The 57,671-nt window shown below is 74.5% G+C and carries 41 protein-coding genes; 22 read left to right on the top strand and 19 right to left on the bottom strand.

The window, feature by feature from the left end:
* The first annotated feature begins 11 nt into the window (after positions 1-11).
* From V2S66_RS12775 to V2S66_RS12760, 4 genes are all read left to right on the top strand, one after another.
* Positions 12-1,256: a chitinase gene (locus tag V2S66_RS12775; protein WP_330794770.1), complete on the top strand. Its 1,245-nt coding sequence runs from the start codon at positions 12-14 to the stop codon at positions 1,254-1,256.
* Positions 1,257-1,576: 320 nt separating this feature from the next.
* A complete protein-coding gene (locus V2S66_RS12770) occupies positions 1,577-2,389 on the top strand; it encodes an SAM-dependent methyltransferase (RefSeq protein ID WP_330794769.1) in 813 nt (270 codons plus the stop codon).
* Positions 2,386-4,569 carry a putative bifunctional diguanylate cyclase/phosphodiesterase gene (locus V2S66_RS12765; protein WP_330794768.1) on the top strand — a complete coding sequence of 728 codons (2,184 nt, stop codon included), beginning with the start codon at positions 2,386-2,388 and terminating at the stop codon, positions 4,567-4,569. The genes V2S66_RS12770 and V2S66_RS12765 overlap by 4 nt, the downstream gene beginning before the upstream one ends.
* A 301-nt stretch (positions 4,570-4,870) precedes the next feature.
* The gene (locus V2S66_RS12760; RefSeq protein ID WP_330794767.1) at positions 4,871-6,040 is read left to right on the top strand and encodes an acyl-CoA dehydrogenase family protein; all 1,170 of its coding nucleotides are present in this window, start codon (positions 4,871-4,873) and stop codon (positions 6,038-6,040) included.
* A 733-nt stretch (positions 6,041-6,773) separates the two neighbouring features.
* Here V2S66_RS12760 and V2S66_RS12755 read toward each other — a convergent pair.
* Positions 6,774-7,265: a hypothetical protein gene (locus V2S66_RS12755; protein WP_330794766.1), complete on the bottom strand. Its 492-nt coding sequence runs from the start codon at positions 7,263-7,265 to the stop codon at positions 6,774-6,776.
* Positions 7,266-7,565: 300 nt separating this feature from the next.
* Here V2S66_RS12755 and V2S66_RS12750 point away from each other — a divergent pair, with 300 nt between their 5' ends.
* The 5 genes from V2S66_RS12750 to V2S66_RS12730 all read left to right on the top strand — a co-directional run bounded on the left by V2S66_RS12750 (position 7,566) and on the right by V2S66_RS12730 (position 14,278).
* Positions 7,566-8,807: an FAD-binding protein gene (locus V2S66_RS12750; RefSeq protein WP_330794765.1), complete on the top strand. Its 1,242-nt coding sequence runs from the start codon at positions 7,566-7,568 to the stop codon at positions 8,805-8,807.
* Positions 8,808-8,876: 69 nt separating this feature from the next.
* On the top strand, positions 8,877-9,317 hold the full coding sequence (locus V2S66_RS12745) for an Lrp/AsnC family transcriptional regulator (protein WP_330794764.1): 441 nt from the start codon (positions 8,877-8,879) through the stop codon (positions 9,315-9,317).
* 104 nt (positions 9,318-9,421) lie between these two features.
* Positions 9,422-11,107, top strand: a complete 1,686-nt coding sequence (locus V2S66_RS12740; RefSeq protein ID WP_330794763.1) for an amidohydrolase — start codon at positions 9,422-9,424, stop codon at positions 11,105-11,107.
* A gap of 646 nt (positions 11,108-11,753) precedes the next feature.
* Positions 11,754-13,463: an apolipoprotein N-acyltransferase gene (gene lnt / locus V2S66_RS12735; protein WP_413966385.1), complete on the top strand. Its 1,710-nt coding sequence runs from the start codon at positions 11,754-11,756 to the stop codon at positions 13,461-13,463.
* Between the two features lie 5 nt (positions 13,464-13,468).
* Positions 13,469-14,278: a polyprenol monophosphomannose synthase gene (locus V2S66_RS12730; protein ID WP_330794761.1), complete on the top strand. Its 810-nt coding sequence runs from the start codon at positions 13,469-13,471 to the stop codon at positions 14,276-14,278.
* A 35-nt stretch (positions 14,279-14,313) separates the two neighbouring features.
* On the opposite strand, the gene V2S66_RS12725 is transcribed toward V2S66_RS12730, so the two are convergent.
* Positions 14,314-15,102 (bottom strand): hypothetical protein, encoded by a 789-nt coding sequence (locus V2S66_RS12725; protein WP_330794760.1) that lies wholly within the window; start codon positions 15,100-15,102, stop codon positions 14,314-14,316.
* Positions 15,103-15,193: 91 nt separating this feature from the next.
* Here V2S66_RS12725 and fxsA point away from each other — a divergent pair, with 91 nt between their 5' ends.
* The gene (gene fxsA, locus V2S66_RS12720; protein WP_330794759.1) at positions 15,194-15,781 is read left to right on the top strand and encodes an FxsA family membrane protein; all 588 of its coding nucleotides are present in this window, start codon (positions 15,194-15,196) and stop codon (positions 15,779-15,781) included.
* Between the two features lie 151 nt (positions 15,782-15,932).
* Here fxsA and V2S66_RS12715 read toward each other — a convergent pair whose 3' ends face one another.
* Together V2S66_RS12715 and yczE are read right to left on the bottom strand one after the other, a co-directional pair.
* Positions 15,933-16,307 carry an RNA polymerase-binding protein RbpA gene (locus V2S66_RS12715; protein WP_093713023.1) on the bottom strand — a complete coding sequence of 125 codons (375 nt, stop codon included), beginning with the start codon at positions 16,305-16,307 and terminating at the stop codon, positions 15,933-15,935.
* A 256-nt stretch (positions 16,308-16,563) separates the two neighbouring features.
* Positions 16,564-17,451, bottom strand: coding sequence for a membrane protein YczE (yczE, locus tag V2S66_RS12710; RefSeq protein ID WP_461949944.1), 888 nt, complete (start codon positions 17,449-17,451; stop codon positions 16,564-16,566).
* 64 nt (positions 17,452-17,515) lie between these two features.
* On the opposite strand from yczE, the gene yczR reads away from it, so the two are divergent.
* The gene (gene yczR, locus V2S66_RS12705) at positions 17,516-19,021 is read left to right on the top strand and encodes a MocR-like transcription factor YczR (RefSeq protein WP_330794757.1); all 1,506 of its coding nucleotides are present in this window, start codon (positions 17,516-17,518) and stop codon (positions 19,019-19,021) included.
* A gap of 221 nt (positions 19,022-19,242) precedes the next feature.
* Here yczR and V2S66_RS12700 read toward each other — a convergent pair whose 3' ends face one another.
* Together V2S66_RS12700 and V2S66_RS12695 are read right to left on the bottom strand one after the other, a co-directional pair.
* Positions 19,243-20,865, bottom strand: a complete 1,623-nt coding sequence (locus V2S66_RS12700) for a hypothetical protein (RefSeq protein ID WP_330794756.1) — start codon at positions 20,863-20,865, stop codon at positions 19,243-19,245.
* 154 nt (positions 20,866-21,019) lie between these two features.
* The gene (locus V2S66_RS12695) at positions 21,020-21,214 is read right to left on the bottom strand and encodes a hypothetical protein (protein ID WP_330795047.1); all 195 of its coding nucleotides are present in this window, start codon (positions 21,212-21,214) and stop codon (positions 21,020-21,022) included.
* A gap of 695 nt (positions 21,215-21,909) precedes the next feature.
* Between V2S66_RS12695 and V2S66_RS12690 the strand changes: the two genes are divergently transcribed.
* Positions 21,910-22,542: a nucleoside/nucleotide kinase family protein gene (locus V2S66_RS12690; RefSeq protein ID WP_330794755.1), complete on the top strand. Its 633-nt coding sequence runs from the start codon at positions 21,910-21,912 to the stop codon at positions 22,540-22,542.
* 82 nt (positions 22,543-22,624) lie between these two features.
* Positions 22,625-23,638: a GNAT family N-acetyltransferase gene (locus V2S66_RS12685; protein ID WP_330794754.1), complete on the top strand. Its 1,014-nt coding sequence runs from the start codon at positions 22,625-22,627 to the stop codon at positions 23,636-23,638.
* A 38-nt stretch (positions 23,639-23,676) separates the two neighbouring features.
* Here the strand turns inward: V2S66_RS12685 and V2S66_RS12680 are convergent, their stop codons facing one another.
* The 6 genes from V2S66_RS12680 to V2S66_RS12655 form a co-directional block, all read right to left on the bottom strand.
* Positions 23,677-26,523: a helix-turn-helix transcriptional regulator gene (locus tag V2S66_RS12680; RefSeq protein ID WP_330794753.1), complete on the bottom strand. Its 2,847-nt coding sequence runs from the start codon at positions 26,521-26,523 to the stop codon at positions 23,677-23,679.
* Positions 26,524-26,695: 172 nt separating this feature from the next.
* Complete coding sequence (locus V2S66_RS12675) at positions 26,696-27,526, bottom strand: phytanoyl-CoA dioxygenase family protein (protein ID WP_330794752.1); 831 nt, start codon at positions 27,524-27,526, stop codon at positions 26,696-26,698.
* Between the two features lie 59 nt (positions 27,527-27,585).
* On the bottom strand, positions 27,586-28,737 hold the full coding sequence (gene rho / locus V2S66_RS12670) for a transcription termination factor Rho (protein WP_330794751.1): 1,152 nt from the start codon (positions 28,735-28,737) through the stop codon (positions 27,586-27,588).
* A gap of 407 nt (positions 28,738-29,144) precedes the next feature.
* The gene (locus V2S66_RS12665) at positions 29,145-31,313 is read right to left on the bottom strand and encodes a restriction endonuclease (protein ID WP_330794750.1); all 2,169 of its coding nucleotides are present in this window, start codon (positions 31,311-31,313) and stop codon (positions 29,145-29,147) included.
* Positions 31,314-31,403: 90 nt separating this feature from the next.
* Positions 31,404-32,753 (bottom strand): D-alanyl-D-alanine carboxypeptidase family protein, encoded by a 1,350-nt coding sequence (locus tag V2S66_RS12660; RefSeq protein WP_330794749.1) that lies wholly within the window; start codon positions 32,751-32,753, stop codon positions 31,404-31,406.
* 505 nt (positions 32,754-33,258) lie between these two features.
* Positions 33,259-34,260: an LLM class flavin-dependent oxidoreductase gene (locus V2S66_RS12655; RefSeq protein ID WP_330795046.1), complete on the bottom strand. Its 1,002-nt coding sequence runs from the start codon at positions 34,258-34,260 to the stop codon at positions 33,259-33,261.
* Positions 34,261-34,406: 146 nt separating this feature from the next.
* Here V2S66_RS12655 and V2S66_RS12650 point away from each other — a divergent pair, with 146 nt between their 5' ends.
* A complete protein-coding gene (locus tag V2S66_RS12650) occupies positions 34,407-35,678 on the top strand; it encodes a transglycosylase family protein (protein ID WP_330794748.1) in 1,272 nt (423 codons plus the stop codon).
* 68 nt (positions 35,679-35,746) lie between these two features.
* Here the strand turns inward: V2S66_RS12650 and V2S66_RS12645 are convergent, their stop codons facing one another.
* Both V2S66_RS12645 and V2S66_RS12640 read right to left on the bottom strand, forming a co-directional pair.
* Positions 35,747-36,751, bottom strand: a complete 1,005-nt coding sequence (locus V2S66_RS12645) for an aldo/keto reductase family protein (protein ID WP_330794747.1) — start codon at positions 36,749-36,751, stop codon at positions 35,747-35,749.
* A gap of 115 nt (positions 36,752-36,866) precedes the next feature.
* Complete coding sequence (locus tag V2S66_RS12640; protein ID WP_330794746.1) at positions 36,867-37,550, bottom strand: hypothetical protein; 684 nt, start codon at positions 37,548-37,550, stop codon at positions 36,867-36,869.
* Between the two features lie 227 nt (positions 37,551-37,777).
* On the opposite strand from V2S66_RS12640, the gene V2S66_RS12635 reads away from it, so the two are divergent.
* From V2S66_RS12635 to V2S66_RS12605, 7 genes are all read left to right on the top strand, one after another.
* A complete protein-coding gene (locus V2S66_RS12635) occupies positions 37,778-38,380 on the top strand; it encodes an LAETG motif-containing sortase-dependent surface protein (RefSeq protein ID WP_330794745.1) in 603 nt (200 codons plus the stop codon).
* A 488-nt stretch (positions 38,381-38,868) separates the two neighbouring features.
* Positions 38,869-41,670, top strand: a complete 2,802-nt coding sequence (locus V2S66_RS12630; protein WP_413966377.1) for an alpha/beta fold hydrolase — start codon at positions 38,869-38,871, stop codon at positions 41,668-41,670.
* Positions 41,667-42,572, top strand: coding sequence for an ABC transporter permease (locus V2S66_RS12625; RefSeq protein WP_413966376.1), 906 nt, complete (start codon positions 41,667-41,669; stop codon positions 42,570-42,572). Before V2S66_RS12630 ends, V2S66_RS12625 begins: the two co-directional genes overlap by 4 nt.
* A gap of 199 nt (positions 42,573-42,771) precedes the next feature.
* Positions 42,772-44,154 carry a S53 family peptidase gene (locus V2S66_RS12620; RefSeq protein WP_330794744.1) on the top strand — a complete coding sequence of 461 codons (1,383 nt, stop codon included), beginning with the start codon at positions 42,772-42,774 and terminating at the stop codon, positions 44,152-44,154.
* A 190-nt stretch (positions 44,155-44,344) separates the two neighbouring features.
* Positions 44,345-45,898: a glycosyl hydrolase family 18 protein gene (locus V2S66_RS12615; RefSeq protein ID WP_330794743.1), complete on the top strand. Its 1,554-nt coding sequence runs from the start codon at positions 44,345-44,347 to the stop codon at positions 45,896-45,898.
* Between the two features lie 156 nt (positions 45,899-46,054).
* Positions 46,055-46,891, top strand: coding sequence for an undecaprenyl-diphosphate phosphatase (locus tag V2S66_RS12610; protein WP_330794742.1), 837 nt, complete (start codon positions 46,055-46,057; stop codon positions 46,889-46,891).
* 200 nt (positions 46,892-47,091) lie between these two features.
* On the top strand, positions 47,092-49,341 hold the full coding sequence (locus V2S66_RS12605) for an RICIN domain-containing protein (protein WP_330794741.1): 2,250 nt from the start codon (positions 47,092-47,094) through the stop codon (positions 49,339-49,341).
* 130 nt (positions 49,342-49,471) lie between these two features.
* Here V2S66_RS12605 and V2S66_RS12600 read toward each other — a convergent pair whose 3' ends face one another.
* The 3 genes from V2S66_RS12600 to V2S66_RS12590 form a co-directional block, all read right to left on the bottom strand.
* Positions 49,472-51,646: an ABC transporter ATP-binding protein gene (locus V2S66_RS12600; protein ID WP_413966383.1), complete on the bottom strand. Its 2,175-nt coding sequence runs from the start codon at positions 51,644-51,646 to the stop codon at positions 49,472-49,474.
* 71 nt (positions 51,647-51,717) lie between these two features.
* Complete coding sequence (locus V2S66_RS12595; RefSeq protein WP_330794740.1) at positions 51,718-52,749, bottom strand: ABC transporter permease; 1,032 nt, start codon at positions 52,747-52,749, stop codon at positions 51,718-51,720.
* A gap of 26 nt (positions 52,750-52,775) precedes the next feature.
* Entirely contained in the window at positions 52,776-53,759 is a 984-nt protein-coding gene (locus V2S66_RS12590; RefSeq protein ID WP_330794739.1) for an ABC transporter permease, read from the bottom strand.
* Between the two features lie 241 nt (positions 53,760-54,000).
* On the opposite strand from V2S66_RS12590, the gene V2S66_RS12585 reads away from it, so the two are divergent.
* Entirely contained in the window at positions 54,001-55,704 is a 1,704-nt protein-coding gene (locus V2S66_RS12585) for an ABC transporter family substrate-binding protein (RefSeq protein ID WP_330794738.1), read from the top strand.
* A gap of 71 nt (positions 55,705-55,775) precedes the next feature.
* Here the strand turns inward: V2S66_RS12585 and V2S66_RS12580 are convergent, their stop codons facing one another.
* Both V2S66_RS12580 and V2S66_RS12575 read right to left on the bottom strand, forming a co-directional pair.
* Entirely contained in the window at positions 55,776-56,906 is a 1,131-nt protein-coding gene (locus tag V2S66_RS12580; RefSeq protein ID WP_330794737.1) for a Gfo/Idh/MocA family protein, read from the bottom strand.
* The gene (locus V2S66_RS12575) at positions 56,903-57,649 is read right to left on the bottom strand and encodes a sugar phosphate isomerase/epimerase family protein (protein ID WP_330794736.1); all 747 of its coding nucleotides are present in this window, start codon (positions 57,647-57,649) and stop codon (positions 56,903-56,905) included. Before V2S66_RS12575 ends, V2S66_RS12580 begins: the two co-directional genes overlap by 4 nt.
* Positions 57,650-57,671 lie beyond the last annotated feature (22 nt).

The raw sequence follows: 57,671 nt of genomic DNA, 5'->3' as shown, positions 1-57,671 counted from the left end.
GGAGGTCCGACGTGAACCGTCTGAAAGCAATCGGCTCGGGTGTGGCCGCCGCCGCCGCCCTCGCCGTCGCCGGGCTCGGCACCGCAGCGGCCCTCGGCGCCGGGCAGGCCAGCGGCGCCACCGCCTCGGCCAACGCGCTGAGCAACCAGTGGTACGCCGCCGCCCCGTACCTGATGCCGCTGGACAACAACCCGCCGAGCGCGACCGCCATCATGGACGCCACGGGCCTCAAGGCGTTCCAGCTCGCCTTCATCCTCGCGCCCAACGGCGGCGGCTGCAGCCCGACCTGGGGCGGCACCAGCGCGGTCTCCTCCGACACCGCCGTCGGCAGCGTGATCTCCGCGATCCGGGCCAAGGGCGGCGACGTCTCGGTCTCCATCGGCGGCTACGGCGGCACCAAGCTCGGCCAGGCGTGCTCCGACGCGGCGTCCACGGCGGCCGCCTACCAGCAGGTCGTCACCAAGTACGGCCTCAAGGCGATCGACTTCGACCTGGAGGAGCCCGAGTACGAGAACACCGCCGCGGTCTCGCACGAGATCGGCGCCGCCAAGATCCTCCAGCAGAACAACCCCGGCCTCTACGTCTCGGTGACCACCGCGGGCACCGCGGCCGGCACCGGCTGGTTCGGCCAGCAGATGCTCAACGAGGCCAAGGCGCAGGGCTTCACGCCCAACAACTTCTCGATCATGCCGTTCGACGGCGGCTTCAACGGCGCGGCCTCCCAGACCGCCGCGCTCACCGCCTTCAACGGCCTGCTGAAGACCACCTTCGGCTGGGACACCGCCACCGCGTACGCCCACGAGGGCTTCTCCGGCATGAACGGCCGCAGCGACTCGGGCGAGTACTTCTACCAGGCCGACTTCCAGACCGTGCTGGACTACGCGACCAGCCACGGCATGGGCCGCTTCACCTTCTGGTCGCTCAACCGCGACCGCCAGTGCAGCCCGCCCGACAACAACGGCAGCACCTCGGGCACCTGCAGCAGCGTCCCGCAGGCGGCCTGGGACTTCGCCAAGTACTCGGTGAAGTTCGCGGGTGCAACGCCGCCGGTCACCACTCCGCCGACCTCCACCACCCCCACGCCGCCCAACGGGAGCTGCGGGACGGTGCCGCAGTGGACGTCCTCCGCGGTCTACGTGGGCGGGAACGAGGTGCAGCACAAGGGGCACAAGTGGAAGGCCCAGTGGTGGACCACCAACGAGGAGCCCGGCACCACCGGCCAGTGGGGCGTGTGGGTGGACGAGGGGGCGTGCTGACGCCCTGACAGACATCCGCAGGTGAGGATGGCGCGACGCCGTCCGAGACCCTACGGCGGGCCCGCGGAGACCGGCATCCGCGGGCCCGCCGTCACGTCTGCGTGTCCCCGCAGGTGCGCGTTTTCGCAAATGCGCATGCCGGTGCTTGTTGGCTGAAACCGGACGTCGGATCTCCGGTTCTGTGTTTCACTCCGAACAGGTGATCAGTAGCCTCGTGCTGAGGGTCCGTGAGCAACCGCAAACGGCCCGTGGGGCCGCCACCCCGCGCCCCTCCCGTGCCAGACGCGTCCGCCCAGCCCCATGACCTGGAGAGACCAACCGTGACCGACCGTCCGTCGTGGGCCCCACAGGGCGTCGACATCAACGTGCCCAGCGTCTCGCGGATCTACGACTACTTCCTCGGCGGCTCGCACAACTTCGAAGTGGACCGCGAGGCGGCCAGGATCGCGCTCAAGGCGTTCCCCGGCATCCCGAAAATCGGCCAGGCGAACCGCGCGGTGATGCGCCGCGCCGTGCACTTCGCGCTGAGCCGCGGCATCCGCCAGTTCCTCGACGTCGGCTCCGGCATCCCCACCTTCGGCAACGTGCACGAGGTCGCCCAGGCCGCCGACCCCGACGCCCGGGTCGTCTACGTCGACAACGACCCGGTCGCCGTCACCCACAGCCGCGCCGTGCTCGCCGACAACGAGCGCGCCACCATCGCCGCCGCCGACCTGCGCGACCCGCACTCGATCCTGGAGGCCGCCGAGACCCGGCGGCTGCTCGACCTCGACGCGCCCGTCGCGCTGCTGCTGGTCGCCGTCGTGCACTTCCTGTCCGACGCCGACCGCCCCGCCGAGGTCATCGCCACCCTGCGCGACGCGCTGGCGCCCGGCAGCGTGCTGGTCCTCACCCACGCCACCATGGACGGCCCCATCCCGAGCGGCCAGCGCGAGGCGCAGGAGGTCTACCAGCGCACCGCGACCCCGCTGATCATGCGGACCGCCGCCCAGCTGGAACCTTTCTTCGAGGGCTTCGAGATCGTCGAGCCCGGCATCGTCCCGCTGACCTACTGGCGGCCCGACGCGCCGCCGAGCGACGACGACGACCCCGCCGCGCTGCACGGCCTCGCCGGCGTGGGGCTGAAGGCGTGACCACACGTCCGGCCGCGGCCGGGGGCACGGAGGACTCCGCGCCGGAACCCGGCCCGGAGTCCGAGGACAGCCTGCGAAGATTCGCGGCGATATGGAGCCGGGCCATCTACCCGGTGACCGCCACCTGGATGACCCGCGCCGAGTTCGAGGCACACCTGGTGCCGCTGGCCCGCGTGCTGCGCGACTGCCTGGGCGCCCGGCCCTTCGACCCGCGCGCCGCCGTGCCGGTCGGCACCGCGCTGGTCGACGCGCACTGCACCGACCCCGAGGCGCTGCCCAGCATCCTCGGCGTCATCGACGCCTACCTGCTGCTCTACTGCCCCCCGCGCGCCACGATGCCCGCCGACGAGGCCCGCATCCGCTGCTCCCGGCTCCAGCACGCGGTCGCCGTCGGCTTCTCCCAGGCGCTGCGCGAACGCACCCTGCAGGAGCAGGAGTCGCTCTCCCGCGCCGCCCTCGGCGCCCAGACCGAGGCCGAACGGGCCCTGGCCGCCAGCGAGGCGCGGTTCCGCGCGGTCTTCGAGAGCGCCGCCATCGGCATCGGCATCGCCGACATGGACGGCAACGTCCTGGAGATCAACGACGCGCTGACCCGGATGTTCGGCAGCGAGGCGCACGTCATGCGGCGCAACGTCAGCGACTGGGCGCACCCCGACAACGACCCCGCCACCCGCGGCCTGAACGCCGAACTCGTCCGCGGCGAACGCGACGGCTACCACGTGGAGAAGGCGTACCCGCGCGCCGACGGCTCGGTGCTGTGGGCCAACCTCCAGGTGTCGCTGCTGCGCGACGGCGCCGGCCGGCCCCAGTACCAGCTCGCGCTGCTGGAGGACGTCACGGAGCGCCGCGGCCTGCTGCGCCGGCTGCGCCACCAGGCCACCCACGACGCGCTCACCGGCCTGCCCAACCGCGCGCTGTTCTTCGAGCGCCTCGACCAGGCCCTCGCCGACGCCGGCCCGAACGGTGCGATCGGCGTCTGCTACCTCGACCTCGACGGCTTCAAGACCGTCAACGACAGCCTCGGCCACGCGGTCGGCGACCGGCTGCTGGTCGCCGTCGCCAAGCGGCTGCGCGAGTGCCTCACCTCCGAGGACCAGCTCGTCGCCAGGATCGGCGGCGACGAGTTCGTCGCCCTCTACACCTCCCCGCCCGGCCAGCGCGAGGTCACCGAGCTGGCCCAGCGCATCCTGGACGCGCTGGCCGCGCCCGTCACCCTCGACGGCCGCGAACTGCCCGTGCACGGCAGCATCGGCATCGTCCACGGGCCGGTCGGCTCGCGCGCGGCCGCCGACGTGCTGCGCAGCGCCGACATCACCATGTACCGGGCCAAGGAGCTGGGCGGCAACCGCTACGAGGTCGCCGACCCGGACGCCGACGCCCGCGCCATCACCCGGCACGGGCTCACCAACCGGCTGCCCGGCGCCCTGGAGCGCGGCGAGTTCTTCATCGAGTACCAGCCGCTGATCGGCCTCGGCGACGGCGCCGTGCTCGGCGCCGAGGCCCTGGTGCGCTGGTGCCATCCGGTGCACGGGGTGCTCGGCCCCGACCACTTCATCCCGCTCGCGGAGAGCACCGGCCAGATCGTGCCGCTCGGCCGCTGGGTGCTGGAGCAGGCGGCCGCCCAGGCCCGCGCGTGGCAGCTCGCCCACCACGGCGTCGGCCGCCCGCCGCGCGTCAACGTCAACCTGTCGCCGATCCAGCTGCACCACCCCGACCTGGTCGGCGAGGTCGTCGGCATCCTGGAGCGCACCGGCCTGCCGCCCTCCTCGCTCTGCCTGGAGGTCACCGAGTCCGCGCTGATCGGCGCGGACGAGGACACCCTCAAGCCGCTGCGGCGGATCGCCGACCTCGGCGTCGAGATCGCCCTCGACGACTTCGGCACCGGCTACTCCAACCTCAGCTCGCTGCGCTGGCTGCCGGTCAGCGTCCTCAAGCTCGACCGCGCCTTCACCCGCGGGATGCGCCGCCAGCCGGCCGACCCCGTCGACCTGAAGATCGTCGAGGGCATCGTCTCCCTCGCCCACGGGCTCGGCCTGACCGTCACCGTGGAGGGCGTGGAGACCAGGACGCAGGCCGACCACCTGCGGGACCTCGGCTGCGACCACGGGCAGGGCTGGTACTACGCGCGCCCCGGCCCGCCGGAGCACCTGCACACCCTGACCCTCGCCGACGCGAGCTGAGCGGCACCCCCGCCGGGTGAGGGGGGGACCGGCCAGGGCCGCCCGCGACGAGCCGTGCGGACGCCGGACGCCCGCCGATCGCACGAGGACCCGCGGGCGTCCGCCTTCTCCGTTGCCGAGCGCGGCCGGCGCTCGTGACGGCGGCCCGCGGATCGGGCATACTCCAACGCGCCAGAACCGTTGATCACAACGTGCCGCGACCCGGCGCGTGACGGCCGGTTCCGGGGTATTGCTCACCCGACGGCTCCGCCACACCCCGGCGGCGGCCGCCGTCGCCCCCGACAGGGAGGATGTGCCGAAGATGCCGCACCCCGCCTCGCCGAGCCGGCAGCTGCCGACGGAGGAAGCCCGCGACCTGCTCGCGCTCACCCGGGACATCGCCCAGCGCGCGATCGCGCCCACCGCGTCGGAGCAGGAGGACGCCGGACGCTTCCCGCGCGAGATCTTCACGCTCATCGGCGAGGCCGGCCTGCTGGGCCTGCCGTACGCCGAGGAGTACGGCGGCGGCGGGCAGCCGTACGAGGTGTACCTCCAGGTCCTGGAGGAGCTCGCGGCGGCCCGGCTGACCGTGGGCCTCGGCGTCAGCGTGCACACGCTGTCCTGCCACGCCCTCGCCGCCTTCGGCACCAAGCAGCAGCGCGCCGACCACCTGCCCGGCATGCTCGGCGGCGCGATGCTCGGCGCGTACTGCCTGTCGGAGCCGACCTCCGGCTCCGACGCGGCCTCGCTGCGCACCCGGGCGGTACGCGACGGCGACACCTGGACGATCGACGGCACCAAGGCGTGGATCACGCACGGCGGCGTCGCCGACTTCTACACCGTGCTGGCCCGCAGCGGCGGCGAGGGCGCCCGCGGCATCTCCGCCTACCTGGTCCCCGGCGACGCCCCCGGCCTGTCCGCGGCCGCCCCCGAGCGCAAGATGGGCATGAAGGGCTCGCCGACCTCGCAGGTGAACTTCGACGGCGTGGCCGTGCCGGACGCGCGCCGCGTCGGCGACGAGGGGCACGGCTTCGCGATCGCGCTGGCCGCGCTGGACTCCGGCCGGCTGGGCATCGCCGCGTGCGCCGTCGGAGTGGCACAGGCCGCGCTGGAGGCGTCGGTGGGGTACATGCGCGAGCGGCGGCAGTTCAACCGGCCGATCGCGGACTTCCAGGGGCTGCGCTTCATGCTCGCCGACATGGCGACCGGCATCGAGGCGGGGCGCTCCCTCTACCTGACCGCGGCCCGGCTGCGGGACGCCGGAGAGCCGTTCTCGGCGCAGGCGGCCATGGCCAAGCTGTTCTGCACCGACATGGCGATGCGGGTCACCACCGACGCGGTGCAGCTGCTCGGCGGCTACGGCTACACCGCGGACTTCCCGGTGGAGCGGTACATGCGCGAGGCGAAGGTGCTGCAGATCGTGGAGGGCACCAACCAGATCCAGCGGATGGTGGTGGCCCGCCACCTCGCCGGCCCCGAGTCCCGGGACTGACCCGCAGCGCCGCCCCCGCCGAAGGCCGCCCCGGCGGGCGTTGCGGCCACCGCCGGTCAGGTCCGGCCGGGTCCCGGCCTGAGCTTCGCCGGCGGCGAGAACCGGCGGGGTCGCGCCCTCGGGGCGGGGTTCCGGCCACCACCGGTCGGCGCTGGTCTTCGCCGGGGGCGAGGCTCGGCGGGGTCGTCCCTGGCCTGTTGGTCGGATCCGGGCTTCGCCGGCGGCGAGACTCGATGGGTCGCGCCCTCCGGGCGGGCGTTGCGGCCACCGCTGGTCAGGTCCGGCCGGGTCCCGGCCTGAGCTTCGCCGGCGGCGAGAACCGGCGGGGTCGCGCCTGGCCTGTTGGTCGGGTCCGGGCTTCGCGGGCGGTGAGGCTCGGCGGGTCGCGCCCTCGGGGCGAAGGTTCCGGCCACCGCCGGTCGGCGCTGGTCTTCGCCGGCGGTGAGGCTCGGCGGGTCGCGCCCGCCTCGGCGGGGGTTGCGGCGACGGCCGGCCAGGGCCGGTGGGGCCGGAGCCTCGCCGCCGGTGCCCGCCCCGGCAGGGGTCCAGGCGGGGTCCCGCCCTCCCTGGGGCTTCGCGGATGGACGGGGGGTCGCCGCCGGTCCGCCTGACCGTGGCGCGGCAACGCCCCTACGGGCAGCGGGACATGGTGGACGGCCTCCGCGCCGGGCGACCGCGCCCGTGCGGGGGGCGCGGACCGCCGGGAGTCAGCGGGCCGTCAGCTGTCGGCCGGTCAGGCCGCGAGGCGGTGGCCGGGCGTCCGCAGCGGCCGCGAGCCGGGGCCGCCCACGTGCGAGAACGGCTGGGTGCGCCAGTCCAGCCCGGCGGGCAGCGTCAGCACCACCACCAGCTCCGACTGCTCCTCGCCGGTCACGGCGTCCAGCGGCCGGGCCTCGGCGACCGCGCGGCCGGAGCCGGGGCAGACCGTCAGGCCGAAGGGGTTCCACGGGGTGGGGCACAGGGCGTGCTCGGGCAGCTCGTCCTCGTCGGCGAGGACCGCGATCGGGCGGCCGCAGTCGGGGCAGGAGAGCCGTACGACGTCGGCGAGTTCGTCATCGAACGCCTCGTCGCCGTCCTCGGCGTCCGCGCTCTCGACGTCGGCGGCGTCGACGTCCCGGTCGAACGCGGCTCCGCTCAGCGAGGCGAGCAGCGGCTCGCGTGCTTCGCCCTCCTCGAACGCGGGCTTGCTGCGTTCGCTGCGGCTGTGGCGCACATGGTTACGCATGACGCGTCTCCCCCTTGGGTGGAATGCCCTCCATCGGGCCGGCCGGGCTGCACGCTCTCGGCCATAGCGAGCACTTCCCGCCGCGCTACGCGGGTAATCACGCCACCGGAAGCGCTCCCGCCGCATGCGGTGTGGCCTTCGTCACACCGGGCGGTGCAAGGCGCTCATGCGCCCCCTGCATGCGTCCGCGCACCCCTGGACGCCCCCCGTCCCCTGGTGCGCCGCCTTGCCATCGCGCCTTATAGGGTTCCATCGGGCGAGGCCACGGCGGTTCCGCCGGCGGCGCAGACAGGCACGGGCATGCGACAGAACTGGGCGGGCAACCTCACCTTCTCCGCGCAGCAGGTGCACCGGCCCGCCGGACTCGACGAGCTGCGCGCGGTCGTCGCCCGCAGCCGCCGGGTGAAGGCGCTCGGCAGCGGCCACTCCTTCAACGACATCGCCGACACCGACGGCACGCTGATCGACGTCACCGCGCTGCCCGCGCAGATCGACGTCGACACCGCCTCGGGCACCGTGCGCGTCGCGGCCGGCGTGCGCTACGCCGAACTCGCCGCCACCCTCCACCGGCACGGCCTCGCGCTGCCCAACCTGGCCTCGCTGCCGCACATCTCGGTGGCCGGGTCCGTCGCCACCGGCACCCACGGCTCAGGCGACGCCAACGGCTCGCTCGCCACCGCGGTCCGCGCCCTCGACCTGGTCACCGGCGACGGCGACACGCTCACGCTGAGCCGCGCGGAGGACGCCGACCGGTTCGACGGCGCCGTCGTCAGCCTCGGTGCGCTGGGCGTCGTCACCCACCTCACCCTGGCCGCCACGCCCTCCTTCGACGTCCGGCAGCAGGTCCGCACCGGGCTCGAACTCACCGACGCCGTCGAGCACTTCGACGCGATCACCGCGGCCGCGTACAGCGTCAGCCTGTTCACCGACTGGCGTGCGCCGCGCTTCACCCAGGTCTGGCTCAAGCAGCTCGACGGCGCGCCCGAGCCGCGGCTGCCCTGGGCCGCGCCCGCCGGGCGGCCGCTGCACCCGGTGCCGGGCATGGACCCCGTGCACTGCACCCCGCAGGACGGCGCGCCCGGCCCCTGGCACGAGCGGCTGCCGCACTTCAGGCCCGGATTCGTGCCGAGCAGCGGTGAGGAGCTCCAGTCCGAGTACCTGCTGCCGCGCGCGCACGCCGCGACGGCGCTGGAGGCGCTGGCCGCGCTGCGCGAGGCCGTCGCGCCGGTGCTGCAGATCTGCGAGGTGCGGACGGTGGCCGCCGACGGCCTGTGGCTCAGCCCCGCCTACGGCCGGGACACCGTCGCCCTGCACTTCACCTGGATCAAGGACACCGCGGCGGTGCTGCCGGTGCTCGCGCTCATCGAGGACGCGCTGGCGCCGTTCGGCGTCCGGCCGCACTGGGGCAAGCTCTTCACCGTTCCGGCCGGCCGGGTCAGGGACGCGTACCCGCGGATGGACGACTTCCGGGCCCTGGTCGCCGCGCTCGACCCGGCGGGCACCTTCGGCAACGCCTTCCTGCGCCGCCTGTTCGCGGCCTGAGCCCGCCCGGTCCTTCCCGGCGGCCGAAGCGTGACGCGATCGGTCACCGTACGGGTAAGGTCAACGGCTGTGGAGGAGCTTGACCGGCACATCGTGGAACTTCTCGTCGCCGACGGGCGGATGAGCTACACCGACCTGGGCAAGGCCACCGGCCTGTCGACCTCGGCGGTGCACCAGCGTGTGCGCAGGCTCGAGCAGCGCGGCGTGATCCGCGGCTACGCCGCCATCGTCGACCCCGAGGCGGTCGGGCTGTCGCTGACCGCCTTCATCTCGGTCAAACCCTTCGACCCCAGCGCGCCCGACGACATCGCCGACCGGCTCGCCGAGATCAACGAGATCGAGGCGTGCCACAGCGTCGCGGGCGACGAGAACTACATCCTCAAGGTCAGGGTCGCCACCCCCATCGAGCTGGAGCACCTGCTCAGCCGCATCCGCAGCCTGGCCGGCGTCTCCACCCGCACCACCGTGGTGCTCTCCACCGCCTACGAGTCCAGGCCGCCCCGCATCTGACCCGCGCGCCCGCCGGCAGCGCCGCCGCCGCCCGGACCCGGCCGCCGCGACCGGGCCCCGACCCCGGGGGCCGCAGCGGGGCGCGGCCGGGGGAGACTGGCGGTATGCACCACAGCCCCGCCGCAGCGGCATCCGAGACGTCCGAGCAGCCCGGCCCCTCACAGGGGCCGCCGCCCACCGGCACCGTGCTGCTGCGCGGCGGTTTCGTCTACAGCCCCGCCGACCCCTTCGCGACCGCCATGGTCGTCGACGGCGGCACCGTCGCCTGGGTCGGTTCCGAGGGCGCGGCCGACTCCTTCGCCGACGGCGTCGACGAGGTGGTCGGCCTCGACGGCGCGCTGGTCACCCCCGCCTTCACCGACGCGCACGTACACGTCACCGCCACCGGTCTGGCGCTGACCGGCCTGGACCTGGCCGGCGCGGCGACCCTCGCGCAGGCGCTGGAGCGCACCGCCGCGCACGCCGCCGCGCGGCCCGGCGAGCGCATCCTGCTCGGCCACGGCTGGGACGAGTCCCGCTGGCCCGAGCGCCGCCCGCCGACCCGCGAGGAGCTGGACCGCGCCACCGGCGGCCGCCCGCTGTACCTGACCCGCGCCGACGTGCACTCCGCCGCGGTCACGACCGCGCTGCTCGACCTCGTCCCCGGCATCCGCGACCTGCCCGGGTACGACCCGCGGGCGCCGCTGACCCGCGACGCCCACCACGCGGCCCGCCGCGCCGCGCACGCCGCGATCACGCCCGCGCAGCGCGCCGCCGCGCAGCGCGCCGCGCTCGCGCACGCCGCGGCCCAGGGCATCGGCGCCGTGCACGAGTGCGCGGGCCCCGACATCTCCTCCGAGGACGACCTGACGGCGCTGCTGGCGCTGGCGGCAGCGGAAGCCGGCCCGCGGGTCTTCGGCTACTGGGCGCAGGCCGCCGAGCAGCCCGCCGACCTCGACCGGGTCCGCGACCTCGGCGCGGTCGGCGCCGGCGGCGACCTCTTCGTGGACGGCTCCCTCGGCTCGCACACCGCCTGCCTGCACGCCCCCTACGCCGACGCGCCCGGCACCTCGGGCGTCGCCTACCTCGACCCCGAGGCCATCGCGCGCCACCTGCTGCTGTGCACGCGGGCCGGCGTCCAGGCCGGCTTCCACGCCATCGGCGACGCGGCGATCTCCGCCGTGGTGGCCGGCGCCCGCGCCGCGGCCGAGGCCGTCGGGCTGGACCGGGTGCGGGCGCTGCGGCACCGCGTGGAGCACGCCGAGCTGATGACCGAGCGGACCGTCGACGGCTTCGCCGACCTCGGCCTCATCGCCTCCGTGCAGCCCGCGTTCGACGCCGCGTGGGGCGGCGAGGACGGCATGTACGCGGCGCGGCTCGGCGCCGAGCGGGCCCGCGACCTCAATCCGTACGCCGCCATGACCAGGGCCGGCGTGCCGCTGGTGCTCGGCTCCGACAGCCCGGTCACCCCGCTCGACCCGTGGGGCGCGGTTCGCGCCGCGGCCTTCCACCGCACGCCCGCGCACCGGATCTCCGCGCGCGCCGCCTTCCACGCCCACACCCGCGGCGGCTGGCGCGCGGTCGGCCGCGACGACGCCGGCGTGCTGGTGCCCGGCGCCCCCGCCGACTACGCCGTCTGGGGAGTCGGCGACCTGGTCGTGCAGGCTCCCGACGAGCGGGTCGCCAACTGGTCGACCGACCCCCGCTCCGGCACCCCCGGCCTGCCCGACCTCACTCCCGGCGGCGCCCTCCCCGTCGCCCTGCGCACCGTCGTCGCAGGCCGTACGGTGCATGCGGGGCCGAACGGGTGAGACCCGGCCGCGTCATGCGCCCGAACGGTGCGCCCTCGGTCGGCGGCGGCGTGTCGCCGCTTCGCGGACCACTCGTCACTGACCTGCTGATTTGCCGAAACCCCGCAGGTCACAGGGGTGTTGACAGTGGCTGGTCGGAGGCGAGTAGGTTCGGCCACGTCCACCACAGGACGTCGGACCGGGGGCTCTCCGCGGTTGCGTCGATCACCGCTGGGCCATGGGGCGTCGCGCCGCACGTGCACGCCGCCACTGGCAGCCAGGTCCAGCGCACCCGGCGCGGAGCGCGGCTCGCCAGTGGGCCGCTCCACCCGCGAGGGTACGGAGTGGGAGCGCCGCCCGATCGGCAGGTGTGACCCGGGAAGGGCCCGGACGCCCAGTAGACAACGGCCTCGCGCCGGCCCGCAGCCAGCGAGCCCCAGGTCGGCCCGAAGGGCGTCCGGGCCCGTTCCGCTGCCCTGAACCGGTCCTCCCCCCGCTCCCGCACCCGTCCGGCGCTCGTCCGGCGGCGCTCCCGGGGCTCTCCAGGGGCTCGGCCGGTGCCTTCCCGGGCCCCCGCTTTGCCCACCCGCGACTGACGGGACGCCCGTCAGGAGGTACGGTCGCCTTTCACCACCTCCCCACCTGCAGGAAGGCCGCCACCGTGGGCCTGCGCCACGACTCCTCCCCCCGGGTCCGTCCGGAGGGACACTCCGCCGCGGGCACGATCCCCGAGGCCGCAGGGGCGACCACCGGCGCGCCCGCAGGTCCGGCCCGGCCGGCCGGCGCGCAGCCGGGCGAGGGCGGCCCGTCGCGGCGTGCCCGCTTCGCCGCCACGGCCCGCGGAGCGGCGCCCAGCAGCGCGGTGGCCGCCGCGGGCGGCCTGGCGATGGCCGCGTCCTTCCCGCCGTACGACCTGTGGCCGCTGTCGGTGCTCGCGGTGGCCCTCTTCTCGCTGATGCTGCGCGGCCGCACCGTCCGGCAGGGCGCCTGGCTGGGCTTCGCCTTCGGGTTCCCCTTCTTCCTGTGGCTGCTGGTCTGGCTGCGCTCGGTCACCTGGATCGCGGTCGTCGTCCTGTCCGGCGTCGAGGCGCTCTACCTGGTCGCGATGGCCGCCCTCATGGTCCTCGCCCAGCGGCTGCGCTGGGCGCCGCTGTGGGCCGCGTGCCTGTGGATCGCCCAGGAACTGGTCCGCGACCGCCTGCCGTTCGGCGGCTTCTCCTGGGGGCGGCTGGCCTTCGCCAACACCGGCTCCCCCTTCACCCCGCTCGCCGCCCTCGGCGGCGCCCCCCTGCTGAGCTTCGCGGTGGCCCTCAGCGGCACCCTGCTGGCCGCCTGCGCCCTGAGCGGGTACGGCGTGTGGCAGCGGCGCACCCGGACGCCGCGGGCCGCGCTGCCGGCCGCCGGCGCCCTCGTGCTGTCGGCCGCGGTGCTGTGCGCCGGGCTGTTCGTCCCGGTGCCCACCGGCGCCGACGCCCATGTGCGCATCGCCGTCGTGCAGGGCAACGTGCAGCAGCCCGGACTGCACTTCCTCGGCCGCCCGATGAAGATCCTGGACAACCACGTCCAGGCCACCCTCAAGCTCGCCGCGGACATCAGGGCCGGCCGCGCGCCCAAGCCGGACATCGTGCTGTGGCCGGAGAACTCCTCCGACCTCGACCCGTTCTCCAACCCGGCGGCGTACGACAAGATCACCCAGGCGGTGCAGGCAGTCGGCGTCCCGGTGCTGGTCGGCGCGCTGGTCGACGGCCCGGACAAGGACCACGTGCAGAACGAGGGCATCGTCTGGGACCCGGTCACCGGCCCCGGCGCGCACTACACCAAGCAGCACCCGGTGCCCTTCGGCGAGTACGTGCCGTTCCGCAAGGAGCTGACCAAGGTCGTCAGCCAGCTCAACGAGATCCCGCGGGACTTCTACCCCGGCACCAGGACCGGCGTCCTGCAGATCGGCCCGGCCAGGCTCGGCGACGTGATCTGCTTCGAGGTCGCCTACGACGGCATCGTGCGCGACACCGTCAACGCGGGCGCCCGCGCCATCGTCGTGCAGACCAACAACGCCACCTACGGCCGCACCGGCCAGCCCGAGCAGCAACTCGCCATGTCCCGGCTGCGGGCGATCGAGCACGGCCGCGCCGTCGTCACCGCCGCGACCAGCGGGATCAGTGCGATCGTCGCACCCAATGGCAAGATCGAGCAGCACAGCGCGGAGTTCACCCAGCAGGTGCTGGACGCGGACATCCCGCTGCGCGACGAGAAGACCGTCGCCGACCGCGTCGGCGCCGTGCCGGAGTGGACCCTCGCTATGGTGGGGCTCCTGTCCTGCGCGGCCGCCGTCGCGATCGGCAGGCGCGACCGCACCGGCATGGCGAAAGGGCAGTAGCAGCAGTGAACGAGGACGAGCAGCGACGCTTCGGTCCGCTCGGCAAGGTCCTGGTGATCATCCCGACCTACAACGAAGCCGAGAACGTCAGGCCGATCGTCAGCCGGGTGCGGGCCGCGGTGCCCGACGCGGACATCCTGGTCGCGGACGACAACAGCCCCGACGGCACCGGCAAGCTCGCCGACGAACTGGCCGCCGCGGACGACCAGGTGCACGTCCTGCACCGCAAGGGCAAGGAGGGCCTCGGCGCGGCCTACCTCGCCGGGTTCCGCTGGGGCATCGAGAACGGCTACGGCGTGCTGTGCGAGATGGACGCCGACGGCTCCCACCAGCCCGAGGAGCTGCCCCGGCTGCTCACCGCGCTCAAGGGCGCCGACCTGGTGCTGGGCTCCCGCTGGATCGCCGGGGGCCGGGTGGTGAACTGGCCGAAGTCCCGCGAGTTCCTCTCCCGCGGCGGCAGCACCTACTCCCGGCTGATGCTGGACGTGCCGATCAGGGACGTCACCGGCGGCTACCGGGCCTTCCGCAAGGAGACCCTGGAGGGCCTGGGCATGGACGAGGTCGCCTCGGCCGGCTACTGCTTCCAGGTCGACCTGGCGTGGCGGGCGGTGAAGGCGGGCTTCCACGTCGTGGAGGTGCCGATCACCTTCGTCGAGCGCGAGCGCGGCGACAGCAAGATGAGCCGCACGATCGTCGCCGAGGCGCTGTGGCGGGTGACCGCGTGGGGCGTCGGCTCGCGGGCCGGCCGGCTCGCCGGCCGCAAGCCGACGGCCGGAGCCCGCGGTCCGGGCGCGCCGGCTGAGCCCTCGGCGTGAGTCCGCGACCTGAGTCCGCTGTCTGAGTCCGCGGCCTAGTCGAGGATGTTCACGGCCCGCGCCACCACCAGCACCACGGTCAGCAGCGACACCGCTGACTGGACCAGCATCAGGGCCTTCGCCCAGCGCGTCACGGGCATCACGTCGGTCGGGCTGAAGGCCGTGGAGTTGGTGAAGGACAGGTAGAAGTAGTCGAAGAAGGCCGGCTCCCAGTGCGGGGGAGCCAGCTCGGGCGACTGCATCTGGACGAACAGGAAGTCCGGCACGTCGTGCTCGCCCTGCGCGCGGGCGGCCGGACCGCCGCGGTCCAGCTCCCAGTACAGCAGCGCGAAGATGACGATGTTGGAGAGCCAGATCGCGCCGCCGGTCAGCAGCAGCGTCCCCGCGGCCGCGCCCTCGGTGCCGCGGATCAGCCCCGCGACCAGCCGCACCGCCGAGTACGCGTTGGCGCCGCCGACCACCAGGGTCAGCGTCAGCCCGGTCGCCCGGTAGGCGCGCGAGCGGCGCTCGATCCGGTACGGGCTGGCCACGAACAGCGCGAGGAGCAGCGCCAGCTCCACGGAGGGCATCAGCTCCTGCGGGTGGACCGCGAGCCGGCCGGGCAGCGTCAGCTGGATCGCCACCACCGCCAGCACGGCGATCGTGGACGCCCAGCGGGGCTCGCCGCGGGTCACCCGCCGCCAGGCGGGCTCCAGCAGCCGCTCGGCCTCCGCCAGGCCCGTGTGTGCCGCGTCGCGGCGGGCAGGCGGCGGCTCGGGCGGGGCGGCGGCGTCCGGGGCCGGGCCGCCCGGGTTCGGGTCCTGGTCGGTGGGGCTGTGGTTCACCTGCGACATCGTGTCGGGGGGCGCGCCCTGCGTCCACCGGGATCGGCTCCCCCGACCCGGCCTTTACCTCGTCTTTGGCACACTTGACGGTATGACGACGAGTTCACCGCCCCCGGTCCGCCCGCAGCCGGCGGTCCAGCCCAAGCGGCGGCGTCCGCTCGGACGGCTGCTGCCGCTGGCGGTCGCGATCTGGGCGGTGCTGGAGATCTGGCTGCTGATCGTGGTCTCCGACGCGACCAGCGGGTTCATCGTGTTCCTGTGCATCCTGGCCGGGTTCGTACTGGGCGCCGCGGCGGTCAAGCGGGCCGGGCGCAGCGCGTGGCGGAATCTGACCGCCTCCGTGCAGGCGCAGCAGGCCGGGAAGCCCGCGCCGGAGCACACCGAGGGCGGCGGCAGGACCGGGCTGCACATGCTGGGCGGCATCCTGCTGATCATTCCCGGGTTCCTCTCGGACGCGGTGGCGCTGCTGCTGCTCTTCCCGCCGACCCGCAAGCTCATCGGCGCGCTGGGCGAACGCGCCGCGGAGCGGCACCTGCGCAAGCACCCCCCTCAGGCGGCCCCCGGCGATCCCGGTTCGCTCGGCGACCTCTACCAGCAGGCCCGCGAGGCCGAGGAGCAGGCGCGTATCCACCGCCCCGACGGCAAGGTCATCCAGGGCGAGGTCATCGACCGCGACTGAGGCGCCAGCCCGGCGGGACGGATGGCCGGGCGTCGCCCCGTCGTCTCGCGGGCTGACGGTCGGACCACAGAAAAACGGGCGGCGGCGGCGCAGAAGTGTCGGGGCCCTGGCCGGACCGGAGGTCCGGGGAGGGCCGGGTGTGATGCTGGGGTCAGGCGCTCTTACGGTTGTCCCGCGGATGCACCGCGATGTTCATCGCACCGGATCGCAGGACGGCCAGCCGTTCGGCCAGCACCTCCTCCAGCTCCTCGAGCGTGCGCCGCTCCATGAGCATGTCCCAGTGCGTACGCGCGGGCTTGGTCGTCTTCTCCTCGGGGCCTTCGCCGTCCACCAGCAGAGCGGTCTGGCCGCAGGCGCGGCACTCCCACTCCGGCGGGATCTCGGCCTCAACCGAGAACGGCATCTCAAATCGATGGCCGTTCCGGCATGCGTACTCAACGGTCTGGCGCGGGGCCAGATCGATACCGCGGTCGGTCTCGTAGCTGGTGGCCCCGAGTCGCGTGCCGCGGAGAGCTCGCTCACTCATGAATCGTGCCTCCCGGGCTTGGTCGCCCACAGGACAGGTGTCGCTGTCGTCGTCATCCGGTCAACGTCCGGTCGGCGGTGAAGATTCCCGTTTCGGGAGATGCGTCGCCCGTCGTGTCGCCCCTGTTTCTACCCACCGGTGCCCGGTTTGTCACATCTGGGCGGAGATGTCACCCGGTGTCGTCGTATGTTTTCCGTGCAGTAACGGTCAAGCTTCTGGGCCAACCGCGTACACTACCGGTCCGCACCGCTGAGGGCTAAATCGTGTCCACCGTCGCGCCTTCCGGCGCTTCCCGGCGAACCGGTGCAGAACCTCCCGGACGGCCCACACCGCCCGCCCCCGCGCCCGGATACGGGCCGCCCGCGTCCGGATCGTGGACGTCGGGGCGCGGTACGGACGGGGCCCGCGCCGCAGGGGTCTGCGCGGTCGTGTCGTGGGGGAGTGCGAAGACCCTGAGGAAGAACTGTGCGAGCGGGCCGATCGCGACCGCGTAGAGCACCGTGCCCACGCCCACCCCGCCGCCCAGCAGGAAGCCGGCGGCGAGCACGGTCACCTCGATGCCGGTGCGGATCAGCCGCAGCGACCGTCCCGTCCTGCGGTGCAGCCCGGTCATCAGCCCGTCCCGCGGGCCGGGCCCGAACCGGGCGGTGATGTAGAGGCCGGTCGCGGCGCCGTTCAGCACCACCCCCGCCACCAGCAGCGGCACCCGGACGCCGAGCGCCTGGTACTGCGGGACCAGCGCCATGGTCAGGTCGATGAAGGCGCCGACCAGGAAGACGTTGGAGACGGTGCCGAGCCCCGGGCGCTGCCGGATCGGCCACCACAGCAGCAGGACGGCCGCGCCGACGACAATGGAGACGTTGCCGATGCTGATCCCGGTGTGCCGGGCCAGTCCCTGGTGGAAGACGTCCCACGGGTCCAGGCCGAGATCGCCGCGGATCACCAGCGCGTCGCTCGCGCCGTAGAGGGCGAGGCCGGCGTACAGGCGCAGCAGCCGCCGGTACGGCTGCGGTCCGCCGGGCAGCGGCCCGCGGACGAGGGAGAGGCGGGAGCGAGGACGGGAAGGGTGTGACGGGTGTGACGGGCGTGGACGCTGCGGGCGCGGGAACAACGGAACCCCCCTGGCGGTCGAGTCGGCGCGCATGCCACTCTGTGGCTTGTGGCGGCATGAGATCCACGGCCAATCTGCGAAAGGTGGACTGAATTCGATGTCCCAGTGGACTGCGTCGGTGAGTGCGGCGCATCTGGCCCGGCTCCTCGCCCCCCGTCCCCGTACCGGCGCCGAGGACGGCCGCGCCGCCGGGCGCAGGCTGCCCGCCTACCGCGAGCTGGCCGACGGGGTGCGGCTGCTGGTGCTCGAAGGACGCGTCCAGGTGGCCGCGCGCCTCCCGGCGGAGCGCGAACTGGCACTCGCGCTGCGCGTGAGCCGCACTACCGTGGCCGCCGCGTACGAGGCGCTGCGCGCCGAGGGGTTCGCGAAGTCCCGGCGCGGCGCCGGCAGTTGGACCGCCATACCGGAGGGCCACCTGCTGCCCTCGCGCAGCCTCGAACCGCTGCCGCCGGACGCCGCCGGCCGGGTCATCGACCTCGGCACCGCCGCGCTGCCGGCCACCGAGCCGTGGCTCAGCCAGGCCATGCAGGGCGCGCTCGCCGAACTGCCCGCCTACGCGGCCACGCACGGCGACTTCCCGGCCGGACTGCCGGTGCTGCGCGAGGCCATCGCCGACCGCTACACCCTGCGCGGCGTGCCCACCATGCCCGAGCAGATCATGGTCACCACCGGCGCGATGGGCGCGATCGGCGCCGCCGCGCGGCGCGCCGTCGGCTACGGCGAACGGGTCGCGGTGGAGTCGCCCAGCTACGCCAACGTGCTGGAACTCTTCCGTGAGACCGGCTCCCGGCTCGTCCCGGTCGCGCTGCGCGAACGGCTCGGCGGCTGGGACATGGACGCCTGGCGGCGGGTGCTGCGGGACGCGGCGCCCCGCATGGCGTACGTGATGCCGGACTTCCACAACCCCACCGGCACCCTCATCGGCGACGACCAGCGGCGCGACCTGGTGGAGGCGGCCCGGGCGGCCGGCACGGTCGTGGTGGCCGACGAGACCATGGCGGAGCTGGTCCTGGACGGCGAGGACTCCGGCACCCGGCCGATGGCCGCCTTCGACCGCGGCGGCACGGTGATGACGGTGGGCTCGGCGAGCAAGACGGTCTGGGCCGGGCTGCGCATCGGCTGGGTCCGCACCACCCCGGAGGTGGTGCGCCGGCTGGTGTCCGCCCGCGCCTACCTCGACCTGGGCTCCCCGGTCGTCGACCAGCTCGCGGTCGCCTGGCTGCTGCGCGAAGGGGCCTGGGACGAGGCGCTCGCCGCACGCAGGGCGCGGGCCAGGGAGTGCCGGGACGACCTCGCGGCGGCGCTGCGCGAGCACACGCCCGACTGGGAGTTCACGGTGCCGCGCGGCGGCATGACGATGTGGGTGCGCACCGGCGACGTGTCCGGCTCACGCCTGGCGGTGACCGGCGAGCGGCTCGGCGTCCGCGTCCCGTCGGGCCCCCGCTTCGGCGTCGACGGCGCCTTCGAGTCCTACGTCCGCATCCCCTTCACGGTCAGCAACCCCGCCGCCGACGAGGCGGGCGCGCGGCTCGCCGAGGCCGCCCGGCTGGTCCGCTCCGGCGCGGGCGCCGACGGCGAGCCGACCGGCCTCTTCGTGGCCTGAGATCGGCACCCGCCGCCCGCACCGCCCCAGGGCCCGGCGTGTGGATCTCCGCGGCGTCGCGTCGCCCGGCACGCCCATCTGCGGCGTTGCCGTCGGTCGACGACGGCCCCCTCGGCCTGGCGGCCGGGGAGGCGACCCCACCGCGTCGCTCTCCTCCTCCGCCTTGCAGCCGCACGCACCGGACCCCGCTCCTTCTCCCGCGGAGATCCGCACGACGGGCCCTAGCCGAGTTCGAGGTCCGCGACCGTGCGGACCACCGTGTCCTTGCCGAGGGAGACCGGCTCCCGGTCCGGCTCCCGGTCCGGCCCCGCGGCGGGGCCGGCCAGGGCGTCCGCCGGGGGCACGTCCGCGCCCGGCAGCAGGGAGAGGACCGCGGCCCGCTCCGCCGCCGGCGTCTCCTCGTCGTAGGGGTCGGGCGTCGCCGGCACCTGGAGCCGCAGCACAGGACCGCTGCCGAGCCGGGCGTAGCCGCGCCCGGCCGGCACGTCCGCCGCGGGCGTGGTCCGCGGCCGCTCGCCGAGCACCGCCGCGACGTGCTCGGGGCCCATCGGTCCGAGCACGACGCGCGCCCGGGTCTGCGCGATCACCACCGGCGCGAGCGACTCCGTCGCGTCGAGCTGCTCGGCCACCGCGACCGCGACGTTCGCGGTGCGGCCGTGCCGCAGCGGCACGTCCAGCAGGCTCTGCGGGTCGGGCCGGCCCTCGGCGAGCGCCAGCTGGCTCAGCGCGGTCGGCCGGTCCAGCACGATCCACAGCGGCCGCCGCACGTCCTCGGGCACCGGATTGCCGGACTGCCGGGCCCGGTTGACCGCGATGAGCCGGCGCTCGGTCTCGTGCGCCGCCCACTCCAGCGTCGCCGCCGCGCCGAGCAGCCCGTCCTCGACGGCCAGCACGCCCGGCCGCCCGGCCAGGCACGCGTACTCGCCAGCGCCGCTGCCGTCGACCACCACCACGTCGCCGTGCTGCAGCGCCTGCAGGGCGATGGACCGCAGCAGCGTCGTGGTGCCGGAGCGGGGCTGGCCGAGCGCCAGCAGATGCGGCTCCGAGGAGCGCGCACCGGTCCGCCACACCACCGGCGGCGCGTCCCGGGTCTCCCCGCCGGAGGCCACCGGCACGGTGCGCTGCACGGCCTCCGCGTCGGTGAACCCGAGCACCGTCTCGCCCGGCGCGGTCACGTACCGCTGCGCGACGATGTCCGTCGGCAGCGGCGGGAGCACGGTGAGGGTGACGTGGTTCTCCTCCTCGTTCCAGTCGAAGCGGTACTCGCGCCCGCGGCCCGCCTTGGCGTGCAGCAGCTGCTCGACCCGCTCCCGGGAGTCCGCCTCGCCGTCGGTGAAGTACGCCGGGTAGCGCAGGTGCAGCCGGGACAGCCGGCCGTTCGCGAAGGCGTACTCGGCGAACGCCCGGTCCCAGCTGCCGTCCGGCGCGTAGAGCGGCGCGGGATCGCCGTCCACCGACAGGTACGGCACCAGGGCCTCGTACAGCGACTGCAGCCGCACCGCCTCGGCCTCGGTCGGTCCGGTCGGCGCGGGCACGGCGCGGTCCCGGCCCATCCACGCCGCCGAGGCCATCAGCGCGACCACCGCGAGGATCGGCCCGTACGGCATCATCACCACGATCACCAGGCCCGCCGCGGCCAGCAGCAGCGCCGGCATCCGCCGGTCCTTGGGGGTGCGCCCCCACCATCCGGCCGCCCAGGCGGCCTGCCTGCGCATGCCGCGCGCGATGGTGATGACGGGGTGCAGCACGTCGGTGGCGCCGTCGGCGGCGCTGCGGGCCATGTCACGGCCGCGGACGAGCGCCGGCCGAGCGCTCAGAATGCTGGGAAGAGGACGCCTGACCACGGGTTCTCCATGGGTCGTTCGAGTGGGGGTACCGGAGGTACGAAGGGCGCGCCGGGGACGGGCGCGCCACAGCGAGCGGGTACGGGCCCGGCGCGCGGTGGCACCGCCGCCGGACCCGTGCACGCGGTGGCATGAGCGGCCGCGGTGCCGTGACCTAGATCTTCAGCCCGCCGATCAGACCGGCCAGGCTCGCTCCACCCGCCTTGATGCTCGGTGCGATCGCCGTGCCCGCGAGATAGAAGCCGAAAAGGGCGCACACGACGCCGTGCGAGACCTTCAGGCCGTCCTTGCGGAAGAACAGGAACACGATGACGCCGAGAAGAACGACGCCGGAGATGGACAGGATCATTGGGCTCTTCTCCTGGGTGATGGGGACGGTCACCATGAGTTCTTCCAGGCTCACAAGAAGTCATCGATCCCGCCCGGCGGCATAAGAGTGATTTGTGGATCATTTCCACCACCTGGGGGAGAGGGGCGGCCGCGGCGCGCGGCCGTACGGCGCGATCATTGCCCGCCGCCGGGCCCTCGCCCGACTCCTCGCCGAGAGCACCGCCGGTGGAGCAACGGCTTCGCCCGGACGGGTGAGGGGCGCTCGGCGCGCGGCCGATCTCGGGGCGCGCCGGCTCCGCGCCGGGGCGCGCTGCCCGCGGATGGTCAACGTCTCGGCGGGTCGGCGTGGCCGGCCGCTGGCACGTTGCGGGCTGCCGGGGCACGACGCTCGGCGCCGGGCGTGCGGCGCGCGAGTGGCGGCCGGCTCGGCGGGGTGCGCGCCACCGCCCGCCACCGGCCGGTGGCGGGCGGAATCCTCGGGCGTTCCCCGGGGGCGTGCCGGCCGGCGCCTGGTGCGCTCCCCACGGGCCGCGGGTGGTCACCGCGGCGGCGGGGTCGGTGCCGCTGGCACTGGCGGGTTGCGGCGGATCGCGGGGGTGCGGCGGGTGCGCTGCTGGGCCGCGGCCACCCGGCGGCGGGCGGTGCCTTCGGGCGTGGCCCTGGGGTGAGGGGGGCTGCCGCAGGTGTCGGCGGTTGCCGGCGGATGATGGTGGGGTGCAGTTGACACCGATCTCGTGGCGGGGACTGGCCGCGGCCCTGGCGGAGCGGTTGGCGACGACGCCGCCGCCCGGGGGCGGCGCCCGGTGGCGCGTCGCCGTGGACGGCGCCCCCGCCGCCCGCCCGGGCGAACTCGCCGACGCGCTGGCGGCGGAGCTGCCCGCCCTCGGCCACCCCGCGCTGCGGGTCCGCGCCGCCGACTTCTGGCGCCCCGCCTCGCTCCGCCTGGAGTACGGGCACGAGGACGTCGACGCGTACTACCAGCTGTGGCTGGACACCGGCGCGCTGCGCCGCGAGGTGCTGGACCCGCTCGGCCCCGGCGGCAGCGGCCGCGCGCTGCCCTCGCTGCGCGACCCGGCGACCGACCGCTCGACCCGCGCCGCCTACGTGACGCTGCCGCCCGGCGGCGTCCTCGTCCTCGACGGGCCGCTGCTGCTCGGGCAGGGCCTGCCCCTCGACCTGACCGTCCACCTGCGGCTGTCACCGGCCGCGCTGCGCCGCAGGACCGAGCCGGGGGAGCAGTGGACGCTGCCCGCGTACGAGCGGTACGCCCGCGAGGCGCTGCCCGAGGAGGCCGCCGACGTCGTGGTGCGCGCCGACGACCCCGCGCACCCCGCGTGGACGGGCTGACGCGCCCGCCGGACCGTCACACAACCGCCGCCGGGAGCGCCTTGCCGTGGGGCCGCGCGCACCGCTAGCGTCCACGAGCACCATGACTGTCGCCATCGCGCCGTTGACCTCCGAGCACATACCCGCGGCCGTGCAGCGGTACGACCGCTGGTTCACCCGGGCCAGGCGGCCCCCCTCGCAGCGGTCCTGGCTGGCCGACGGCCCGGTCCGCGGCGAGGAGCTGCTCGGCAAGCTCCAGCACGCGCCCGGTCTGGAGGCGTGCCGGGCGCTCGACGCCGAGGGCGCGCTCATCGGTCACCTCGCCGCGGTGCCGCTCGACCTCACCCCGGACGACCCGGCGGCGCTGCGCAGCCACCCGCACTCCGCGCTCGTGCCGCACGGCGGCCACGCGCTTCCGGCCGGCCGCGAGACCGAGGTGCTGCGCGCCCTCTACACGCGCGTCGCGGAACGCCTGGTCGCCGACCGGCGCCTGGTGCACTACGTGGACGTGCCGGCCGGCGACACCGCCACCGCGCCCTGGTCCGACCTCGGCTTCGGCCGCGAGATCGTGCACGGCCTGATGGCCGTCAGGGCCCGCGGCCGGCAGCCGCGCGGTGTGGAGGGCCTCGGCATCCGGCGCGCCGGCCCCGGCGACCTGCCGCAGATCGGGCGGATGGCGGCGGAGTCCTCGCGCAGGCAGCGCGGCTCCGCGGTGTTCAAGCCGCAGCCCGAGGGCCCACTGGCGGCCCTGCGGCTGCACTACGCCGACGCGCTCGCGGACTCCCGCTGCGGCGCGTGGATCGCGGCGCGGCGCGGCGAGGAGATCGGCATGGTGGTCGTCGTCCCGGCGGCCCCCGATCCGGTCACGCCCGAGTCGTGCGTCGAGCTGGCCGAGGCGTACGTGGTCCCCTCGGCGCGCGGCGAGGGGATCAGCCGGGTGCTGCTGGCGACCGCGCTGGCCTGGGCGTACGACAGCGGCCACCGCCACATGTCGGCGCGGTGGCACTCCGCGTCGCTCGCCGCCGACCACTGGCCCCGGGTCGGCTTCCGCCCGGTGGCCTACCGCCTCTCGCGCACCCTTGACGCGCGCATCGGTGGCCCGGCCGGCACGTACTGAGCACGCCACCTCCGCCGGCGGCCCGCCGGCTCGCCGAACTAGGCGAACAGGGAGGGGAGTTCGGTGCGCGAGACGACGCCCAGCTTCGGATACGCCTTGTAGAGGTGGTAGCCGACCGTGCGGGGGCTCAGGAACAGCCGGGCGGCGATGTCCTTGTTGGACAGTCCTTCGGCGGCCAGCCGGACGATCTGCGACTCCTGGGGGGTCAGGCCCGCGGTGTCCGCGGGAGAGGGCGACGCCGGCTGACGAGCCGTCACACGTGCTCCGGTCGCGTTGAGTTCGCTGCGGGCCCGGTCGGCCCAGGGGCGGGCGCCGAGGCGCTCGAAGGCGTCGAGCGCGGTGCGCAGCCGGTCGCGGGCCTCGGTCTTGCGGCGCGCCCGGCGGAGCCACTCGCCGTACAGCAGCTCAGTGCGGGCCGACTCCATCGCGCGCCGGTGCGGCTCGTGCGCGGCCAGCGCGGCGGCGTAGTGCCGCTCGGCGCGCTCGTCGGGCGCGCGCAGCGCCAGGCAGCGTTCGACCAGCGCCCGCGCCCAGCCCTGGCCGCAGCGCTCCGCCCAGTCGCGGAAGCGGGCGAACGCCTCGTCGGCGCGCCCGGGTTCGCCGATCCTGACCGCGGCCTCCACCAGGTCCGGGACGCTTCGGGTGGCGCTGATGTGGTGCCGTACGGTCGGCTCTCCGAGCAGCAGCAGCCGGTCCAGGGCGGAGCGGGCGCGCCCCAGGCCGAGGTCGAGCAGGCCCTGCGACCAGTACGCCCAGGGAGCGCCGGGGGCCATCGCCGCGCCGGAGCCGCCGCCGAGCGCCAGGTCGACATGGCGCCGGCACTCCTCCTGCGCGCCGCGCACCGCCGCGACATGCGCCAACGCGCTGCTCAACTGGCTGACCCACTGGCCCTGTCCGGTGTCGCGGGAGAGCCGCAGCCCCTCGGTGGCGGTGCGGTACGCCGCGTCGTAGCGGGAGTCGAAGATCTCCGTCTCGGCCCGGAAGAACATGATCGTGGCCAGCCGTCCGACGCCGCCGCTCTCGCGGCTCTCGGCGGCGAGCGCGGTGGTCAGCTCGTGTGCGTCCGCGTCCTGGCCGAGGGTCAGGCCGACGCCGCAGAGCATGACCAGGTCGCGCGGGTCGATCCGGCCGCCGTGCGCCGCCCGCGCCGCCGCGGCCGCCGCGGCCAGGGACGGCGGCGGGGCGCCGGCCGGCCGTGCGGCCGGGGCCAGCGCGCCGGTGACGAAGTCGGCGACCGGACGGATCGGCGTGTCCGCGGGCAGGTCGAGCGCGGCGAGCCGCGCCATCGTGCCGGCCACCTCGTCCGCGCCGAGGTACCAGGCGGTGTGGGCGGCCTGCACCAGCATCCGCGCGGCCCGCGCGGGGTCCGGCGCCGCCGCGAGCGCCGCCGCGCCGGTCAGCGTCCGGTGGGCGGCGGGGAAGTCGCCCCGCCAGAACTCCGCGAGCCCGTCGACGTGCAGGATGCGGGCTCGCACGACCGCGTCGGGGCCCGCGGCCCCGCTCGCGCCGGCCCGCGTGTCGTCCCGGCGCGCGGCCCGGCGGGCGGCCTGGTCGGCGAAGTCGCGGGCGGCGCCCAGGTCGCCCGCCTCGGACGCGGACTCGGCGGCCAGTACCAGGCGTTCGATCCGCGCCTCGGGGTCCGTGCTGAGCCGGGCGGCGCGCTCGTACGCGGCCATCGCCGCCGTGTGGCCGCTGCGTTCGCGGGCGCGGCCCGCGGTGGCTTGCAAGGCGGCGGCGACCGCCTCGTCGGGGCCGGTGGCGGCGGCGGCCAGGTGCCAGGCCCGGTGGTCGGGGTCCCGCACCGGGTCGGCCGCCGCGGCGAGCGCCCGGTGCACCGCCAACCGGTCGGGCAGCGGCGCGCGTTGGTAGACCGCGGCGCGCACCAGCGGATGCCGGAAGTGCAGCCTGTCCTCCACGTGGTCGACGAAGACCAGCCCGGCGTTCTGGGCGGGCGTCAGATCCTCCACACCGACGCCGAGTTCGGTGGCGGCGCGCAGGAGCGTGTCCGCGTCGCCGCTGTGGTCGGCGGCCGCCATCAGCAGCAACGTCTGCGTCCTGGCGGGCAGTCGGCTCACCTGCCCGTGGAAGGCCAGCTGCAGCCGGCTGGTCAGCGGCAGCGCCGCGAAGCCTGCTGGCGCCGCGCGCCCTTCGCCGCGCAGGCCCAGCGGCAGTTCGCGCAGGGCGAGCGGGTTGCCCTGGGCCTCGGCGAGCACCTGGGCGCCGGCCGGGGCGGCCGGCGGCGTGCCGCGCTCCGCCAGCAGCGCCGCCGACGCGGCGCCGTCCAGCGGGCCGAGCCGCAGCTCCGGCAGCCCGGTCGCGGGAAACGCGCCCTCGCCGTCCCGTACCGCGAAGAGCATCACGACGCCCTCGGCGTCCAGCCGGCGGGCCGCGAACGCCAGGGCGTCGGCGGAGGCCCGGTCGAGCCACTGCGCGTCGTCCACGACGCACAGCAGCGGCCCGTCACCCGCGTGCTCGGACAGCAGCGAGAGCACCGCGAGCCCGACGAACATCGGCTCCCCCGCGCCCCCCGTGCCGCCGGGGCCCGTGCCGCCCGATCCGTCGCCGCGCGCGCCCAGGGGGCCGTCCGCCGCCAGCCCGAACGCGGCCTCCAGCGCCCGCCGTTGCGGCGGCGGCAGCGCGGCGGCCGAGCCCATCGCCCGGCGCAGCAGCAACTGCAACCCGGCATAGGGCAGTTCCGCCTCGAACTCGATGCCCTGGCCGCGCACCACGGTCATCGTGCAGGCGGCGCCCGCCGCGTACTCCAGCAGCGCCGACTTGCCGATCCCGGCGTCACCGCGCAGCACCAGCACACCGCTGCGGCCCTCGCGTGCGCCGTCGAGCAGCGCGTCGAGCGCGGCCGCCTCCCCGTCCCGTCCGTGCAGCATGCCGGGCACGCTAGTGCTCCGGCCGGAAATGTTCACTGGTTCGCGGCGCCCGGCACGGCACCTCGCGGCGTTGTCGGAGTCGCCCGGGTACGCCCAGTACGAGGACGATCCTGCGCGTGGCGACGCACCGCACCGGACACCGCGAACCAGGCAGGCATTTCCGGCCAGAGCACTAGCCGATCGCCCGTCCGGGGCCGGACGGATGTGCGGCCCCCGGGCGCGCCCCCCGGTCCTGCCCGGCGCCGAGCGCGTGGCGGATCGCCGTCTCGACGGGGGAGTGGTCGCCGTCGGCCCGGTCGAGCAGATACGGCGCCGTCGGGTAGAGCGGCGGCTGCGCCATGAACCGCGGGCGCGTCCCGTGGTGCGGCTGGGCGGCGTGCACGAGGAAGGGGTGGCACAGGTAGACGTCGCCGGGGCGTCCGGTGGCGAGCGCCTGCGGGCGGTGCGCGCTCACCGCGTCCAGCTCCTTCGCCAGCGCCAGGATCGACGCGCCGTCCTCGCCGTACCGGGCCAGCACCGGCGGCACATCCAGGTGGGAGCCGGCCCTGATCCTGGTCGGCGCGTCCTGCTCGCCGACCTCGGTGAAGAGGAACAGCATCAGCAACGCACGGTCCCGGGAGCGGACGTTGGCGAAGTACCAGCTCTCGCCGTCGGGCAGATAGCTGCCCTCGATGTGCCAGCCCGCGTCGTCCGGCTCCTCCTCGTGCGGGAAACGCAACGGGAACGACCCCAGCGAGGTGCGCGGCGCCCAGCGGCCCGGCCCGACCAGCCGGTCGAACGCGGCATGCAGAACAGGGGTGTTGGCGGCCTCGGCGAACGGCGGCTGCGCCATGTCGAAGACCCAGTGCACCGGCTTCGTCCAGGTCGCCGGCGTGTGCGGGTCGCAGCCGGTCCGCTCCCAGAGCAGGGCGGCGCACCGCTCGGCGGTCGACGCCGGGAAGGCGCCGTCGAGCTTCACGTACCCGTCCCGCAGGAAGCGCTGCTCCAACGCGTCGTCGTCCACCTGCCGATCATCACGCGGGGCCGCGCGCGGGCGCCAACGCTTTTTCCCGGCGCGGCGGTTCAGCCCTGCTCGGGCAGGGTGCCGTGGATCTGCCGGAGGAAGCTCGCGTTGTCCGGGGTGTGCCGGATCCGGTCGAGCAGGGTCTCCAGGCCGCCCTGCGCGTCCCTGCCGTGCAGGGCGCGGCGCAGCCCGCGGACCGTCTGCAGCTGCGAGGCCGGCAGCAGCAGCTCCTCGCGCCGCGTGCCGGAGGAGGTGACGTCGACGGCGGGGAAGATCCGCCGCTCGGCGAGCGACCGGTCCAGGTGCAGCTCCATGTTGCCGGTGCCCTTCAGCTCCTCGTAGTAGAAGGTGTCCGCGCGCGAGCCGGTGTCGACCAGGGCGGTGGCCAGGATGGTCAGCGAACCGCCCTCCTCGGCCAGCCGGGCGGCGCCGAACAGCCGCTTGGGGCCCAGCAGCGCGGCGGCGTCCACGCCGCCGGACAGGGTACGGCCGCCGCTCGCGGCCACGGCGTTGTGCGCCCGGCACAGCCGGGTCAGCGAGTCCAGCAGGATCACCACGTCCTGGCCCTGCTCCACGAGGCGCTTGGCCCGCTCCACGGCCAGCTCGGCGACCGCGATGTGCTGCTTGGCGGGCTGGTCGAAGGTGGAGGAGATCACCTGGCCGCGGACGCTCCTGCGCATCTCGGTGACCTCCTCGGGGCGCTCGTCCAGGAGCAGCACCATCAGCAGGCACTCGGGGTGGTTGTCGGCGACGGCGGCGGCGATGCTCTGCAGCAGCACGGTCTTGCCGGCCTTGGGCGGCGCGACGATCAGGCCGCGCTGGCCCTTGCCGACCGGGGACATCAGGTCCATCAGCCGGCCGGCCACCGCGCCGGAGCCCTTGAGCGCCGCGCTCTCCAGCTGCAGCCGCTCGCGCGGGTGGAGCGGGGTCAGGTCACCGAAGTGCCGCCGGTCGCGGGCGGGAGGCCGCCCGCCGACGAGCCGCACCTCCCCGAGCACGCCGGGCCGCTGCCCGGCCGTGCCCTCCACCAGGTCGCCCCTGCGCAGTCCCGCCTTGCGGATCTGTGCCTGGGAGACCTGGACGTCGTCGGGTCCCGGGAGGAGGCCCGGTCCCCTGAGGTGGCCGTTGCCGCCCCGGTCGATGTCGAGTACGCCGGTGATCCGCTGCGGCAACTCCTGCCGGGCAGCGGGGCGTTCGAGAATGTCGGTCATGTGCGGGTCGTCCTTTCGCGGACGGAGGAAGTCGTGGGTGGCGCGGGGTGGGGATGGCGGCGCGAGCGGTCACGTCACGCTCCGCGAGCCGCGGAAGCCTCCACCGGCGGTGGCCGGTCCACGAGGGTCAGGTCCTGTGTCGGACCGCCTGCGAGGGGTCGCCGCGAAAACCGGTGGCGGCGCGGAATCGGCCGGTACGACGAGGATGGCTCGTACGAGGAAGCCGGAACGCGCCCGGCGCGGAGGCCGGAGAGGAGATGGTGCGGAAGGCCGGGTGTTCAGTGCCCGAACCGGAGGGACAGGTGCCACAGAAGTGCACGGACTATGAGTCCCTCATGCTGAGGATAGCACGGCTGCCGGGCTCCCGGCACCGGGTTCCTGGCACCGGTCGGCGGTCGGCGGTCGGCTCACTCCACGTCCACGCCGTGGTCCCTGAGCAGGTCCTCCAGCGCGTTCTGGCCGCCGTACCCCCTGCCGCCGGGGACGAAGTCCCAGTCGCCGCCGGAGCGGCGGCGGAAGGAGCCGAGGACCAGCGCGGTCTCGCCCGGCCGCCCGTCGGACACCTCCAGCCGGCCGGCCTCCGCACCGGAGGAGTCGGTCAGCCGGATGCGGGCACCGGTGAAGCCCGCGAGGTCCGCGTGCGGGTCCGCCGCCGGGTCGACGGCGGCGACGAGCACCAGCCGGTCCGCCGCCGCGGGCAGCCGGTCGAAGGCCACCCACACCGCGGCCTTGTCCTCGCCGAGGCCCGGCGTCATCCGCACGGCGCCGTCCGCGGTGCACGGGTTGTTGTAGAAGACGAAGTGCGCGTCGCTGAGCGCGGCGCCGCCCCGGCACACCAGCGCGCACACGTCCAGCCGCACCGGACCGTCCCACCACATGCCCAGCACGCTGGCTTCCGGGTCGTCCAGGACGTCCGGCCCGGCGCCGCGCCGGCCGCTGTCGCCGCTGGCGCCACCGTCGCCGCCGGCCGCGCCGGGGTCGGAGCCGCCTGGATCGCCGGAGCCGGCGCGGCCGGCGGCGGGCGCCGGGCCGAGCCGCCCGGTGAGGCCGTGCTGGTGCAACAGCTCGACGAGTTCGGTGCCGGACACCAGCGTCAGCGGCTTGCCGTGCGCGAAGGTGTGGGAGGTCGGCCCGAAGCCCGAAGTGGTGATCAGCACGCCCTTGTTGGCGCCGACGCTCTGCACGGTGCCGTACAGGTCGCGTACCGCGCTGGGCGACACGGTGTTGCGGTACCGCTTGACCTGCACGACGATCGTGCCACCGCGTATCGGGTCCGGGTCCAGGGCGTCCACGTCCACCCCGCCGTCGCCGGAGCGGACCGTGGTGACCGCCTGCATGCCCATCGCCCGGAAGAGTTCGGCGACCAGCTCCTCGAACTCCAGCGGGTCCATGGCCAGCAGATCGGGCTCCGCCCCGCCGCCGTGCGAGACGGCCGCGCGCCCCGCGGTGCCGGGCAGCCGCACCGCGGTGACGGCGGCACGCTTGTCGGGCCGCGCCGACAGCTGACCGCCGAGCCCCTCGACCAGGCAGTCCACCGGGTCCACCCGGGACAGGTTGACGGCCGTGAAGTCGGCTCGGGAGACCAGCACCGTCGCCAGGGACACCGGCGAACGATGGCCGGTCGCCGGGTCGGTGGCGTCCGCGAAACCGGTGAGCGCGACCGAGTCCAGCAGGCCGGAGGAGTCCGCCGCGAACACCTCGCGCAGCACCAGCAGCATCAGCTGCGCCAGCACGTCGCGGTAGGCGGCCCGGCGCTCGGTGACCGGCCGGGCGACCTCCTTCTCCCGGTCCTGGCCCGGCAGATAGCGGATCGCGGAGACCTCGGGCACCACCGAGAACGGCGGCAGCTCCCAACTGAGCAGCAGCCGCCGCTCGGGCGGCTGGAAGGACGCGGAGACCTGCCGGGGCAACCCCTCGGGGAAGACCGTGGCGGCGTAGAGCGCTGCGGTCAGATACTCCTCGACCGCGCTCGGTTCGCCCCGCCCGAGCCCGTCGAGCCAGGCGCGCACGGCGTCGTTGTGCCGCCGTATCTCCGCCAGACGCTGGTCCGCCCACTGCCGGTACTGCCGCTCGTAGCCGGCCAGTTGCTGCCGGCGCTGCGCCTCGGCGGCCTGCGCCGCCACCAGATCCGTCTCGAACTGGGCGCGCGCCGCCGCCTCCTGGGCCCGGCGGCCGCCCCAACCGGTGTGCTGCTGCGGCACGTACGCCTCAAGACGCGGCATCGGTACGGGCTCGGCGAGCCGGCCGGGAGCGAACGGCGGCAGCGCCTCGGCGGTCGTCAGCGCGGCCGGGGAGAAGGCGGGCGCGGCGCAGCCGGCCCGCAGCAGGCCGCGCAACTCCGCCATCCTGGCGTCGAGTTCGCCGGTGCGCCGGGCCACGTCGGCCTCCCGGCCGCTGCGGTACGCCGCCTGCTGCTCGCGGCGGCTGCGCGCCTGCGCCCGCTCCATGGCGCGCTGCTGCCGCTCCGCCTCCCGCTGCGCCTGCGCCCTGGCCCGGCGCTGCGCCTCCGTCTGCCGCTGCTGCTGACGCTGGATCTCGGCCCACGCGGACACCAGTCCGGGCGAACGACGGCTCATGCGGAAACGGCTTCCTCTCGGTGTGCGCCAGGGTGCGCGGGCAGCGTCGACTGCCGGTCCACCGACCCTAACCCGGCGCTCCCGCGCATGTCAGGGCTTCGCACCGGCGCGACGCCGCAGCACCAGCACCGACGCCGCGGCCACCGCCGCGAGGCCGCCGCCGACGTACCACGCGGTGGGTGAGGCGGCGGTGGAGCGCGCGGCGACCGGCGTCCCGGCCGCCGCCGCGGCCGGCTTCTGCGCGGGCCCGGAGGGGAGCCGGGCGCGGGCCGGCGCGGCCTGGAAGTCCGACGGGCGCGGCGCCGCGTTGAGGGTGCCGACCGACGTGGTGCGGCCGGCCGCCGCGAAGCCCCAGTCGAGCAGCTTCGCCGCCTCGGAGTAGACCGCCTGCGGCACCCCCGACTGCGGGTTCATCACCGTGACGAGCATCGTGCGGGAGCCCCGCCGGGCCGCGGCGACCAGGGTGTTCCCCGCGTTGGTGGTGTAGCCGTTCTTCACCCCGATGATCCCCGGGTACGGGGTCACGCCGTTCGCGCCGGACAGCAGCCGGTTGGTGTTCTGGATGCCGAAGGAGGTCACGTAGCTGCCGTGCGCGTCGAAACCGCCGGGGAACAGCGAGGTCCTGGTGGAGCAGTACTCCGCGAAGTCCCGGTTCTGCAGGCCGGTGCGGCCGAAGACGGCCAGGTCGTACGCCGAACTCACCTGGCCCGGCTGGTCGTAGCCGTCCGGTGAGACGACGTGCGTGTCGTTCGCGCCGAGCATCTTCGCCTTCGCCTGCATCTGCTGGACGGTCTGCTCGACCGAACCGTTCAGATGCGCCAGCACGTGCACCGCGTCGTTGCCCGACGCCAGGAAGACGCCGCGCCACAGGTCGGCGACCGTGTACGTCTGGCCCGCCTGCACCCCGACCATGCTGCTGCCCGCGCCGATGCCCTCCAGATCCGCGTCGGTCACCTTGTGCGACAGCTCCCGCGGCAGCCGCGGCAGCACGGTGTCGGCGAAGAGCGTCTTCAGCGTGGACGCCGGCGGCAGCTGCTTGTGCGCGTCCTTCGCGGCGAGGACCTGGCCGGTCGTGGCGTCGGACACCGTCCAGGACAGGGCGGAGATCCCCGACGGCAGCGCCGGCGCGCCGTCGTGCGGCAGCACGTGCACGCCGGGCTCGGCGAGCAGCGTGCCGGCGGCGCCGGAGGAGTCCGCGGCGGTGTGCACGGTGCCCGTGCCCGTGTCCGTGCCGGAGCGGGAGGAGCCGGAGGAGCCGGGCGAGGTCGACGAGCCGTGCGCGTCGGCCGCGGCCGCGGCGGTGCCCGCCAGCGCGGGCAGCAGCGGCAGGGCGCACAGGCAGCACGCGGCGGCGATCGAGGCGGCGGTCGACGCGGCGGTCCGGCGCCGGGCGGGGCCGCCCTGCGCGGCCGTGTGGTGCGGGAGGCGTGAGGCTGTCATGCCGTCACCGTAAAAACGACCTCCGCGGTCGTGCGCGGCGGCGGACGCCATCCGGATGAGGGGTGCGCCGGCGCAAGCGGACGCGCCGTCACATCCGGCGCAATTTCCTCTACGTGAGGGGACGTCCGCCCGGTGGGGCGGGCACGTCAGCGTTTGGCCCTTCGGGCCGGTGGCGACGTGCAGCACTCGTGGTGGCTGGTCGCGCCGTTCCTCGCGCCCCTGAAAAGCCTGGGCCGGGCCCGGTCTGCGGTGGGCATTGCGGCTGATCGGGGGGGAACTGCGCGGGCGACCGGCCGCCGGTCGGTGGTCCGGTCTGCGACCGCAATTGCCCCTTGGGGGTGGTGGCGACGTGCAGCCGTCGTGGTGGCTGGTCGCGCCGTTCCCCGCGCCCCTGAAAACCCGGGCTGCGCCCGGAATGCGGTGGGCGTTGCGTGTTGCCAGGGCGCGGGCGCGCGCAGTCACCCGCCGGCCGGTGGTCCGGCCATCGTCGCGGGGGGGGGGCGGGTCAGGCGCGGAGGGTGGCGAGGAGACGGTAGGAGTGGAGCAGAGCCGCAGGCTCGTACGTGCTGGTGGTGACGAGGAACTCGTCGGCCGCGCTGCGGGCGAGGAGGGACTCGAGCGCCTTGGACACGTCCTCCGGCGTGCCGTGGAGGTGGCCGGTCATGGCCTCCTCGAAGCGGTCCCGCTCCACGGGGCTCATCGCCCGTGCGGCGACCGCCTCGGGCGGGGCGAGCGGCGGGAAGACGCCGTGGGTGCGCGACCAGGCCGCCGACCACGCCTCGGAGACCAGCAGGCGGCGCGCCTGCTCGCCGTCGTCGGCGACGGCGACCGTGCCGGAGAGCACCACGTAGGGCTCCGCGGCCCACTGCGACGGCCGGAAGGCCGCCCGGTAGCGGTCCACCGCGCGCAGCATCGCGTCCTCGCCGCGGACCCCGCCGATGACGAGCGGCAGGCCGTGCGCCGCGGCGAGGTCCGCCCCGCTGCCGGTGGCCAGCACGAACGGTGCGGGCCGCAGTCCCTCCGCGGGCCACGCGTGCACCTGGGGGTGGACCCGCTGGGTGGCGGTGAAGTAGCCGAGGAGTTCGGTGAGGAGGCCGTCGAAGTCCTCGGCGTCCTCCTTGCCGTGGCCGAGCGCCTTGCGGATGCCGCCGGTGAAGCCGACGGAGCGGCCGAGCCCCATGTCGATCCGGCCCGGATACAGGGACTCCAGCACGCCGAACTGCTCGGCGACGACCAGCGGCCGGTGGTTGGGCAGCATCACCCCGCCGGTGCCGACGCGGATGCGGTGCGTGGCCGCGGCGACCGCAGCGGCCAGCACCGTGGGCGCCGAGCCCGCCACGCCGGGCACGCTGTGGTGCTCGGACACCCAGAAGCGCTGGTAGCCGAGGTCCTCCACCTGCCGGGCGAACGCCACCGTGTCCCGCAGCGCCCTCGCCATGTCCTGCCCCTCGCGGGTACGGGACCTGTCGAGCACGGAGAACGGGGTGTCGCGCAGCACGGAACTCACGTAGGTGTCAACGCCCACCGCGGCGCGTCATTCCCGCGGGGGCGGCTCCCCGCCCGGCATGTGCGCCCTTGTCGGCGGGCGGGGAGGGGCCTATCTTGGCCCCGCCCGGCCGCACGGCGGCCCAGGTCCAGGAGAGGACTCGCGCCATGCCCTTACGCGGACGTCACCGTCGCTACCGTCCGAGCCGGGTCTCCCAGGCCTCGCTGACCGTCACCGCGAGCGGGGCCGGGCTGGCCCTGCCGCTCATCGGCCTCAGCAGCGCCCACGCGGCGACGACGGGGGTGTGGGACAAGGTCGCCAACTGCGAGTCGTCCGGCGACTGGCACATCAACACCGGCAACGGCTACTACGGCGGACTGCAGTTCGCGGCCAGCACCTGGAAGTCCTTCGGCGGGCTGTCCTACGCGCCGCGTGCCGACCTGGCGACCAGGAACCAGCAGATCGCGGTGGCCGAGGCGGTACTGCGCAGCCAGGGTCCCGGCGCCTGGCCGGTCTGCTCGGTGCGGGGCGGCCTCAGCCCGGAGGCGGCCACCACCTCGCACACCGTGCACATGCCGCCCGCCAGGATCCGGCAGGCGAGCACCCACCACAGCACGCCGCAGGCCAAGCCGGCAGCCGCCGCGCACCCGGCGGCCGCGCACCCGGCGACGGCCCGCCCGGCGGCCGCGCGTGCCGCGGCCGCGGGCAAGGACCGCTACACCGTCGTCAGCGGCGACACGCTCTCCGGAATCGCCGAGGACCACGAGGTGGCGGGCGGCTGGCCGCAGCTCTACCGGGACAACCGCACGGTCGTCGGCGGCGACCCCGACCTCATCCTGCCCGGTCAGCGGCTCGCGCTCGACGCTCCCGCGACCAGGACCGCGCCCAGGACGACCCCCAAGCCCGCCCCCAGGCAGGCGCCGAAGGCGGCTCCCCGCACGACGCCCAAGGCCACGCCGAAGCCCGCGGCCAAGCCGGGCGGCACCCGCACCCTGGAGCGGCACACCAAGCCCGCGCCCACCCCGGTGCGTACCGGATACACGCTTCCCGTCGAGCACGCGCCCATCGGGACGCCGTACCGTGCCTCCGGCAGCAGCTGGGCCAGCGGCTACCACACCGGCGTGGACTTCCTGGTCTCCACCGGCACCGCCGTCCACGCGGTCGCCGCGGGCACCGTCGTGACCGCGGGCTGGGGCGGCTCGTACGGCTACCAGGTGGTGATCCGGCACGCCGACGGCCACTTCAGCCAGTACGGGCACCTCTCGCAGATCTCGGTGAAGGCCGGTCAGCACGTCAACGAGGGCCAGCGGATCGCCCGTTCGGGCGCGACCGGCAACGCCACCGGGCCGCACCTGCACTTCGAGATCAGGACCGGACCGGTCTACGGCGACGACGTCGACCCGCTGCGCTACCTGCGCGCCCACGGCGTCTCCGTCTGACGCCTGACGCCTGACGTCCGACGACCCCCCCGGCGGCCGGGATCGTGTGCCGGCCGCCGGGCGCACCGCTACGGTCGCTGCGCCGGCACGTTGTCGTGCACCCGCTTGGGGTCGGTGGCGGCCACGGGCGCCAGCGCGTCCTCGATCCTGGCCAGCAGGTCCGCGTCCAGCCGCACGCCGGCCGCCTTGACGTTCTCGGTGACCTGCTCGGGGCGCGAGGCGCCGACGATCGCCGCCGAGACGTTGGGGTTCTGCAGCACCCAGGCGACCGCCAGCTGCGCCATGCTCAGCCCGGCGTCCGCGGCCACCGGCTGCAGCAGCTGCACGCGCTCCAGCACCTCGTCGCTCATCCAGCGGCTGATCATGCCCGCGCCGCCCTTGTCGTCGGTCGCGCGCGAACCGGCCGGCGGCTGCTCGCCCGGCAGGTACTTGCCGGTGAGCACGCCCTGCGCGACCGGGGAGAAGACCACCTGGCCCAGACCCAGCTCCTCGCAGGCCGGGACGACCTCGCCCTCGATGACCCGCCACAGCGCCGAGTACTGCGGCTGGTTCGAGACCAGCGGGATGTGCAGCTCGCGGGCGAGCGCGTGGGCCCGGCGGATCTGGTCCGCGGTCCACTCCGAGACACCGATGTAGTGGGCCTTGCCGGAGTGCACGACGTCGGCGAACGCCTCCATCGTCTCCTCGAGCGGCGTGAACCGGTCGAAGCGGTGCGCCTGGTAGAGGTCGACGTGGTCGGTCTGCAGCCGTCGCAGCGAGTTGTCGATGGATTCCATGATGTGCTTGCGGGACAGGCCGCGGTCGTTGCGGCCGGGACCGGTCGGCCAGTAGACCTTGGTGAAGATCTCCAGGCCCTCGCGGCGCTCGCCCTTCAGCGCCCGGCCGAGCACCGACTCCGCGCGGGTCTGCGCGTAGACGTCCGCGGTGTCGAAGGTGGTGATCCCGGCGTCCAGCGCCGCGCGCACGCACGCGGTGGCGGCGTCCTCCTCCACCTGGGAACCGTGGGTGAGCCAGTTTCCGTAGGCGATCTCGCTGATGACCAGGCCGCTGCGGCCGAGGTGACGGTATTCCATGGTTGCCGACTCTAGATCGTGCACGCCGGCGGGTGCGGTGGTGGGGCCCGGGGTCGCGGAGGTCCCGGGGCCCGGGCCCGGCGGGACGGCCCGCCGGCCGCGCGCCCGCTGCGGTTCAGCGGGTCGCGGGGGAGGTGAGCAGGTAGGGGACGCCGCCGCGGGTCCTGTGGGTGGTCGGCTGCCAGCCGAACGCCGCGAGCAGCTCCGCGCACTTGGCCAGCGCGGCGGCCGCCGAGGACGGCTCGGTCCAGCCGACCTCCGCCAGGCCCTGGTGCGCCGAGGGCGTCACCCGGTAGCCGGGGGAGCCGGGCCGGGCCGGCGGGCACCCCGCGGCCTCCAGCGCGAGTGCCACCGCGTGCACCTGCCGGTCCCGCTCCCAGGGCGCCGGCACCCCCGTGACCCCGTCCGCCAGCACCGCCCTGATCTGCAGCAGCCCCTCCCACGCGGCGGTGACGTCCGCGGCCCGCCGGGCCTGCTGCGCCGCGGGCGGCGCCGGGTCCTTCCCGGTGCCGTCGTCGGCGCGGAAGGAGCCGGCCGCGGGCCCGGACCTCGCGCCCGGCGTGGTGCCCGGCTCGGCGGCGTCCGCCGCCGCGTCCGCCGCGCCCTCGGCCAGGGCATCGCGCAGCCGCCGCCCGTCCGCGGTCAGGTAGTAGCTGTGGTGGCCGCCGCGGCCGTGCGGCACCGCGAGCCCGGCGGCGGCCAGGGCCGAGCAGACCCGCGCGGCCGCGCTCAACCGCCCGGTCGCCGGGTCCGCCTCGCCCACCGCCCTGCGCTGAGCGGGCGAAAGCCTTCTGGTCATGCCGTGGAGCGTAACTCCCGGCACCGACAGGGCCGGTGCGCAATTGCTACGGAACGCATAAGGCAGGAACCCGGCGAAGGGGCCGTACAACCTCGGGTGTACGGTCCCGGTCTTACGCACCAGCACCCGAACGGGAGTCGCCCGGGGGCAGTTCAGCAATACGAGGAGGAATCATGAGCGGATCACGCCGGACCCGAGGAAGATCAGCCGTCATAGCCGGCGGCGCAATGGCCGCGCTGGCGACGGCCGGCGTCTTCGCGGTGCCCGCCTCCGCGCACAACAGCGTCTGGTCGGTGACCTGCAACTCGGTCTCCGTGCACCTGAAGGACTACGACAAGCAGGCCACCAACTCGGTGACGCTGCAGATCGTCGGCGGCGAGGGCGTCCTCGCCTTCAACCCGGACTTCGGCGGCTCCTACACCTACGACGAGTCGCTGCCCGCCCACGACACCCCGCTCCAGCTGCACCTGGTCGTCAAGGCCGGGGACAACGCGAAGTACAACGTGGACGAGACCAAGACCTCCCCGGTGTGCGAGAAGCCGCCGACCACGCCGCCGCCCCCCACGACGACACCGCCCACGACGGCGCCCCCGACCACCGCGCCTCCCACGACCCCGCCCACCACCGCGCCGCCGACCACGCCCACGCCGACGGCGACCACCACCGCTCCGGTGGCGGCCACCTCCTCCGCGCCGGCCTCCGGCGGGCTCGCCGACACCGGCAGCTCCAGCGCGACCCCGATGATCGCCGGCATCGCCGCGGCGGCCGTGGTCGTGGGCGCCGGAGCACTCGTGGTCGCCCGCAAGCGCCGTTCCTCCTCGCACCGCTGAGTTCCGCGGAGCCTCCGGCCACCAGGGCCGGGACCGCGCCGGCCGGCGCCGAGCAGCACGCCGGCGGCGCCGGTCCCGGCCCTGCTCCGTGACCGCTTTCCGTGACCGCTTTCCGTGACCGCGCCAGGCGGTCCGGTCCGCGGCCCCGGTTCGCAGCCACGATCCAGGCTCATTTCGTGACGCTTTCGTCGGCGGCCGAATTCCGCCGCCGGTCTTCCGGTCTTCTGATCTTCCGGTGGCGCGAATTCGGCGCGACCGGACGGTTTTCCCCTGCCGCCCCACATGTCGCCCCGTCAATACGTCCGGCCGGCGGCGCCGGCCGTCCATCGGTGGAATGCCGGACGGTGAAAACGATCATCCGGTGATCGTTTCTCCGCGCCATGCCGCCGAAGGGCCGCTCGGTGTCCGGGGCCGCGCCCATTCTGTGAAATCCCGGAGAAACCCTCGCCGCTGTCCGGTGTGTCCGACCCGCGCCCTAGGATCGTGGGATGGATCTTCGATGGCCGCGGGTGCGGCGGCCGGGGGGACGGCCTCGCTCCGGCCGCGCCCGGCTCATGCGGTGGCCGGCGGCCGTGGGCGCGCTGGCCGTACTGGTCGCGGGCGTCGTCGTGGCGGGCGCCGCGTCGGCGGCAGGCGGCGGGGGAGCGGTCCACCGCAGCGACGCCATGCTCACGGGCGCGGGCGGTGTGCGCCTGGACACCTCGTACTTCACCGCGGGCGGCTCCGGCCGCAGGCCCGCCGTGCTGCTCGGCCACGGCTTCGGCGGCAGCAAGGACGACGTGCGCGGCCAGGCGGAGTCCCTCGCCCGGCACGGCTACGCGGTGCTGACCTGGTCGGCACGCGGTTTCGGCCGCTCCGGCGGCCTCATCGGGCTCAACGCGCGGGACGGCGAGGTCGCCGACGTCAGCCGGCTCGTCGACTGGCTGGCCGCGCGGCCCGAGGTGCGGCTCGACGCCCCGGGCGACCCCCGGGTCGGCGTCACCGGGGTGTCGTACGGCGGCGCGGTCTCACTGCTCGCCGCCGGCTACGACCGCCGCATCGACGCGATCGCGCCCCGCGAGACGTACTGGAACCTCGCCGACGCGCTGTTCCCCGACGACGTCTACAAGAAGCTCTGGTCCGGGATCTTCTTCTCCACCGGCTCGGTGCCGCTGGAGAGCGCGGCCGCCGCACAGCCGGGAACCACCGCGCGGCCGGGCGCCACCGCGCCGTCCGGAACCGCCGCGCCATCGGGAACCGCCGCGCGGCCCGAAGGCACCGTGGCGGCCGGCGGCCAGGACTGCGGGCGGTTCGCCCCCGGCGTCTGCGCGCTCTACCAGCGCGTCGCCCAGTCCGGCCGGCCCGACGCGGCGGCCAGGGTGCGGTTGACCGCACTCAGCCCGGCCGCCGTCGCCTCGCGGATCAAGGTGCCCGCGCTGATCGTGCAGGGCCAGAGCGACTCGCTCTTCACCCTCGCCCAGTCCGACGCGATGGCCAAGGCGCTCCGCGCCAACGGCGCGCCCGTGGCGGTGGACTGGATCGCCGGCGGCCACGACGGCGGCGACACCGAGGACGCCAGGATCGACCGCCGGGTCACCACCTGGTTCGACCGCTATCTGAAGGGCGGCACCGGTGTCGGTACCGGCCCGGCCTTCCGGGTGACGCGCACCGGCGGGCTGAACTCCACCGACGGCAGCGTCGTGCTGCGCGGCGCGAGCGGCGACGGCTACCCGGGGCTGGCCGGCGCGCGCAGCCGCGATCTCGCGCTGACCGGCTCACGGCAGCGGATCGCCAACCCGGCGGGCGGCGCGCCGCCCGCCATCTCCTCGGTGCCGGGGCTGGGCGCGCTGAGCGGCCTGTCCTCGCTCGGTGCGAGCCTGTCCGTCGACTTCCCCGGGCAGTCCGCCCGCTTCGAGTCGGCGGCGCTGCGCGGCGCCGTCACCGTCACCGGCGCCCCCTCGGTGGACGTGCGGGTGGCCACCGCGGCGCCGGACGCCGTGCTCTTCGCCAAGCTGTACGACGTCGCGCCTGACGGCCGGCAGACGCTGCCCGCCTCGCTGGCCGCGCCGGTCCGGGTGGCCGGCGCGCCGCAGGGCCGCGTGGTGCGCGTCCGGCTGCCCGCGATCGACCACCAGTTCGCGGCAGGCCACCGGCTGGCCCTGGTGCTGGCCACCACCGACCTGGGATACGCCTCGCCCACCGCGCCCGCCGCGTACACCGTCTCGCTCGCCGGCGCCGGTGTCGCGCTGCCGACCGACCCCGGGCTGCGGGCCGACGCGGCCCCGCTGCCGTGGTGGGCGTGGGCGCTGCCGCCGTTCGCGCTGGCCGTCGCGGCCGGGCTGCTGCTCACCGGCCGCCGCCGGGTGCGGCCGCTGCCCGCCGACCCGGCGCTCGCCGCGGTGCCGCTCCAGATCAGCGGGCTGAGCAAGCGCTATGCGAAGTCCGCCGACCGCTACGCCGTGCGGGAGCTGTCCTTCCGGGTCGAACCCGGCCAGGTGCTGGGCCTGCTCGGGCCGAACGGCGCGGGCAAGACGACCACGCTGCGGATGCTGATGGGCCTGATCCGTCCCGACGAGGGCGAGATCCGGGTCTTCGGCGAGGCGGTCAGGCCCGGCGCGCCGGTGCTGTCCAGGGTCGGCGCCTTCGTGGAGGGCGCGGGCTTCCTGCCGCACCTGACCGGCCGGGCCAACCTCGACCTGTACTGGCAGGCCACCGGCCGGCCCGAGCAGGACGCGCACCTCGCCGAGGCGCTGGAGATCGCCGGGCTCGGCGACGCGCTGGAGCGCGCGGTGCGCACCTACTCGCAGGGCATGCGGCAGCGGCTGGCGATCGCGCAGGCCATGCTCGGCCTGCCCGACCTGCTGATCCTCGACGAGCCGACGAACGGCCTGGACCCGCCGCAGATCCGGGAGATGCGCGAGGTGATGATCCGTTACGCCGGGAGCGGCCGCACGGTGATCGTCTCCAGCCATCTGCTGTCCGAGGTGGAGCAGACCTGCTCGCACCTGGTGGTCATGGACCGCGGGCGGCTGGTCACCGCGGGCCCGGTCGCGGAGATCGTCGGTTCCGCGGACACCGTGCTGGTCGGCGTCGCGGGCGAGCTGCCGCAGACCCTGGTGGACAAGGTCGCGGCGCTGCCCGGGGTGGCCACCGCGGTCCGCGAGGAGGACGGGCTGCTCGCCGTGCTCGACGGCATGACCGCGCCGCAGCTGGTCGCAGAACTGGTCCGGCTGGACGTGGCGGTGGCCCAGGTGGGGCCGCACCGACGTCTCGAGGACGCCTTCCTGACCCTGATCGGAGGTCCGGCGTGACCGCCTCGTCCGCCCCGGCGCCCGTCCCCGCGCCCCCGGCCGCGCCCGCCGGCGCCGGCGGCACCGCGCCCGGCTACCGGCCGGGCCGCACCCTGCGGCTGCGCGTCGAGGCGCGCCGCCAGCTGCGCAGGCGCCGCACGATGATCGTGGCGGGGCTGCTGACCGCGCTGCCGTTCGTCCTCATGGCGGCGTTCGCGATCGGCGGCACCCCGGACGGCGGCGGGCGCAACGGCCCGACGCTGATCGACACCGCGACCGCGTCCGGTCCGAACTTCGCCGCGACGTGTCTGTTCGTCTCGGCCGGCTTCGTGCTGGTGGTGCCGGTCGCGCTGTTCTGCGGCGACACGGTGGCCTCGGAGGCGGGCTGGGCGAGCCTGCGCTACCTGCTGGCGGCGCCGGTGCCGCGGGCCCGGCTGCTGGGCGTGAAGCTCACCGTGGCGCTGGGGTTCAGCGCGGCGGCGATCGTGCTGCTGCCGGCCGTCGCGCTCGCGGCGGGCACGGTCGCCTACGGCTGGGGCGACCTCGAACTGCCCACCGGGGGCGCGCTGCCCGCCGCCAGCGCGCTGCCCCGGCTGGTCGTCGTGGTGGCGTACATCTTCGTGGGGCAGCTGGTCACCGCGGCGCTGGCGTTCTGGCTGTCGACGGTCACCGACGCGCCGCTCGGCGCGGTCGGCGGCGCGGTCGGCCTGACCATCGTCGGGAACGTGCTGGACGCGGTGACCGCGCTCGGCTCGTGGCGGGACGTGCTGCCCGCGCACTGGCAGTTCTCCTGGGCGGACGCGGTCCAGCCGACGATGGAGTGGACCGGGATGCTGCAGGGCACCTCGGTGTCGGTGTCCTACGCGGTGGTGCTCGGCGCGCTCGCGTTCCGTGGCTTCAGGACCAAGGACATCGTGTCCTGACGGGCTGTCGCGCCGATGTCCACCCCGGAGACAGTAATGTCATGTCCATGAATGGGCCAAGGTTGCGCCGTCCGGGTAAAGCACGGGGCAGCGAACGGCGCATTCCCTTGTTCTGCGGATGATCTGCATATGTGATCGCTTGCAACCGCTCTGTGCGGTCGCACAGCTCACGAGGAGATCCTCCACACAAGGAGAGTCCATGCGCAGACCTCGTCCAAGGCCGCGTGCCGTGGCCGCCGCGGCTGGGGCCACCGCCCTCACGGTCGCCGCTCTGATAGCAGCACCGTCGACGGGCGCGGCCATCGCCGCCCCCGTCCACGCGGCCCCCGCCGTCAAGGTGGTGCCGGCGGTGGCGGGGCACCACCTCGTCCACGGCGTCAGCAGCCCGCTGACCACCGCGCAGTGCCAGGCCAGGTGGGGCATCAACTGCTACACCCCGCTGCAGTACCGGCAGGCGTACGACCTCAAGCCGCTCTACCGGGCCGGGGTGACCGGCAAGGGCCGCACCATCGTGATCGTGGACTCCTTCGGCTCGCCGACGATCCAGCACGATCTCGACGTCTACAGCGCCCAGTTCGGCATCCCCAGCTCCACGGTGCAGGTGGTCAGGTGGGGTGATGTGCCGCCGTTCGACCCGACCGACCCGGACCACACCGGATGGGCGGGCGAGAGCACGCTCGACGTCGAGATGGCCCACGCCGTCGCGCCGGACGCGCACATCGTCCTGGTGGAGACCGGGGTCGCCGAGACCGAGGGCGTCACCGGCCTGCCGGAGATGATGGACGCGGAGCGGGCGCTCGTCGACCACGGGGTCGGCGACGTCATCACGCAGAGCTTCGGCGCCACCGAGAACACCTTCCCCGGCTTCGACAAGGGCGACTTCTCCAGCATCCAGAAGCTGCGGTACGCCTTCGAGGACGCGCGGCGGCACGGCGTCACGGTGCTGGCGTCCTCCGGTGACGGCGGCGCCACCGACGCGATGGCCGACGGCGTCACCGACTACCCGTACCCGGTGAACTCCTGGCCGTCCTCCGACCCGCTGGTCACCTCGATCGGCGGCACCCAGCTGCACCTGGACGACGCGGGCGACCGCACCGCCCCGGACAGCGTGTACAACGACTACGGCGCGGGCGGCGGCGGCCAGTCGCACGTCTTCGCCAGGCCGTCGTACCAGAACGGCGTGCGCGCCGTGGTCGGCGCGCGGCGCGGCACTCCGGACATCTCGATGTCCGCGGCGGTGGACGGCGGCGCCTGGGTGTACTCCAGCTTCGACCCGACGGCGGTCGGCTGGGACGTCTACGGCGGCACCAGCGAGGCGAGCCCGCTCTTCTCGGGCATCGTGGCGCTGGCCGACCAGCTCGGCGGCCACCGGGTGGGCGACATCCACAGTGCCCTGTACGCGCTCTCCAAGGGCCCGGCCCGGTTCGGCGGGATCGTGGACGTCGCCGACGGTACGAACAACTCGTACGACGGCGTCACCGGTTACGCCGCGGTGAAGGGCTACGACATGGCGACCGGAGTCGGCACTCCGGACGCGGCGCGGTTCGTCCCCGCGCTGGCCCTGACCAGCTGGGGTCGATGACCTCGCGGCGCAGGTCATGAGCGGTCACCGCCGCGTCCTCCCCGGCGCGGCGGTGACCCGCGGGCCCCCAGTGGTCTGATCCCGATATCTGTTAGGACCCTTGACAGTTGGGTGGTCCAGACCATCACTATTGGTCCAGACCAGCACGCCTCCCGTGCTGACGCCCCCACCGTCGAAGGGAGCGCGGTCCATGACCGGACCCGTTCGCAGACCCCTCCGCGCCGTACTCACCGGCCTCGCCACCGTCGCCGCCTCGGCCGGACTGGCGCTGACCGGCGCCGGCGCCGCCCACGCGGCGACCCCCCTGCCGAGCCACGTGTTCGCCCCCTACTTCGAGGCGTACAACGGCGACAGCCTCTCCGGGCTCGCCGCCGCCTCGGGCAACAAGTACCTCACCATGGCGTTCCTGCAGACCGCCTCGGCCGGCTCGTGCACGCCGTACTGGAACGGCGACAGCTCGATGCCGATCACCCAGGCGAACTTCGGCGCCGACATCGACACCATCCAGGCCGGCGGCGGCGACGTCATCCCGTCCTTCGGCGGCTACGCGGCCGACAACGCCGGCACCGACATCGCCGACAGCTGCACCGACGTCAACTCCATAGCGGCGGCCTACGAGAAGGTCATCACGACCTACGACGTCAGCCGGATCGACCTGGACGTCGAGGACAACTCGCTGACCAAGTCGGCCGGCCTGGACCGCCGCAACAAGGCGGTGAAGCTGGTGCAGGACTGGGCGGCGAGCAACGGCCGCTCGGTGCAGTTCTCCTACACCTTCCCCACCACCACGCACGGACTGACCGACGGCACCCTCGGTGACGGCTCCGCGCTGCCGATCCTGCGCAACGCGATCTCCAACGGGGTCAAGCTCGACGTCGTCAACCTGATGACGTTCGACTACTACGACAACGCCACGCACAACATGGCGAACGACACCCAGACCGCCGCCCAGGGCCTGCACGACCAGCTCAAGACGCTCTTCCCGTCGAAGACCGACGCGCAGCTGTGGGGCACGGTGGGCGTCACCGAGATGCCCGGCATCGACGACTTCGGCGCGGCCGAGACCTTCACCACCGCCAACGCCACGTCCGTCTACAACTGGGCGGTCAGCAAGGGCATCAACACCCTGTCCTTCTGGGCGCTGCAGCGCGACAACGGCGGCTGCCCCGGCCAGGGCGGCTCCGACACCTGCTCCGGCACCACGCAGAGCACCTGGCAGTTCAGCCACACCTTCGAGCCGTTCACCGGCGGCGGCACCACCACCCCGCCCCCGGCCAACGACTTCTCGGTGTCGCTCTCGCCGGCCTCCGGCTCGGTCCAGGCCGGCAAGTCCACCACCTCCAGCGTGCGCACCGCGGTCACCGCGGGCTCGGCCCAGTCGGTGAGCCTCGCGGTCAGCGGCGCCCCGGCCGGTGTGACCGCCTCGGTCAGCCCCGGCTCGGTCAGCGCCGGCGGCAGCGCCACGCTGACGGTCTCCACCACCTCGGCCGCGGTCTCCGGCAGCTACGCGCTGACCGTCACCGGGACCGCCGGCTCGACCCGCCACAGCGCCACCTACACGCTGACCGTCACCGGCGGCACCACCTCCTGCACGGCCGCGCCCTGGAGCTCCACCGCGGTCTACGTGGGCGGCAACACCGTCTCCTACGGCGGCCACACCTGGAAGGCCAAGTGGTGGACCACCGGCGAGACGCCCGGAACCACCGGTGAATGGGGTGTCTGGCAGGACCTCGGCGCCTGCTGATCCCGGCGCCCGGACCACGGCACAGGTCCCCCAGGCGGCCGGGCCCCGGATTCGGGGCCCGGCCGCCGATCCTCTAAAGTCTCACCCGACGTCTACGAACATGTAGTCGGAGCGGGCCGGGGTGATCACCGGCAGACCAGGGGACGGGACCACCCAATGAGCGTCATCGGCGTCGGCCAGGCCGTCGTTCTCGGCATCGTCGAAGGAGTGACCGAGTTCCTGCCGGTCTCCTCGACCGGGCATCTGAAGATGGTCGAAGGGCTGATGAACATCCCGGTGGACGACGACGCCGTCGTCGGCTTCACCGCGGTGATCCAGGTGGGCGCCATCGCCGCGGTGTTCGTCTACTTCTTCAAGGACATCATGCGGTTCGTCACCGCGTGGCTGCGCGGGCTGACGGACAAAGGGGAGCGCGACAACCACGACTACAAGTTCACCTGGTGGGTGATCTACGCCACGATCCCGATCGTGATCGTCGGCCTGGCCGCCAAGCCGCTCATCGACGGACCGCTCGGTTCGCTGTGGGTGGTCGCCTTCTCGCTGATCGGCGGCAGCGTCGTCATGTGGTGCGCCGAGCAGATGGCGCGCTTCAAGCGCGGCGAGCCGGACGTCACCATGAAGGACGCCATGCTGGTCGGCACCTCGCAGATCCTCGCCCTGCTCTTCCCCGGGTTCTCCCGGTCCGGCGCGACCATCTCCACCGCGCTGGTCCGCGACCTGGACAGGACCGCCGCCACCCGGCTGTCGTTCTTCCTCGGGCTGCCCGCGCTCACCGGCGCCGGCCTGTACGAGCTGAAGGACGCCACCAGCGGGGGCGTCGGCATGCCCGCGCTCGCCGTCGGCACGCTGGTCTCCTTCGTGATCGCGTACGCCTCCATCGCCTGGCTGCTGCGCTTCGTCGCGAAGCACTCCTTCAACTCCTTCGTGGTGTACCGGATCGTGGTCGGACTGGTCCTGATCGGGCTGCTGTCGACCAATGTGCTCGACTCCTGAGGCGCACCGCCGCAGGCACAACCGCAGGTGAGGGGCTCGGCCTTGACGGCCGGGCCCCTTTTGCGCACCCCGTGCCGCCTCATAGTTCACGACTTATTTTTTGATGTGTATTGACTCCCCGACAGTCGGCCCCTAGCGTCCAGACCGCATCGCGACCCCACAACGCGACCGAGGAGACACGCGTGATCCAGGTCCCCCCCATGCCCGGAACACCCCCCGGCACCACCCGTCGCCGCAGACGGACGGCCGCCCTCGCGGCGGCTCTCCTGCTTCCGGCATCCGTCGGCATCGCCCTGGTCACCGCACGGGACGCCGGCGCCGCGACGGTCCCCACCGCGCCGGCCACCGTCACCAACGCGGGCAGCGGCAAGTGCGTGGACGCCCGCGCCGCCGCCACCGCCAACGGCACCGCCGTCCAGCAGTACGCCTGCAACGGCAGCGCCGCCCAGTCCTGGCAGTTCACCGCCACCGACAGCGGCTACTACCGGATCGGCGTCGCCTCCGCGCCCGCCCAGGTCTGGGACGAGACCGGCGTGTCCACCGCGGACGGCGCGCTCACCCAGCTGTGGCTGTACGGCGGCGGCGCCAACCAGCAGTGGCAGCCGGTCGCCGAGTCCTCGGGCGCCTTCCACTTCGTCAACCGCAACAGCGGCAAGTGCCTCGACGTGCCCGGCGCGTCCACCGCGGACAGCGTCCAGCTGGAGCAGTACACCTGCAACGGCACCGCCGCGCAGTCGTTCGACGTCAGCGGCAGCGGCGGCGGCACCACGACCCCGCCGACCAACCCCAACACGCCGGACTTCGGTCCCAACGTCTCCGTGTTCGACCCGTCGATGTCGGCTTCCACCATCCAGTCGAAGATCAACTCGGTCTACAACGCGCAGGTCGGCAACGAGTTCGGCACGCAGCGCAACGCCCTGCTGTTCACCCCCGGCACGTACAACGTGGACGTCCCGGTCGGCTACAACACCCAGGTCGCCGGCCTCGGCCTGTCACCCGACCAGGTGTCCATCACCGGCGGCGGCGTGCACGTGGCCGGGCACACCAGCGACGGCAACGCCACCCAGATCTTCTGGCGCGACGCGGAGAACATGTCGGTCAGCCCCAGCTCCGGCAGCACCATGTGGGCCGCCTCCCAGGCCGACCCGTTCCGCCGGATGGACGTGCACGGCGGCATGCTGCTCTACGACAACACGCACGGCACCTCGTCCAACTGGTCGAGCGGCGGCTACATCGGCGACTCCCGGATCTCCGGCACGATCAGCTCCGGCACCCAGCAGCAGTACCTCACCAAGGACACCGCCATGGGCGGCTGGTCCGGCAGCAACTGGAACATGGTCTTCGTCGGCGACACCGGCGCGCCCGGCAACACCTTCCCCAACGCGCCCTACACCACCGTCGCGCAGAGCCCGACGACCAAGGAGAAGCCGTTCCTCTACGTGGACGGCTCCGGCAACTGGCAGGTGTTCAACCCGGCGCTGCGCACCAACGCGCAGGGCCCCGACTGGACCAACGGCACGCCGGCCGGCACCTCCATCCCGATCGACCAGTTCTCCATCGTCAAGTCCGGTGACACCGCCACCACGATCAACGCCGCGCTCGCCGCGGGCAAGAACCTGATCATCACCCCGGGCGTCTACCACCTGTCCGCGCCGCTGAACATCACCCGGCCCGGCACGGTCGTGCTGGGCCTCGGCCTGGCCACCCTGGTACCGGACAACGGCGTCACCGCGATCACCACCGCCGACGTCGACGGCATCGACATCGCGGGCCTGCTGATCAGCGCGAACACCACCAACTCCGCGACGCTGATGCAGATCGGCCCGGCCGGCGCGACGGCCTCGCACGCCGCGGACCCGACCGTCCTGCAGGACGTGTTCTTCCGCGTCGGCGGCGACATCGCGGGCAAGGCCACCACCACCCTGGTGGTCAACAGCGCCAACGTCATCGGCGACGACCTGTGGCTCTGGCGCGGCGACCACTCCAACGGCGTCGGCTGGAACACCAACCCGGCCGCACAGGGCCTGATCGTCAACGGCGCCAACGTCACCATGTACGGCCTGGCGGTCGAGCACTACGAGAAGTACCAGACCACCTGGAACGGCAACGGCGGCCGCACCTACTTCTACCAGAGCGAGACGCCGTACGACGTGCCCGACCAGGGCAGTTGGACCACCACCGGCGGCGACCTCGGCTACGCCTCCTACAAGGTCGCCAACACGGTGACCACGCACGAGGCGTGGGGCGTCGGCGTCTACGCCTACCTGCGCGACCACCCGAGCCTGGTCCTCGGCCACGCCATCGAGGCGCCGACCACCGCCGGGGTGAAGTTCCACGACATGGTCACCACCGTCCTGGGCGGCGCGGGCAACATCAACCACATCATCGACACCTCGGGCGCCGCGGTGACGGCGAGCCACAACCACGAGACCCTGACCAGCTACCCGTAGCGGCCGCGCCGCCGGGCCCACCGGCCCGGCGGCGAGGACGCGGCAACGCAACACCGAGAGCGGGGGCCGGCCGGCCCAGGGGGCGCATCCCGTCGGCCGGCCCCTCACCCGTGCCACGTGCCGCCGCCCCTCACACCACCGGGCGCTCCCGTGCCCAGTGGCAGGCGGCGACGTGGTCCGGGCCGTGCGGCGCGAGCGCCGGGACCTGCTCGGCGCACCGGGCCCGCTGCCCGGCGTCCAGCGACGGCAGGAGCGGGCAGCGGGCGCGGAACCGGCACCCGGTGTGCCGACGCGTCGGGCTCGGCGGGTCGCCCGCGAGCAGGATGCGCGTCCTGGCCCGCTCCCGCGCCGGATCGGGGATCGGCACCGCCGACAGCAGCGCCTGGGTGTACGGATGCCGGGGGCGGGCGAAGACCGAGGCCACGTCGCCGGCCTCGACCGTACGGCCCAGGTACATCACGCTCACCCGGTCCGCGACATGCCGCACCACCGACAGGTCGTGCGACACGAACAGGTAGGCCAGGCCCATTTCCGCCTTCAGCCGCTGCAGCAGGTTGAGCACCCCGGCCTGCACCGACACGTCGAGCGCGGACACCGGCTCGTCCAGCACGACCAGCCGCGGTGAGGTCGACACCGCCCGCGCGATGCCGATGCGCTGGCGCTGCCCGCCGGAGAACTCGTGCGGGAAGCGCCCGGCGTGCGCCTCCTCCAGACCGACCTGGCGCAGCAGCCGCGGCACCCGGGCCTCGATCTCCTCCCGCGGCATGCGCCGCGCGCGCATCGGCTCGGCGATGATGTCGGCGATCGTCATCCGCGGATCGAGGCTGCCGGTCGGGTCCTGGAAGACGATCTGCACCCGGCCGCGGGCCTCGCGCACCGCCCGCCGGCCGCCGCCGCGCGCCGCGCCCCCGAGCGGCTCGCCCAGCAGCGTGACGGTGCCCTCCTCGGGCCCGCCGTCGCGGAACAGCTCGAAGAGCGTGGTGCTCTTGCCGGACCCCGACTCGCCGACCAGGCCCAGCGTCTCGCCCTCCCGGATGTCCAGGTCCACGCCGTCCGCCGCGTACACCGCGCCCACCGTGCGCTTCACCACCGTGCCCTTGGTCAGCCGGAAGGTCCGCACCAGCCCCTCGACGTGCAGGATCGGCGCGCGCTCCGCCCGGGGCCGGGCCGTGCCCGGCGCCGGCGGCAGCGCCGGGACGGGGAAGACGTCCTGCGGCGCGAGCCCTGCGGTCTCGCCGGCCCGCACGCACGCGACCAGGTGCGGGCCGCCGCCGGGGGAGTCGGGGCCGGGCGCGGGCGCAGCCGCGGCGGGCCCGCCGCCGGGCCCAGCGGGCAGCGGCGCCAACGCGGGCTCCGCGTCGCGGCACGCGTCCCGGGTGAGCGGGCAGCGCGCGGCGAACGGGCAGCCCCCGGCGAGCGCGGCCATCGGCGGCGGCGACCCCGGTATCGGGACCAGGGCCGCGACGCCCGTGCCCCCCGCGGACCCGGCGGTCCCGGTCGCGGCGCCGTCCGGGGCGTCCAGCCGCGGCACCGCGCCGATCAGCCCGAGCGTGTACGGCATCCGGGGCCGCGCGAACAACTCGTCGACCGGGGCCGTCTCCACCACCCGGCCCGCGTACATCACCGCGACCCGGTCGGCGAAGCCGGCGACGACGCCGAGGTCGTGGCTGACGAAGAGCAGCGCGGCCCCGGTCTCGCGGCGCGCGGTGCGCAGCACGTCCAGCACCTGCGCCTGGATGGTGACGTCCAGCGCGGTGGTCGGCTCGTCGGCCAGGATCAGGTCGGGGTCGTTGGCGATCGCGGCGGCGATCATCGCGCGCTGCCGCATGCCGCCGGAGAACTCGTGCGGGTAGGCGTCCGCCCGCAGCCGGGGCTCCGGGATGCCCACCAGGTCCAGCAGCTCCACCGCCCGGTCGCGGGCCTGCCGGCGGGACAGGCCGCGGTGCGCCCGTACGGTCTCGGCGATCTGGTCGCCGATCCGGTAGACGGGGGTGAACGCGGAGAGCGAGTCCTGGAAGACCATCGAGATCCGGCTGCCGCGCAGCCTGGCCATCGCGCCGTCCGAGGCGCCGACCACCTGCGTGCCGCCGAGCAGCACCGAGCCGGAGACCCGTGCGTCGGCGCCCAGCAGACCGGTCAGCGCCAGCGCGGTCACCGACTTGCCCGAGCCCGACTCGCCGACCAGGCCCAGCACTTCGCCGCGCGCCAGGTCCAGGTCCACGCCGCGCACCGCGGGCACCGCCGCGGCCCGCCGGCCGCCGCCGCGCGCCGCGAACTCCACCCGCAGGTCCCGCACCCGCAGCAGCGGCGGCGCGCTGGGCAGCGCCGCGCCGGCCGGCTGCGCGGCGCGCGGCCCCGGCAGGGCGTCGGGGCGGCTCACGCGGTCGCCTCCGCCCGGTCGTCGCCCGCGCCGGCGGCCCCGGCCGCCTCCGCGGCCCCGGTCCGGCCGGCGGCGCGGCGGGTCCGGCGCCGCGCGCGCCGCCGGGCGCGGTCGGACGTCGGGTCCAGCGCGTCGCGCAGGCCGTCGCCGACCAGGTTCACCGCGAGCACGAACACCACCAGCAGCCCGGCCGCGAAGAAGAACATCCACGGGAAGGTCAGCGCCGAGTTGGTGCCGTCCGCGATGAGCGTGCCGAGCGACACGTCGGGCGGCTGCACGCCGAAGCCGAAGTACGACAGGCCCGTCTCGCTCATCACCGCGCCGCCGACCTGGATGGTGGCGTCGATGATCAGGAACGACGCGACGTTCGGCAGGATGTGACGGACGATCACCCGGAACGGGTGCAGGCCCATGAAGCGCGCGGCGCGCACGAAGTCCCGGTCGCGCAGCGACAGCGTCATCGAGCGGACCACCCGCGCGGTGATCATCCAGCCGAAGAGCGCCAGCAGCCCGACGAAGGCGATCCAGCCGGCCGACTTCAGCCGCGGCGAGACGATCGCGATGACCAGGAAGCCGGGGAAGACCAGCAGCAGGTCCACCAGGAACATCAGCACCCGGTCGGTCCAGCCCCCGAAGTACCCGGCGCAGGCCCCCACCAGGGAGGCCGCGCCGGTGGAGAACAGCGCCACCAGCAGCCCGATCAGCAGCGACTTCTGCAACCCCCTGACGGTCTGCGCGAAGACGTCCTGGCCGATGGCGTTGGTGCCCCACCAGTGCGCGGCGCCCGGCGGGGTGCGGATGGCCTCGTAGTCCACCGACGCGTACGACCACCGCGTCAGATGCGGTCCCGCGAAGGCCAGGACGAACAGGGCCAGGATCACCAGCGCGCCCGCGGCGGCGCCGCGGTTGGCCAGGAAGCGCCGGAGCACCACGCGGACCCGGCCGGCGCCGCGGCGGTCGCGGCCGGTCGCCACCGGCGGCGGCGCCTGCGGCACGTCGGCGACGAGGAGTTCGGGGGGCAGGGTCATCGGGGGCGTTCCCTCTCTGAGGCGCGTCAGGACTGCCGGACACGGGGGTCGAGCGCGGCGTGCAGCACGTCGGCGAGCAGGCCGGACATCAGCACCAGCACCGCGGTGAAGATGTTGACCGCGACGACCGCGTTGACGTCGCTGCGGTCGATGGAGTCGATGAACCACTCGCCCATGCCGTGCCAGCCGAAGATCTTCTCGGTGAAGGTCGCGCCGGTGAACAGCCCCAGGAAGCCGTACGCGAAGAACGTCGACATCGGGATCAGCGCGACGCGCAGGCCGTGTTTGAGCAGCGCGCGGCGCCGGGTCAGCCCGCGCGCCATCGCGGCCCGCACGTAGTCCGAGCCGAGCACGTCGAGCATGGTGCTGCGCTGGTAGCGGCTGTAGGCGGCGATCGTGCCCAGCGCGATGGCGAGCGTCGGGAGCACCAGGTGCACGGCGTCGTCGCGCAGATGGGCGAGCGGCCCGCCGGTCAGGTCCGGCGTGGACTGGCCGGTGAACTGCAACAGGTCGTACCCCAGTAGCGAGTTGAGCTTGATCGCGCCGATCTTCAGCAGCACCGCGATCAGGAAGGTCGGCATCGACAGCACCACGAACGACAGCACGGTCACGATCCGGTCGGAGGCCCGGTACTGCCGGACCGCGCCCCAGGCGCCGACCAGGATCCCCGCCCCGGTGCCCACCAGCGTGCCGACCAGCAGCAGCCGCAGGCTCACCCCGATCCGGCGGCCGAACTCGTCGTTCACCGAGGTGTCGTCGATGGTCCTGCCCAGGTCGCCGTGGAGGGCGCGGCCCGCCCAGTCGCCGAAGCGCTCGGTCACCGGGGTGTGGTCGTTGATGCCCAGATGCGTCAACTCGCGGTCCACGGAGGCCGCCGCAGGCCGCGGCTGCTTGGCCTCGAAGTAGCCGCGCGGCGCCAGCGCGGTGGCCGCGAGCAGGTACGACAGAAACGTGGCGACGACCAGCAGCACGGCGTAATAGCCCAGCCGCCGTCCGGCGAACGCGAGCATCGCACCCACTCCTTTCCCCTGGCGTATTCGGCGGAAACGTAGCAGGCCCAGGGGAATTGCGAGAGGGCGCGAGCGGCGTCCGGCCCTATTGTCTCCGCGGTATGAACGCGATATGAAATAACGCGTCCCAGCTAGGCGGGAGGGGCCGGTGGTGCCTACGTTGAATCGGCCTCTTCACCAGGCGGAGCTGCCGACCGGGCGGCGCCGCCGTTCCTCGACGTCCCCCACCGGGAGCAGCCACGTGCCAAGCCAGCAGCGACGCCTCACCGCCCTGTCCGCCGCCGTCGTCGGCCTCGCCCTGGCGGCCACCGGTTGCGGTTCCTCCGGCAAGGACTCCCGCGCGCACTCCGGCCACTCCGCCGCTCCCGCGGTGGGCTCCTCCGGCGTCGCGCTGACCGCGCGTGCGAAGGTCGTGCAGGGCGGCACCGAGACGCTGGCCATCGACCAGTGGATCGACCAGTACAACCCGTACCAGGTCGACGGCGCGCAGGGCGACGGCGCGTGGCTCGCCGAACTGACGCTGCCCGACCCGTTCAGGACCGACGCCCAGGGCACCCCGCACGCCAATCCCGACCTGCTGGTCTCGGCGTCCGTCACCGCCACCTCGCCGCACCAGCAGGTCACCTACACCCTGAACCCGAAGGCGAAGTGGTCCGACGGCACGCCGATCGGCTGGAAGGACTTCCGGCAGCAGTGGCAGGACCTCGACGGCAGCGAGCCGGCGTACCTGATCACCACCTCGACCGGCTACAGCCAGATCACCGACGTGCGCCGCGGCGCGAACGACCAGCAGGTGGTGGTCACCTTCGGCCGGCCGTTCGGCTCCTGGCAGCAGCTGTTCGACCCGCTGATACCGGCGGCCGCCGCGGACACCCCGGAGAAGTTCAACAAGGGCTGGCAGGCCAAGCCGCCGATCACCGCGGGCCCCTGGAAGTTCGGCCCGATGAACAAGACCACGCAGACCGTGACGATGGTGCCCGACCCGGCGTACTGGGGCACCCGGCCCAAGCTCGACCGGCTCGTCGCCCGCGCGATGAGCGGCGACGCGATGACCGACGCCTTCCTCAACCACGAGATCGACGTCACCGGCGCCGGCACGCCCGACGAGTACAAGTCGCTCTCCAAGGCGCCCGGCGCCGACATCCGCACCGGCTCGCGCTGGGACCAGACGATCATGTCCTTCAGCAACCAGGGCCTGCTCGCCGACCAGAAGCTGCGCCAGGCGCTCCAGCACGCCGTCGACCGCGAGGCGCTGGCCAAGATCGCCGGCTCCGGGCTGCCCTTCACGCCGCCGCTGCTGAACAACCACTTCTACATGCCCGCCCAGGCCGGCTACCACGACAACTCCGGCAGTTACGGCGCCTTCGACCAGGCGCTGGCCGGCAGGCTGCTGGACCAGGACGGCTGGAAGGACAACGGGGCGGGCACACCGCGGACCGACGCCAAGGGCCGGAAGCTGACCCTGCGCTACGTGATCTCCGGCGGCAGCAGCACCGCGTCACAGGAAGCGCAGATCGTCAAGAGCATGTTGAGTCGTATCGGTGTGAATGTGGATATTCAATCAGTACCCGCCAACGACTTCTTCGAAAAGTACGTGAACGTCGGCAAATACGACCTGACCGTCTTCCGCGAGGTCGATCAGGTCTTCGCGTCGCAATCCATTCCGGACTACCAGAAACCCGTGAAGGGCAACGTCTACGAGAACTACGGCGAGATCGGCACCGACCGGCTCGACGCGACCATGCAGCAGGCCGCGGAGCAGACCGACCCGGCGCGCGCGCAGGCCCTGTACAACCAGGCCGACCAGGAGCTGTGGGCGCTCGCGAACTACTTCCCGCTGTTCCAGACGCCGTCCCTGCACGCGGTGACCAGGAAGCTCGTCAACGAGGGCTCCTGGGGCATGCTCGACGCCGACCAGTACGTCAACACCGGCTACGTGCGCTGACGGGGAGAGACCCGGCCGACCCATCCCCCCACGGGTGGGCCGGCCGGGCGTGCGGTGGTGGCGGACCCCGGTCAGGTCAGGGTCGCCGCCACCGGGTCCCAGTCCGCCGGCAGCGTCTCCACCGCCGGGGCGTGCGACTCCAGGCCGACGAAGCCGTGCCGCTCCGCCGAGTCCGTCACCGTGGTCATCAACTCCAGCACGTGCTGGGCCAGTTCGCCGGACGCCCGGTGCGGGGCGCCGGACCGGAGGGCGCGGGCCATGTCCAGCACGCCGATCCCGCGTCCCGCGGTCGTCCCGGTCACCGGCAGCTCGCGCCAGCCGTCGCCGGAGTCCGCGTCGTCCACGGCCGGGTCGGTGAACGCCCTGATCCGCAGCGGACCGCCGAAGGTGTTCGGGTCGGGCAGCGACAGCGTGCCCTCGGTGCCGGTGATCTCGATCATCCGCCGCGGCGCCGCGGAGTCGAAGCTGAAGGTCGCCGACGCGCTCGGCCCGCTCGCGAAGTCCAGCAGCGCGTGCACGTGCGTCGGCACCTCGACCGCGAAGGACGTCCCCGCCTTCGGCCCCGACCCGATCACCCGCCGCGCGCGCGCCTGCCGCGCGCTGGCCGCCACCCGCGTCACCGGACCGAGGAGCGCGACCAGCGCGGTCAGGTAGTACGGGCCGATGTCGAACAGCGGCCCGGCGCCGTACTGGAAGAGGAACTCCGGGCTGGGGTGCCAGCTCTCCGGCCCCGGGCCCTGGGTGACCGCGGTCACGCTCACCGGCTCGCCGATCAGCCCTGCCCGCACCGCGCGCGCCGCGGACTGCAGACCCGCGCCGAGGAAGGTGTCCGGCGCGCTGCCGACCCGCAGTCCCCGCGACTGGGCCTCGGCGAGGATCTTCGCGCCGTCGGAGGGCGCCAGCGCCAGCGGCTTCTCGCCGTAGACGTGCTTGCCCGCCTGGAGCGCGGCGCTCGCCACCTCGGCGTGCGCCGCCGGGATCGTCAGATTGACGACGATCTCCACCTCCGGGATCGCCAGCACCGACGCGACGTCGCCGGAGGCCGGCACCCCGTACGCCTCGGCCTGCGCCCGCGCCCGCCCGGTGTCCAGGTCCGCGACGGCCAGCACCCGTACGTCGGGGAAGGCCGACAGCGCGGTCAGGTACTGGGTGCTGATCACCCCGGCGCCGACCAGGGCGACGCCGACCGGCCCGCCGGTCATGAGCGGCCCTCCAGCGCGGTCAGGTACGCGTGCGACGCGGCGACCGCGTCGAAGACGTCCGTCGCGCAGGAGTCCAGCTCGACGATCCGCAGCGCGTCCGGCGCGGCGGCCAGGATCGCCGGCACGTCGATGACCCCCGCGCCGACCGCGACGTGCGGCTCGTCCCTGACCCCGGGGCCGTCCTTGACGTGCAGCGCCAGCACCTTGCCGCCGAGCCGGCCCAGCAGCTCCGGCACGTCGGCGCCGCCGACCTGCGCCCAGTAGGTGTCGACCTCCAGGAAGACCTCGGGCGCGACCAGCGTGGCCAGCACCTCCAGCGCGGTGCGGCCCGCGAAGCGCGGCTCGATCTCCCACCAGTGGTTGTGGTAGCCGATCCGGATGCCGCGCGAAGCGGCCTTCTCCGCGAAGCCGTTGAGCAGGTCCGCGGTGCGCTGAAGGCCGTCGAGGGTGGTGAACTCCTCGTGCTCGATGCCGCCCGGCACGATCGCCAGGTCGGTGCCGATGGTGGCGACCGCGTCGAACACCTCGCCCGCGTCCTGGCTGAACAGCGCGTACGCGTGGGTGCTGGAGACGCTGATCCCCAGCGCGTCGGCGACCTTGCGGAAACCGGTCGGGTCCGCCATCGGGTCGTACGCCTCGACCGACCGGTAGCCGATCTCGGCGAGCCGGGTCAGGGTGCCGTCGCGGTCGGCGGCGATCTGGTCCCGGAGGGTGTAGAGCTGGATGCTCAGGGGTGTGGCCATCGGAGCGATGCCTCCAAGTACG

Origin of the sequence: Actinacidiphila polyblastidii, from assembly GCF_036353415.1 — a bacterium.
Classification (GTDB): Bacteria; Actinomycetota; Actinomycetes; order Streptomycetales; family Streptomycetaceae; genus Actinacidiphila; species Actinacidiphila polyblastidii.
This window is presented reverse-complemented; position numbering and strand designations above follow the sequence as displayed.

Bases quoted from the DNA above. Each gene is read 5' to 3' on its own strand.
- V2S66_RS12760 (WP_330794767.1), top strand. From the start codon at position 4,871: ATGCCGCACCCCGCCTCGCCGAGCCGGCAGCTGCCGACGGAGGAAGCC.
- V2S66_RS12755 (WP_330794766.1), bottom strand. From the start codon at position 7,265: ATGCGTAACCATGTGCGCCACAGCCGCAGCGAACGCAGCAAGCCCGCG.
- V2S66_RS12750 (WP_330794765.1), top strand. From the start codon at position 7,566: ATGCGACAGAACTGGGCGGGCAACCTCACCTTCTCCGCGCAGCAGGTG.
- V2S66_RS12740 (WP_330794763.1), top strand. From the start codon at position 9,422: ATGCACCACAGCCCCGCCGCAGCGGCATCCGAGACGTCCGAGCAGCCC.
- fxsA (WP_330794759.1), top strand. From the start codon at position 15,194: ATGACGACGAGTTCACCGCCCCCGGTCCGCCCGCAGCCGGCGGTCCAG.
- V2S66_RS12715 (WP_093713023.1), bottom strand. From the start codon at position 16,307: ATGAGTGAGCGAGCTCTCCGCGGCACGCGACTCGGGGCCACCAGCTAC.
- yczE (WP_461949944.1), bottom strand. From the start codon at position 17,451: ATGCGCGCCGACTCGACCGCCAGGGGGGTTCCGTTGTTCCCGCGCCCG.
- yczR (WP_330794757.1), top strand. From the start codon at position 17,516: ATGTCCCAGTGGACTGCGTCGGTGAGTGCGGCGCATCTGGCCCGGCTC.
- V2S66_RS12695 (WP_330795047.1), bottom strand. From the start codon at position 21,214: ATGATCCTGTCCATCTCCGGCGTCGTTCTTCTCGGCGTCATCGTGTTC.
- V2S66_RS12685 (WP_330794754.1), top strand. From the start codon at position 22,625: ATGACTGTCGCCATCGCGCCGTTGACCTCCGAGCACATACCCGCGGCC.
- V2S66_RS12680 (WP_330794753.1), bottom strand. From the start codon at position 26,523: ATGCTGCACGGACGGGACGGGGAGGCGGCCGCGCTCGACGCGCTGCTC.
- rho (WP_330794751.1), bottom strand. From the start codon at position 28,737: ATGACCGACATTCTCGAACGCCCCGCTGCCCGGCAGGAGTTGCCGCAG.
- V2S66_RS12665 (WP_330794750.1), bottom strand. From the start codon at position 31,313: ATGAGCCGTCGTTCGCCCGGACTGGTGTCCGCGTGGGCCGAGATCCAG.
- V2S66_RS12660 (WP_330794749.1), bottom strand. From the start codon at position 32,753: ATGACAGCCTCACGCCTCCCGCACCACACGGCCGCGCAGGGCGGCCCC.
- V2S66_RS12650 (WP_330794748.1), top strand. From the start codon at position 34,407: ATGCCCTTACGCGGACGTCACCGTCGCTACCGTCCGAGCCGGGTCTCC.
- V2S66_RS12645 (WP_330794747.1), bottom strand. From the start codon at position 36,751: ATGGAATACCGTCACCTCGGCCGCAGCGGCCTGGTCATCAGCGAGATC.
- V2S66_RS12640 (WP_330794746.1), bottom strand. From the start codon at position 37,550: ATGACCAGAAGGCTTTCGCCCGCTCAGCGCAGGGCGGTGGGCGAGGCG.
- V2S66_RS12635 (WP_330794745.1), top strand. From the start codon at position 37,778: ATGGCCGCGCTGGCGACGGCCGGCGTCTTCGCGGTGCCCGCCTCCGCG.
- V2S66_RS12630 (WP_413966377.1), top strand. From the start codon at position 38,869: ATGGATCTTCGATGGCCGCGGGTGCGGCGGCCGGGGGGACGGCCTCGC.
- V2S66_RS12620 (WP_330794744.1), top strand. From the start codon at position 42,772: ATGCGCAGACCTCGTCCAAGGCCGCGTGCCGTGGCCGCCGCGGCTGGG.
- V2S66_RS12615 (WP_330794743.1), top strand. From the start codon at position 44,345: ATGACCGGACCCGTTCGCAGACCCCTCCGCGCCGTACTCACCGGCCTC.
- V2S66_RS12610 (WP_330794742.1), top strand. From the start codon at position 46,055: ATGAGCGTCATCGGCGTCGGCCAGGCCGTCGTTCTCGGCATCGTCGAA.
- V2S66_RS12605 (WP_330794741.1), top strand. From the start codon at position 47,092: ATGCCCGGAACACCCCCCGGCACCACCCGTCGCCGCAGACGGACGGCC.
- V2S66_RS12595 (WP_330794740.1), bottom strand. From the start codon at position 52,749: ATGACCCTGCCCCCCGAACTCCTCGTCGCCGACGTGCCGCAGGCGCCG.
- V2S66_RS12590 (WP_330794739.1), bottom strand. From the start codon at position 53,759: ATGCTCGCGTTCGCCGGACGGCGGCTGGGCTATTACGCCGTGCTGCTG.
- V2S66_RS12580 (WP_330794737.1), bottom strand. From the start codon at position 56,906: ATGACCGGCGGGCCGGTCGGCGTCGCCCTGGTCGGCGCCGGGGTGATC.
- V2S66_RS12575 (WP_330794736.1), bottom strand. From the start codon at position 57,649: ATGGCCACACCCCTGAGCATCCAGCTCTACACCCTCCGGGACCAGATC.